46 protein-coding genes, 1 tRNA gene and 1 pseudogene (1 of these 48 running past the window's edge) are annotated in these 57,671 nt (G+C 62.4%); 9 read left to right on the top strand and 39 right to left on the bottom strand.

Annotated features, from left to right (window positions below):
* From ACTJK9_RS18865 to dibA, 6 genes are all read right to left on the bottom strand, one after another.
* A protein-coding gene (locus tag ACTJK9_RS18865) for a sulfate/molybdate ABC transporter ATP-binding protein (protein ID WP_064592629.1) crosses the window boundary here: on the bottom strand, positions 1 to 301 show its start. The gene continues 689 nt to the left of window position 1, outside the view; the window shows 301 of its 990 coding nt (coding positions 1-301); its start codon is at positions 299 to 301; the stop codon falls past the left edge of the window.
* 3 nt (positions 302 to 304) lie between these two features.
* Entirely contained in the window at positions 305 to 1,177 is an 873-nt protein-coding gene (gene cysW, locus ACTJK9_RS18860) for a sulfate ABC transporter permease subunit CysW (RefSeq protein ID WP_064361637.1), read from the bottom strand.
* Positions 1,178 to 1,190: 13 nt separating this feature from the next.
* Positions 1,191 to 2,009 carry a sulfate ABC transporter permease subunit CysT gene (gene cysT / locus ACTJK9_RS18855; RefSeq protein ID WP_007952818.1) on the bottom strand — a complete coding sequence of 273 codons (819 nt, stop codon included), beginning with the start codon at positions 2,007 to 2,009 and terminating at the stop codon, positions 1,191 to 1,193.
* A gap of 121 nt (positions 2,010 to 2,130) precedes the next feature.
* Positions 2,131 to 3,144, bottom strand: coding sequence for a sulfate ABC transporter substrate-binding protein (locus ACTJK9_RS18850; protein ID WP_221398461.1), 1,014 nt, complete (start codon positions 3,142 to 3,144; stop codon positions 2,131 to 2,133).
* 140 nt (positions 3,145 to 3,284) lie between these two features.
* Positions 3,285 to 3,467 carry a sulfur starvation response protein OscA gene (gene oscA, locus ACTJK9_RS18845; RefSeq protein WP_039772974.1) on the bottom strand — a complete coding sequence of 61 codons (183 nt, stop codon included), beginning with the start codon at positions 3,465 to 3,467 and terminating at the stop codon, positions 3,285 to 3,287.
* A gap of 190 nt (positions 3,468 to 3,657) precedes the next feature.
* Positions 3,658 to 5,577 (bottom strand): phosphodiesterase DibA, encoded by a 1,920-nt coding sequence (gene dibA / locus ACTJK9_RS18840; protein WP_440815390.1) that lies wholly within the window; start codon positions 5,575 to 5,577, stop codon positions 3,658 to 3,660.
* A gap of 146 nt (positions 5,578 to 5,723) precedes the next feature.
* Here dibA and desA point away from each other — a divergent pair, with 146 nt between their 5' ends.
* Both desA and ACTJK9_RS18830 read left to right on the top strand, forming a co-directional pair.
* A complete protein-coding gene (gene desA / locus ACTJK9_RS18835; RefSeq protein WP_115076129.1) occupies positions 5,724 to 6,908 on the top strand; it encodes a delta-9 fatty acid desaturase DesA in 1,185 nt (394 codons plus the stop codon).
* 145 nt (positions 6,909 to 7,053) lie between these two features.
* Positions 7,054 to 8,043, top strand: coding sequence for a GGDEF domain-containing protein (locus ACTJK9_RS18830; RefSeq protein WP_085613312.1), 990 nt, complete (start codon positions 7,054 to 7,056; stop codon positions 8,041 to 8,043).
* A 27-nt stretch (positions 8,044 to 8,070) separates the two neighbouring features.
* Here ACTJK9_RS18830 and ACTJK9_RS18825 read toward each other — a convergent pair whose 3' ends face one another.
* The 3 genes from ACTJK9_RS18825 to gabD all read right to left on the bottom strand — a co-directional run bounded on the left by ACTJK9_RS18825 (position 8,071) and on the right by gabD (position 12,329).
* A complete protein-coding gene (locus ACTJK9_RS18825) occupies positions 8,071 to 9,282 on the bottom strand; it encodes a response regulator (RefSeq protein ID WP_134334004.1) in 1,212 nt (403 codons plus the stop codon).
* Between the two features lie 140 nt (positions 9,283 to 9,422).
* Complete coding sequence (gene gabT / locus ACTJK9_RS18820) at positions 9,423 to 10,700, bottom strand: 4-aminobutyrate--2-oxoglutarate transaminase (protein WP_007957613.1); 1,278 nt, start codon at positions 10,698 to 10,700, stop codon at positions 9,423 to 9,425.
* A 186-nt stretch (positions 10,701 to 10,886) separates the two neighbouring features.
* Complete coding sequence (gene gabD / locus ACTJK9_RS18815; RefSeq protein ID WP_064592619.1) at positions 10,887 to 12,329, bottom strand: NADP-dependent succinate-semialdehyde dehydrogenase; 1,443 nt, start codon at positions 12,327 to 12,329, stop codon at positions 10,887 to 10,889.
* Between the two features lie 442 nt (positions 12,330 to 12,771).
* Here gabD and ACTJK9_RS18810 point away from each other — a divergent pair.
* Positions 12,772 to 12,848 (top strand) — tRNA-Arg (locus ACTJK9_RS18810).
* Between the two features lie 67 nt (positions 12,849 to 12,915).
* On the opposite strand, the gene ACTJK9_RS18805 is transcribed toward ACTJK9_RS18810, so the two are convergent.
* The 5 genes and pseudogenes from ACTJK9_RS18805 to ACTJK9_RS18785 form a co-directional block, all read right to left on the bottom strand.
* Positions 12,916 to 13,185 carry a hypothetical protein gene (locus ACTJK9_RS18805; RefSeq protein WP_232253888.1) on the bottom strand — a complete coding sequence of 90 codons (270 nt, stop codon included), beginning with the start codon at positions 13,183 to 13,185 and terminating at the stop codon, positions 12,916 to 12,918.
* A 20-nt stretch (positions 13,186 to 13,205) separates the two neighbouring features.
* On the bottom strand, positions 13,206 to 13,811 hold the full coding sequence (locus tag ACTJK9_RS18800) for a hypothetical protein (RefSeq protein WP_440815383.1): 606 nt from the start codon (positions 13,809 to 13,811) through the stop codon (positions 13,206 to 13,208).
* On the bottom strand, positions 13,808 to 14,389 hold the full coding sequence (locus tag ACTJK9_RS18795) for an RNA polymerase sigma factor (RefSeq protein ID WP_039773061.1): 582 nt from the start codon (positions 14,387 to 14,389) through the stop codon (positions 13,808 to 13,810). Before ACTJK9_RS18795 ends, ACTJK9_RS18800 begins: the two co-directional genes overlap by 4 nt.
* A gap of 29 nt (positions 14,390 to 14,418) precedes the next feature.
* Positions 14,419 to 16,111, bottom strand: a pseudogene (locus tag ACTJK9_RS18790) (vWA domain-containing protein).
* An 89-nt stretch (positions 16,112 to 16,200) separates the two neighbouring features.
* Positions 16,201 to 16,761 carry a YbhB/YbcL family Raf kinase inhibitor-like protein gene (locus tag ACTJK9_RS18785; protein WP_440815380.1) on the bottom strand — a complete coding sequence of 187 codons (561 nt, stop codon included), beginning with the start codon at positions 16,759 to 16,761 and terminating at the stop codon, positions 16,201 to 16,203.
* A gap of 139 nt (positions 16,762 to 16,900) precedes the next feature.
* Here ACTJK9_RS18785 and ACTJK9_RS18780 point away from each other — a divergent pair, with 139 nt between their 5' ends.
* Positions 16,901 to 18,430: an FAD-dependent oxidoreductase gene (locus tag ACTJK9_RS18780; protein WP_440815377.1), complete on the top strand. Its 1,530-nt coding sequence runs from the start codon at positions 16,901 to 16,903 to the stop codon at positions 18,428 to 18,430.
* Here the strand turns inward: ACTJK9_RS18780 and pgaD are convergent.
* The 11 genes from pgaD to ACTJK9_RS18725 all read right to left on the bottom strand — a co-directional run bounded on the left by pgaD (position 18,423) and on the right by ACTJK9_RS18725 (position 32,509).
* Positions 18,423 to 18,956 carry a poly-beta-1,6-N-acetyl-D-glucosamine biosynthesis protein PgaD gene (gene pgaD / locus ACTJK9_RS18775; protein WP_085613318.1) on the bottom strand — a complete coding sequence of 178 codons (534 nt, stop codon included), beginning with the start codon at positions 18,954 to 18,956 and terminating at the stop codon, positions 18,423 to 18,425. The genes ACTJK9_RS18780 and pgaD overlap by 8 nt on opposite strands.
* Positions 18,953 to 20,308: a poly-beta-1,6-N-acetyl-D-glucosamine synthase gene (gene pgaC, locus ACTJK9_RS18770; RefSeq protein ID WP_236188851.1), complete on the bottom strand. Its 1,356-nt coding sequence runs from the start codon at positions 20,306 to 20,308 to the stop codon at positions 18,953 to 18,955. Before pgaC ends, pgaD begins: the two co-directional genes overlap by 4 nt.
* Position 20,309: 1 nt before the next feature.
* Positions 20,310 to 22,307: a poly-beta-1,6-N-acetyl-D-glucosamine N-deacetylase PgaB gene (gene pgaB / locus ACTJK9_RS18765; protein ID WP_440815373.1), complete on the bottom strand. Its 1,998-nt coding sequence runs from the start codon at positions 22,305 to 22,307 to the stop codon at positions 20,310 to 20,312.
* Positions 22,308 to 22,319: 12 nt separating this feature from the next.
* On the bottom strand, positions 22,320 to 24,800 hold the full coding sequence (gene pgaA, locus ACTJK9_RS18760; RefSeq protein WP_440815370.1) for a poly-beta-1,6 N-acetyl-D-glucosamine export porin PgaA: 2,481 nt from the start codon (positions 24,798 to 24,800) through the stop codon (positions 22,320 to 22,322).
* Positions 24,801 to 25,057: 257 nt separating this feature from the next.
* Complete coding sequence (locus ACTJK9_RS18755) at positions 25,058 to 26,563, bottom strand: YdgA family protein (RefSeq protein ID WP_440815367.1); 1,506 nt, start codon at positions 26,561 to 26,563, stop codon at positions 25,058 to 25,060.
* A gap of 199 nt (positions 26,564 to 26,762) precedes the next feature.
* The gene (locus tag ACTJK9_RS18750; RefSeq protein WP_011331886.1) at positions 26,763 to 27,398 is read right to left on the bottom strand and encodes a hypothetical protein; all 636 of its coding nucleotides are present in this window, start codon (positions 27,396 to 27,398) and stop codon (positions 26,763 to 26,765) included.
* Between the two features lie 93 nt (positions 27,399 to 27,491).
* Positions 27,492 to 28,934 (bottom strand): efflux transporter outer membrane subunit, encoded by a 1,443-nt coding sequence (locus ACTJK9_RS18745; RefSeq protein ID WP_440815364.1) that lies wholly within the window; start codon positions 28,932 to 28,934, stop codon positions 27,492 to 27,494.
* Entirely contained in the window at positions 28,931 to 29,818 is an 888-nt protein-coding gene (locus ACTJK9_RS18740; RefSeq protein ID WP_064592600.1) for an efflux RND transporter periplasmic adaptor subunit, read from the bottom strand. The genes ACTJK9_RS18745 and ACTJK9_RS18740 overlap by 4 nt, the downstream gene beginning before the upstream one ends.
* Positions 29,815 to 30,024 carry a DUF1656 domain-containing protein gene (locus tag ACTJK9_RS18735; RefSeq protein ID WP_007957657.1) on the bottom strand — a complete coding sequence of 70 codons (210 nt, stop codon included), beginning with the start codon at positions 30,022 to 30,024 and terminating at the stop codon, positions 29,815 to 29,817. Before ACTJK9_RS18735 ends, ACTJK9_RS18740 begins: the two co-directional genes overlap by 4 nt.
* The gene (locus ACTJK9_RS18730) at positions 30,021 to 32,084 is read right to left on the bottom strand and encodes an FUSC family protein (protein WP_440815361.1); all 2,064 of its coding nucleotides are present in this window, start codon (positions 32,082 to 32,084) and stop codon (positions 30,021 to 30,023) included. The genes ACTJK9_RS18735 and ACTJK9_RS18730 overlap by 4 nt, the downstream gene beginning before the upstream one ends.
* Positions 32,081 to 32,509, bottom strand: a complete 429-nt coding sequence (locus ACTJK9_RS18725; protein WP_440815358.1) for a MarR family winged helix-turn-helix transcriptional regulator — start codon at positions 32,507 to 32,509, stop codon at positions 32,081 to 32,083. The genes ACTJK9_RS18730 and ACTJK9_RS18725 overlap by 4 nt, the downstream gene beginning before the upstream one ends.
* Positions 32,510 to 32,712: 203 nt before the next feature.
* Here ACTJK9_RS18725 and ACTJK9_RS18720 point away from each other — a divergent pair, with 203 nt between their 5' ends.
* The gene (locus ACTJK9_RS18720; protein ID WP_007957667.1) at positions 32,713 to 32,991 is read left to right on the top strand and encodes a hypothetical protein; all 279 of its coding nucleotides are present in this window, start codon (positions 32,713 to 32,715) and stop codon (positions 32,989 to 32,991) included.
* On the top strand, positions 32,988 to 33,269 hold the full coding sequence (locus tag ACTJK9_RS18715) for a type II toxin-antitoxin system RelE/ParE family toxin (RefSeq protein WP_440815355.1): 282 nt from the start codon (positions 32,988 to 32,990) through the stop codon (positions 33,267 to 33,269). The genes ACTJK9_RS18720 and ACTJK9_RS18715 overlap by 4 nt, the downstream gene beginning before the upstream one ends.
* Before the next feature lie 3 nt (positions 33,270 to 33,272).
* On the opposite strand, the gene ACTJK9_RS18710 is transcribed toward ACTJK9_RS18715, so the two are convergent.
* The gene (locus ACTJK9_RS18710; RefSeq protein WP_236188859.1) at positions 33,273 to 33,518 is read right to left on the bottom strand and encodes a DUF2789 domain-containing protein; all 246 of its coding nucleotides are present in this window, start codon (positions 33,516 to 33,518) and stop codon (positions 33,273 to 33,275) included.
* A 128-nt stretch (positions 33,519 to 33,646) separates the two neighbouring features.
* Complete coding sequence (locus tag ACTJK9_RS18705) at positions 33,647 to 34,108, bottom strand: aminoacyl-tRNA deacylase (RefSeq protein WP_007957669.1); 462 nt, start codon at positions 34,106 to 34,108, stop codon at positions 33,647 to 33,649.
* Between the two features lie 196 nt (positions 34,109 to 34,304).
* Here ACTJK9_RS18705 and ACTJK9_RS18700 point away from each other — a divergent pair, with 196 nt between their 5' ends.
* Together ACTJK9_RS18700 and ACTJK9_RS18695 are read left to right on the top strand one after the other, a co-directional pair.
* Positions 34,305 to 34,832, top strand: a complete 528-nt coding sequence (locus ACTJK9_RS18700) for an NfeD family protein (RefSeq protein WP_440815351.1) — start codon at positions 34,305 to 34,307, stop codon at positions 34,830 to 34,832.
* A gap of 2 nt (positions 34,833 to 34,834) precedes the next feature.
* Entirely contained in the window at positions 34,835 to 35,593 is a 759-nt protein-coding gene (locus ACTJK9_RS18695) for a slipin family protein (protein WP_039773021.1), read from the top strand.
* Between the two features lie 44 nt (positions 35,594 to 35,637).
* On the opposite strand, the gene ACTJK9_RS18690 is transcribed toward ACTJK9_RS18695, so the two are convergent.
* From ACTJK9_RS18690 to ACTJK9_RS18635, 12 genes are all read right to left on the bottom strand, one after another.
* Positions 35,638 to 37,218 carry a glycosyltransferase family 39 protein gene (locus tag ACTJK9_RS18690; protein ID WP_085613327.1) on the bottom strand — a complete coding sequence of 527 codons (1,581 nt, stop codon included), beginning with the start codon at positions 37,216 to 37,218 and terminating at the stop codon, positions 35,638 to 35,640.
* Between the two features lie 55 nt (positions 37,219 to 37,273).
* Positions 37,274 to 38,785, bottom strand: a complete 1,512-nt coding sequence (locus ACTJK9_RS18685) for an efflux transporter outer membrane subunit (protein WP_260329025.1) — start codon at positions 38,783 to 38,785, stop codon at positions 37,274 to 37,276.
* Positions 38,782 to 39,852, bottom strand: a complete 1,071-nt coding sequence (locus tag ACTJK9_RS18680; protein ID WP_440815347.1) for an HlyD family secretion protein — start codon at positions 39,850 to 39,852, stop codon at positions 38,782 to 38,784. The genes ACTJK9_RS18685 and ACTJK9_RS18680 overlap by 4 nt, the downstream gene beginning before the upstream one ends.
* Before the next feature lie 18 nt (positions 39,853 to 39,870).
* Positions 39,871 to 41,406: an MFS transporter gene (locus ACTJK9_RS18675; RefSeq protein WP_440815345.1), complete on the bottom strand. Its 1,536-nt coding sequence runs from the start codon at positions 41,404 to 41,406 to the stop codon at positions 39,871 to 39,873.
* 102 nt (positions 41,407 to 41,508) lie between these two features.
* Complete coding sequence (locus ACTJK9_RS18670) at positions 41,509 to 42,426, bottom strand: LysR family transcriptional regulator (protein WP_039773030.1); 918 nt, start codon at positions 42,424 to 42,426, stop codon at positions 41,509 to 41,511.
* Between the two features lie 168 nt (positions 42,427 to 42,594).
* On the bottom strand, positions 42,595 to 43,461 hold the full coding sequence (locus ACTJK9_RS18665; protein WP_011331855.1) for an ABC transporter permease: 867 nt from the start codon (positions 43,459 to 43,461) through the stop codon (positions 42,595 to 42,597).
* 20 nt (positions 43,462 to 43,481) lie between these two features.
* Positions 43,482 to 44,342 (bottom strand): ABC transporter ATP-binding protein, encoded by an 861-nt coding sequence (locus ACTJK9_RS18660; RefSeq protein ID WP_007957720.1) that lies wholly within the window; start codon positions 44,340 to 44,342, stop codon positions 43,482 to 43,484.
* A gap of 5 nt (positions 44,343 to 44,347) precedes the next feature.
* Complete coding sequence (locus ACTJK9_RS18655) at positions 44,348 to 45,373, bottom strand: ABC transporter substrate-binding protein (RefSeq protein WP_007957722.1); 1,026 nt, start codon at positions 45,371 to 45,373, stop codon at positions 44,348 to 44,350.
* Between the two features lie 18 nt (positions 45,374 to 45,391).
* Positions 45,392 to 46,288: a TauD/TfdA dioxygenase family protein gene (locus ACTJK9_RS18650; RefSeq protein ID WP_039773033.1), complete on the bottom strand. Its 897-nt coding sequence runs from the start codon at positions 46,286 to 46,288 to the stop codon at positions 45,392 to 45,394.
* A 375-nt stretch (positions 46,289 to 46,663) separates the two neighbouring features.
* A complete protein-coding gene (locus ACTJK9_RS18645; RefSeq protein ID WP_011331851.1) occupies positions 46,664 to 48,031 on the bottom strand; it encodes an HlyD family type I secretion periplasmic adaptor subunit in 1,368 nt (455 codons plus the stop codon).
* The gene (locus tag ACTJK9_RS18640; protein ID WP_440815339.1) at positions 48,021 to 50,177 is read right to left on the bottom strand and encodes a type I secretion system permease/ATPase; all 2,157 of its coding nucleotides are present in this window, start codon (positions 50,175 to 50,177) and stop codon (positions 48,021 to 48,023) included. The genes ACTJK9_RS18645 and ACTJK9_RS18640 overlap by 11 nt, the downstream gene beginning before the upstream one ends.
* A 34-nt stretch (positions 50,178 to 50,211) precedes the next feature.
* Entirely contained in the window at positions 50,212 to 51,564 is a 1,353-nt protein-coding gene (locus tag ACTJK9_RS18635; RefSeq protein WP_011331849.1) for a TolC family outer membrane protein, read from the bottom strand.
* 359 nt (positions 51,565 to 51,923) lie between these two features.
* On the opposite strand from ACTJK9_RS18635, the gene ACTJK9_RS18630 reads away from it, so the two are divergent.
* A partial coding sequence (locus ACTJK9_RS18630; protein ID WP_440815336.1) for a retention module-containing protein occupies positions 51,924 to 57,671 on the top strand: 5,748 nt, incomplete at its 3' end.

Here is a 57,671-nt window from a genome sequence, read left to right as displayed (position 1 = left end):
TGCGCAGGCCGAACGCGACGTTGTCGAACACCGTCATGTGGCGGAACAGGGCGTAGTGCTGGAACACGAAACCGACGTTGCGATCCCGTACGTCGTGACCGGACACATCTTCGCCGTGGAACACGATGTTGCCGTTATCCGGGGTTTCCAGACCGGCAATGATGCGCAGCAGGGTGGTCTTGCCGCAGCCGGACGGGCCGAGCAGCGCCACCAGTTCACCGCTGTGGATGTCCAGGCTGATGTTGTCCAGCGCCTTGAACGCATTGAAATTCTTGCTGACGTTACGCACTTCGATCGACATGAATTATTCCTCCGCGGCGCTGGCGCGCAGGCGGTTGATACGGTTTTCGCTCCACTGCTTGAGCAGCAGGATGAAGAGCGCCAGGATCAGCAACAGGCTCGCCACAGCGAACGCGGCCACGTGGTTGTATTCGTTGTAGAGGATCTCGACGTGCAGCGGCAAGGTGTTGGTCACCCCGCGAATGTGCCCGGAGACCACCGACACCGCACCGAACTCACCCATGGCCCGCGCGGTACACAGCACCACGCCATAGATCAGGCCCCATTTGATGTTGGGGACGGTCACGTGCCAGAACATCTGCCAGCCATTGGCGCCGAGCAGGCGCGCGGCTTCCTCTTCCTGAGTGCCTTGTTCCTGCATCAGCGGGATCAGCTCACGGGCCACGAACGGCACGGTGACGAAGATCGTCGCCAGCACGATGCCCGGCAGGGCGAAGACGATCTGGATGTCGTGATCCTGCAGCCACGGCCCGAACAGGCCCTGGGCACCGAACATCAACACGTAGACCAGACCCGCGATCACCGGCGACACCGAGAACGGCAGGTCGATCAGCGTCACCAGCATGCTCTTGCCACGGAACGAGTATTTGCTCACGCACCACGCAGCGCTGACACCGAACACCAGGTTCAGCGGCACCGAAATCAGCACCGCGATCACGGTGAGTTTCAGCGCCGACAAGGCATCCGGTTCAAAGATCGCCGTGAAGAACGCGCCGAGACCGTTCTTCAATCCCTGCGACACCACGATGAACAGCGGCAGCAGCAGAAACAGGAAGAAAATCAGCCAGCCGAGGCCGATCAGGATTCTGCGCGAAGTGGCGCTGCCACGGCGGGCGGCGTTGGCCGAGGAAGCGGCCGCAATAGACGATTGGGACATGGTTCGCGCCTCCTTATGGGGTTTCGATGCGCCGCTGCAGCAAGTTGATCAGCAGCAACAGGACGAAGGAAACCACCAGCATCAACACGCCGATGGAGGTAGCGCCGGTGTAATCGTACTGGTCGAGCTTGACCATGATCAGCAGCGGCAGGATCTCGGTTTTCATCGGCATGTTGCCGGCGATGAATATCACCGAACCGTACTCGCCGACGCCCCGGGCGAACGCCAGGGCGAAACCGGTCAGCCAGGCCGGCAACAGCGCCGGCAGCAGAATGTGGCGGAACACCTGCAACGGTTTGGCACCGAGGCACGCGGCCGCTTCTTCGACTTCACGGGGGATGTCGGCCAGCACCGGCTGCACCGTGCGCACCACGAACGGCAGGGTCACGAAGGTCAGCGCCAGGGTGATCCCGAGCGGGGTGTAGGCGATCTTGAAACCGAGGTCGGCGGCGAACTGCCCGACCAGCCCGGTCGGCGTGTACAGCGCCGTCAGCGCAATACCGGCCACCGCGGTCGGCAGGGCGAACGGCAGATCGATCATCGCGTCGATCACCTTGCGTCCCGGGAACGTGTAGCGCACCAGCACCCACGCCAGCAACGTGCCGATGATGCCGTTGATGATCGCGGCGCACAGTGCGGTGCCGAAGCTCAGCTTCAATGCGGCGAGAACGCGGGGCGCGGAGATGATCGTCCAGAACTGATCCCAGGTGAGTTGGGCGGCGTGGACGAACATCGCCGCCAGCGGGATAAGCACAATCAGGCTGAGGTACACCAAGGTGTAGCCCAGCGTCAGCCCGAAGCCGGGTATGACGGGGGAGATACGACGCGACATAAAAGTCCTTGGTTAAAAACGCATCAATGTGGGAGCGGGCTTGCTCGCGAATGGGCCCTATCATTCANAGCCCGCTCCCACATGGTTTCGTGCCTGAGCATCAGGCTCGTTTCATTTGAGATTACTGCGCCTGATAGATCTGGTCGAACACGCCTCCGTCGTTGAAGAATTTCGGCTGCGCGGTTTTCCAGCCGCCGAAGTCCTTGTCGATGGTCACCAGCTCCAGTTTCGGGAACTGCTGGGCGTACTTGGCAGCCACGTCCTTGTCACGCGGGCGATAGAAGTTCTTCGCCGCGATTTCCTGACCGGCCGGGCTGTACAGGTGCTTGAGGTAGGCTTCGGCGATCTGCTCGTTGCCCTTCTTCTCGGCGTTCTTGTCGACCACAGCCACTGGTGGTTCGGCGAGGATCGACAGCGAAGGCACGACGATGTCGAACTTGTCCTTGCCGCCGTCTTCTTTCAGCGCCAGGAAGGCTTCGTTTTCCCAGGCCAGCAACACGTCACCCTGACCGTTGTTGACGAAGGTGATGGTCGAGCCACGGGCGCCGGTGTCCAGAACCGGTACGTGTTTGAACAGGGTTTGTACGTATTCCTTGGCTTTCGCTTCGTTGCCGCCGTTGGCTTTCAGGCCGTAGGCCCACGCCGCGAGGAAGTTCCAGCGTGCACCGCCGGAGGTTTTCGGGTTCGGGGTGATCACCGAGACGTCATTCTTGATCAGATCGCCCCAGTCCTTGATGCCTTTCGGGTTGCCCTTGCGCACCAGGAACACGATGGTCGAGGTGTAAGGAGTGCTGGCGTCCGGCAGACGCTTCTGCCAGTCGGCCGGCAGGGTCTTGCCGAGCTTGGCGATTTCATCGATGTCGCCGGCCAGGGCCAGGGTCACGACGTCGGCGCGCAGACCGTCGATCACCGCACGGCCCTGCTTGCCCGAACCGCCGTGGGATTGCTGGATTTTCACGGTGTCGCCGGCGTGCTCCGACTGCCAATACTTCACGAACTCGGCGTTGTAATCCTGATACAGCTCGCGCGTCGGGTCATACGACACGTTGAGCAGTTCGTAATCCTTGGCAACCGCGGAACCGGCAAACACAGTACTGGCCAGGGCGGCCAAAGCGTAACGGCGAATCGACGACATGGTGAAAGCTCCTGGAATTCTTGGTGGTGGCTTTTTCTTATGGATTGCGAAAATCGGGTTGCCTGTAAAGATCACCGCCTGCGCCCACTCTTGCATTGATCCCCGGCAAGAGCGGGCGCAGGCTGGAATCTTTTCTGGATTCAGCTCGGTTTGTTGCCCGGTTGCTGCAAGCGGAATTTCTCTTTGCGTTCGATCTGGACCACCTGGGCGTTATGCACAGTGATTTCCACCGCGCCGAAACGCAGGTCGCGCAAGGCGCTCTGGATTTCACGCAGGATGGTGCTTTCGTCCTGACCGTCAACGCTACGCAGGGATGCGCTCATGGTGCTGCTCCTTTGTATGGGATATGCCTGGCAGTGGGCGGCACTGCGTTCGGCGTGGGAGCAATATAAGAGAGGCGCGGATATTCTTAAAAAGACTATTTAAGAATGTTTATATAACTGGAAAACATTATGTGATGCAGCAAGGGTTTGCGGCGGATTTGCCCGCAGGCAAACCCGCCGTACGCCGTCATCAACCGATCAAGGGCGCCCGGTTCCAGTCGATTTGCGCTTCCGGAACCGGTCGCCCAAACCAGTAGCCCTGCCCCAGATCACAGGCCTGCTCCAGCAGGAACGCGGCCTGTTCCACCTGCTCGATGCCCTCGGCATGCACCTGCATGCCCATGCTGCGGGCCAGGGCGATGATCACCCGGACGATCGCCGCATCGTCCTCGTCCCACGGCAGGCCGGCGACGAAACCCTGATCGATCTTGAGCTTCTGCACCGGCAGGCGCTTGAGCCGCAGCAACGACGAATAACCGGTGCCAAAATCATCGATGGCCAGACGAATGCCCAGCTCGCGCAAACGATGCATCTGTTCCAGCGCGACTTCCGGATCGTCCATCACCGCGCTTTCGGTGACTTCCAGCTCAAGATAGGCCGGATCCAGGCCGGTCTCGTGCAGCACCTGCGCCACCTGCTGATACAACTCGCGGCGAGCGAATAACCGCGAGGACACGTTCACCGCAACGAACGACAGCACCACCCCGGCCTGCTGCCATTGGCACATCTGCCGGCAGGCCTGCTGCATGACCCAGGCGTCGATCTCCGAGATCAGCCCGGTGCGCTCGGCAATCGGGATGAACTCCGCCGGCGACACCAGGCCCCGCTGCGGATGCTCCCAGCGCACCAGCGCCTCGACGCCGATCAGGCGACTGGTTTGCAGGTCGTGCACCGGTTGGTAGTAGACCCGCAGTTCCTGCTGCTCCAGCGCGCGGCGCAACTCGAAGGCGATTTCGACCCGCTGCTGGGCGTGAGCCGTGAGCTCTTCGGTGTACAGCGCGTAGCCATTGCGGCCGCTGCTCTTGGCCTTGAACAGCGCCGCATCGGCGTTGCGCAACAGCTGTTCGGCGCTCAGTGCATCGCTGGGAAACAGGCTGATGCCGAGGCTGGCGTTGATGAACAGTTCATGGCCGTCGAGGCAGAACGGCTCCTTGAGCGCATCGAGAATACGCTGAGCCAGCGCTGCCGCCTGTGCCGGCTGTGGACAACTTTCCAGCAGAACCGCGAATTCATCGCCGCCCAGCCGCGCCAGGGTGATGCCCGGCCCGAACAACCCCTGCAAACGCGCGGCGACGGCCTTGAGCAAACGGTCACCGATGGTGTGGCCGAGGCTGTCGTTGATCAGTTTGAAATGGTCCAGATCGATCATCAGCAGCGCGCAGCCGCGCTTGTGGGTCTGCGCCGACGCCAGCGCCTGTTCGGCGCGGTCGCTGAACAGCAGGCGGTTGGGCAGGTCGGTCAGCGGATCGTGGTGGGCCAGGTGCTTGAGTTCGTGCTCGGAATCCTTGATCGCGCTGATGTCGGAAAACACCGCGACGTAATGGCTGAGCCGGTTGTCATCGTCACGAATGACCCGGATCGTCTGCCATTGCGGGTAGATTTCACCGCTCTTGCGCCGGTTCCAGACCTCGCCGCTCCATTCGTCCCGCGCCTGTAAAGAAGCGAACATCGCCTGGTAGAACCCCGGCGGATGGTGCCCGGACTTGAACAGGCTGGGCTGCTGGCCGATGACTTCATCGCGCTGATAACCGGTGATTTCCATGAACGCGCGGTTGACGTGCACGATCAGCCCCTGCCGGTCCGTGACCAGCACGCCTTCGCGGGTGCAATCGAAAACCGCAGCGGCCTGACGCAGGCGTTCGCGATCTGCCTGGCGTTCACGCAATCGGGCGCCGATGCCCAGGCATTCGAACAGCCGCGCCCGGGCCAGGAAGATCAACCCGGCGCTGAGCGCCACGAACAGGTAGCCGTTGATCAGTTGCCAGCGCAGCAACTCGTCAGAGCTATCGAAGAAACTGTTCAATAAATAACCAGTACCTTGCAGCCAGACCACGGCAAGGACCAGGTAAAGCAGCGCTGCACGCAAGGCATCGCGGTAAGTGGCAGACATTCGGCCGTCCATGTCCCTACAAAAATGTCGGGATTATAGGTCAAGAAACATCCAGCCATCTCTTATCTGAAAGGGCGACTGGTTTTATCTGTGTGCTTGGTGATAATGCAACGGCTGTTTTTTCTTTATCGAGGGCCCTATAGCCTATGTGGTACGAAGGTTTTCTTGGCTTGTCGGCCTGGTCGCTGGTCGCCGTCACCCTGGTGATGACCCACGTGACGATCGTTGCCGTCACGGTCTACTTGCACCGCTACTCGGCCCATCGCTCCCTGGAGCTGAATGCCGGCCTGAAGCATTTCTTCCGTTTCTGGCTGTGGCTGACCACGGCGCAGAACACCCGCGAGTGGACCGCCATCCACCGCAAACACCACGCCAAATGCGAAACCGAAGACGACCCGCACAGCCCGGTCGTCAAGGGTCTGTCCACCGTCCTGCGCAAAGGTGCCGAGCTGTACCGCGAAGAAGCGCAGAACCCGGAAACCCTGCGCATCTACGGCAAGAACTGCCCCGAAGACTGGATCGAGCGCAACCTCTACAGCCGCTACCGGCTGCTGGGCGTGGCGATCATGGCCGTCGTCGACCTGCTGCTGTTCGGCACCATCGGCATCACCATCTGGGCGATCCAGATGATGTGGATCCCGGTCTGGGCGGCCGGTGTGGTCAACGGTCTGGGCCATGCCGTCGGCTACCGCAACTTCGAATGCCGCGACGCGGCGACCAATCTGGTGCCGTGGGGCATCCTGATCGGCGGCGAAGAACTGCACAACAACCATCACACCTACCCCAATTCGGCCAAGCTGTCGGTCAAGAAGTGGGAGTTCGACCTCGGCTGGGCGTGGATCCAGGTCTTCAGCTTCCTGCGTCTGGCCAAAGTGCAGCGGGTCGCGCCGATCGCCCACCGCGTCGAAGGCAAGGGCAGCCTGGACATGGACACCGCCATGGCGATCCTCAACAACCGCTTCCAGATCATGGCCCAGTACCGCAAGCTGGTGATCGGGCCGCTGGTCAAGCAGGAACTGGCCAAGGTCGATCATTCGGTACGCCACCAGTTCCACCGGGCCAAACGCCTGCTCTCGCGGGAAACCAGCCTGCTGGAAGATCGCCATCACGCGCGCATCCAGAACATGCTCGAGCACAGCCAGGCGCTGAAGGTAATCTACGAGAAACGTCTGGCCCTGCAGCAGATCTGGGTCAAGACCAGCGCAAATGGCCACGACATGCTCGCCGCCATCAAGGAATGGGTACACGAGGCCGAGGCCAGTGGCATCCAGTCCCTGCGTGAATTCGCCGACCAGTTGAAAACCTACTCGCTGCGCCCTGCCGCCGTCTGATGCCGTTGATCGGTGCGCCCGGTTCCCGGGCGCACCCTTCGGAACTTCACCGTCGATCCCCTATCTCAAAGACACTTCGCCACCCCCGGCGGGTTTTCCCGTGGCCGTTGTCGATTGATCGGCACGCCCTTTGAGATTCGTGTCGATGGTCAACAACAATCAAAAAGACTCATCCCCTCCCCAGTGGCCCGAGGCCGCGCAAACCCTGATGGCATTGATGCACGCCCAGGGCGAAGTCGCTCGGCTCAGCGAACGCGAGCAGCTGTTCAGTTCGCTGCTGGTCAGCGTCAACGCCGTGCTTTGGGCCTTCAACTGGGAAACCCGTCAGGTGTTGTACGTCAGCCCCGCTTACGAGCGGATCTTCGGTCGTTCCGCCGGCCTGTTGCTGGCCGACTACAACCAGTGGCGCGACAGCATCTACCCGGATGATCTGGAATACGCCGAACGCAGCCTCGCCGAAGTGCTGCACAAAGGCGCCGTGGAAGACCGCGAATACCGGATCATCGCCGCCGACGGCCAGGTTCGCTGGGTCAGCGACAAGTGCTTCATCAATCGTCAGGACGAACCGGGGCAACCGGTGATCATCGTCGGCTTCGCCGAAGACATCACCGACAAGAAGCAAATGGAAACCGAGCTGCAACGCTTGGCCACCACCGACGTACTGACCCAGAGCAGCAATCGCCGGCACTTCTTCGAATGTGCCCACCGTGAATTTGAACAAGCCCGCCTGCAAGGCGCGCAAATGGCGTTCCTGCTGCTGGACATCGATGACTTCAAAGTGATCAACGACACCTACGGCCACCCGGAGGGCGACAACGTGCTGCAACGGATTGCCGAATGCGGTCGTGCCTCGTTACGCCGGGGCGACCTGTTCGGGCGGATTGGCGGTGAAGAGTTTGCTGCGGTTTTTCCAGGCTGTGCGCCGGACATGGCGATGCAGGTGGCCGAACGGCTGCAACGGGAAATCCAGCGGCTGAGTTTCAACCATGGTGAACAGACGTTCGGTATCACCGTCAGCCAGGGCCTGACCAGCCTCACCCCGGAAGATGAAAGCCTCGACACCCTGTTCGCCCGCGCAGACGCGGCGATGTACGAGGCCAAGCGCCAGGGCAAGAACCGGATCATTTCCGCCTGATTCAAGAGCGGATGCGCAATCAACCCGCTATTTGCGCATCCGCATCAGCTCCGGCAAGCCGATCTTGAGCAACCGCGCCGTGCGGCTCTTCGCCAGTTCCTCGACGCCTTCATGCTCGGTCAGCCGGGCCATCTGCGCCGCCATGTTCATCACCAGTGCCTCGCGGGAATATACCCCGCCACCGAGCTGGTAGACCGAGGCAATCAGCTCGCGCAACTCCAGCGGCAGGCGCCAGCGAGTACGCAACGCCGAACCATAGGCCGCACCGAATTCCGCCAGCGCATCGCCGACTTCCTCCAGCTCATCCAGTTCGCCGCCAGCCTGCTTCCACTCCTGCAGACAACGCAGCAACGCCAGATCACCGAGGCGATGGAGCATCCCGGCGCAATAGCAGCGCTCCTGATCCAGATCGAGCAACCGCGCCAGCGTGCGGGCGTACTCGGCGGTGTGCAGCGACAGGCCCCAATAGCGCTCGGCGTAGTCGGCCAGACACGGGTCGCTGAGCCGGGCGCTGCGCTTGAGTGCCAAACCAAGGATCAGGTTCATGCTTTGCCCGGTGCCCAGACGATGCAGCGCCTGGGCCAGGGTCTGCACTGGCGCACCGTGGTGCTGGGCGGCGCTGTTGGCGGCGGCGATCAACACGGCGGTGATCTGCGGGTCGGTGCGAATTTCCTCTTCCAGCAGCTTCAGATCCAGGCCGTTGGGATTGAGGCTGCGCTTGACCGCCACCTGCACGTCGGTCATCAGTGGCGCGCCGTCGGCCTGCTCGCGGCGGCGTTCGAGGAACACCGACAATGTCATGCCCGGCGCCAGCGCCGGTACTTGGCAGAACACTTCTTCGCCGGCGTTCAGCAGCAGTCCCTGCAAACGCTCGGTCAGGCTTTCCATGTTCAGGGGTTTGGCAAGATAAGCGGTCGGCGCCAGCGGCAAGGCTTCGCGCACGCTGGCGCTGTCGTTGCGGCTGCTCATCAGAATGAACGGCAGCGGCGGATTGCGTCTGCGCTGGCGCACGCTGCGCAATACGTTCAAGCCATCGACGCCGGGCAACTCCCAGTCGACGATCGCCAGGTCATAGGGCACTTCGCTGAGCAGCGTCATTGCCTCCTGGCCATCGGCGCACAGATCCAGCCGCGCATCGCAGCGCACATTCAGCAACACTTGTTTGAGCAGGTCACGAGACCACGGGTCGGCCTCGGCAATCAGGACTCTCGGTACAGCGGGTAAATCAACGGCCGTCATGCTCGCCCTCCCTTGCAATGCTTGAACCTTAGCCAATGCTGGCGTTTCGGTACAACCTGAAAACCGCACAGGTGTTTCTCCCGGCATGAAAAAACCCGCCGAAGCGGGTTTTTTGTCGATCCGATCACACGGTGCTGCGATTACAGCTCCGAGAAGCACTCTTCGATGATCGCCAGGCCTTTGTCCAGTTGCTCGTCCGGCGAGGTCAGCGGTACCAGGACGCGCAGCACGTTGCCGTAGGTGCCGCAGGACAGCAGGATCAGGCCCTTGTCACGCGCCTTGGCCACGACAGCCGCGACGGCGGTCGGGTTTGGCTTGTGGCTGTCGCCGTTTTCGAACAGCTCGACCGCGATCATGGCCCCCAGGGCACGGACTTCGCCGATCACCGGGTACTTGGCCTGGATGGCTTTCAGGCCGGTAACCAGACGCTCGCCGACAGCCTTGCAGCGGTCCAGCAGTTTTTCTTCTTCGAACACTTCCATCACGGCCAGGGCCGCGGCGCAAGCGATCGGGCTACCGGCGTAGGTGCCGCCCAGGCCACCTGGCGCGATGGCGTCCATGTATTCGGCCTTGCCGCAGACACCGGCCAGCGGGAAGCCGCCAGCGATGGACTTGGCGAAGGTGGTCAGATCGGCAGCAACGCCCATCTGTTCCATGGCGAAGAAGGTGCCGGTACGGCCAGCGCCGGTCTGCACTTCGTCAGCGATCAGCAGGATGCCGTGCTGGTCGCACAGGGCACGCAGACGCTTCATGAACTCTTTCGGTGCGACGTAGAAACCACCTTCACCCTGCACAGGCTCGATGATGATCGCGGCGATGTCTTTCGGCTCGGCGTCGTTCTTGAAGATGCGCTCGATGGAAGCGATCGAGTCGTCGATGCTCACGCCGTGCAGTTCGTTCGGGTACAGCGCGCGGAAGATGCCGCCTGGCATCAGGCCCATGCCGGCCGAGTAAGGCACGACTTTACCGGTCAGGCCCAGGGTCATCATGGTGCGACCGTGGTAAGCGCCGGTGAAGGCGATCACGCCAGCGCGGCCAGTGGCGGCACGGGCGATCTTGACGGCGTTTTCAACGGCTTCGGAACCGGTGGTCACCAGCAGGGTTTTCTTGGCGAAGTCGCCCGGTACGCGAGCGTTGATTTTCTCGCACAGCTCGACGTACGGCTCGTAGGCCAGCACCTGGAAGCAGGTGTGGGTCAGCTTGTTCAGCTGCTCGGTCACGGCGGCGATGATTTTCGGGTGCACGTGGCCGGTGTTCAGTACGGCGATACCGCCGGCGAAGTCGATGAATTCACGACCTTCAACGTCGGTCACTGTCGCGTTCTTCGCGGACTCGGCGAAGATCGGGTGAATCTGGCCAACACCACGTGGAACAGCTGCGGTACGACGGGCCATCAGTTCAGCGTTAGTCTTGCTCATTACAGTCCTCATTCGCCGCTCATCGGGCGGCGTGGTTCAAGGATAAAGCGGGAGAAATCGGCGGTGGCAGCATGCGATGATCGACTGCCACGGCGTTCCCGGCCGCAGAGAAAATTCCGGTTTGAAACGACGCAAAGGGACAGCGCTCTCGTGCCCTTTGCGTTTACAGCGATCTTCTACCGAGGCTTAGATGCCCAGGCAGAGGTATTTGATTTCCAGGTAATCTTCGATGCCGTACTTGGAGCCTTCACGACCCAGGCCCGAGGCCTTGATGCCGCCGAACGGCGCGACTTCGTTGGAGATCAGCCCGGTGTTGACGCCGACCATGCCGTATTCCAGGGCTTCAGCCACACGGAACACACGGCCCAGGTCGCGAGCGTAGAAGTACGAGGCCAGACCGAACTCGGTGTCGTTCGACATCGCGATCACTTCGGCTTCGTCTTTGAAGCGGAACAGCGGCGCCAGCGGACCGAAGGTTTCTTCCTTGGCCACCGCCGCGTCTTTCGGCACGTTGGTCAGGATGGTCGGCTCGAAGAAGTTGCCTTCCATCGGCTTGCCACCGGCCAGAACGGTCGCGCCTTTGCTCACCGCGTCAGCAATGTGCTCTTGCACCTTGGCCACGGCTTTCTCGTCGATCAGCGGGCCGGTGGTGGTGCCTTCTTCCAGACCGTTGCCGATCTTCAGCTTGGCGACTGCCACTTTCAGCTTCTCGGCGAACGCGTCGTAGACCGAATCCTGAATGTACAGACGGTTGGCGCAGACGCAGGTCTGGCCGTTGTTGCGGTACTTGGAAATGATCGCGCCTTCGACGGCCTTATCCAGGTCCGCGTCGTCGAACACGATGAACGGCGCGTTGCCGCCCAGTTCCAGGGAGACTTTCTTGATGTCCTTGGCGCATTCCGACATCAGCTGACGACCGATTTCGGTCGAACCGGTGAAGGACAGTTTGCGCACGATCGGGTTGCTGGTCAGCTCGCTGCCGATATCGCCGGCGCTGCCGGAGACCACGCTGAACACACCTTTAGGGATGCCGGCGCGCTGGGCCAGTTCGGCCAGAGCGAATGCGGAGAACGGCGTTTGCGAAGCCGGCTTGAGCACCATGGTGCAACCGGCGGCCAGCGCAGGACCTGCCTTACGAGTGATCATCGCCGCCGGGAAGTTCCACGGGGTGATGGCAGCGGTCACGCCGATCGGTTGTTTGATCACGATCAGGCGCTTGTCCGGCTGGTGGCCCGGAATCACGTCGCCGTAAATGCGCTTGGCTTCTTCGGCGAACCACTCGATGAACGAAGCGGCGTAAACGATTTCGCCCTTGGCTTCGGCCAGCGGTTTGCCTTGCTCGAGGGTCATCAGGCGAGCGAGGTCGTCCTGGTGCTCGATCATCAGTTCGAACCAGCGACGCAGTTTGCCTGCACGCTCCTTGGCGGTCAGTGCACGCCAGGCCGGAAGCGCCTTGTCGGCGGCTTCGATGGCGCGGCGGGTTTCGGCAGCGCCCATTTTCGGCACGGTGCCCAGAATCTCGCCAGTGGCCGGGTTGTTGACCTTGATCGTCTGACCGTTGTCCGCGTCGACCCATGCGCCATCGATGAAGGCTTGCTGGCGGAACAACTGGGTGTCTTTAAGCTGCATGTCGGCTTTCCTTAACAGCACCGCGCAAGGCGCGGAGCAAAATTATGATTGTAGAAAGGCGCCTCGCAAGGCTGCCGTCAGGGAAATCATTCACCGGGCTGGCACATGAATAGCGCACGACTCGAAACGCGTGCGGCTCAGCACCTGGATCAGGAGCGTTTGAAATCTCAAACGAATCCTAGGTTCAAAGGGGTTGAAGGACAATAGGGCGTTCGAAAAAAAGAACAAAAACGCCGCAATTGCTGAACATTTCAGATCAACGTACCAACAGCCCCGATCGCAGGGAAACCATAGAACAGCCTCCCCAAAGCGCCAAGCGAGCCTTTTGCAGGACGTTACAGCTTTATGGAATGCAGGGGTTTCGACCGACACGCGCACTGACAATAAGCGCCAAAACCCGGCATGGACGCCCCGAGCCGACCTAGGTATGATGTCGCCCGCTGCACCAGTAGCTCAGCTGGATAGAGTACTGCCCTCCGAAGGCAGGGGTCGTGGGTTCGAATCCCGCCTGGTGCGCCATTGATTTAAACGAGAAAGCCCCGGACTGTGATGGTCCGGGGCTTTTTTGTACCTGCTGGCTGGCGACTCACTCCGTCGTCCAGTCAAACTCGTCATATTCATCATCGTCTTCTTCGTCCTCGATCAAGTCATCATCGAGAACGTCGTCCTCCAGATCCTCTTCGGCCTGTTTGGCCAGAAGAAACTCCTTGCGACTCTCTGTCACTGCCCGCCGCAGTTCCTCACCCTTGACCGGGCAGTTGAGCATTTGGGCGATGCGGTCGATTTTTTGGGCCACGGCATCCTCCAGCGCATCGGCAATGACCCGATAGTGCGCGTTTTTGCGGGTCAATGCCAAATGGCGGATGGCTGATACGGTCAGTTCTTGCGGATTTTTTCCAGTCGCAGGTCGAGATTCACGTTCGGGTAGCGCTTGTGCAGGTTGTTGAACAGGGTGTCGGCCGCTTGCGACTGGCCGGACTCGCGCAGGCGCAGAACTTCGCGCAACTGCGCGTCGAGACCGTTGACCGGGGCGGCGGCGCGCTTGCTGACCTTGGCTTCCTCCGCTGTGTCGGCGCTGATCGATTCGCTCTGCATCGGCGCGGCCATTTCCGCCATCGGCGCGGGAGCTGGCGCGGAAAGTGCGCCGGCGGGAGCCGACAGCGATCGGGCCTCTTGATGACGGACCACTGGCGCAGCCGGTTTCGCGGCGGGGGCGAAATCGTATTGAGCCACGGGTTCCGGCGCACGCTGCACCAGCGACAGCATCAGCGCGATGCCGACCAGACTGGCAAAAGCCACTTGGTAGCGCGGCTTCTGGCAGGCCTTGAGCCAGCGCTGCCACAGGCTTTGCCGCGGTACCGGGGTTTCACGGCGGGCGGCGTTGAGGATCAGCGCATCGAGATGTGCCGGCGGCTCGGCGTTGTGCTGTTCGCGCACATGCTTGAGCACTTGCTCTTCGGGTGTCGGGCGGGCGTCCGTCATGTCAGTACCTCCTCGGCCAGCAGCCGACGCAGTTTTTGCTGGGCGTAGCGCAAGCGGCTCTTGACGGTTTCCAGCGGTGTTTCGGTGAGGCTGGCGATTTGCGCCAGGTCGAGGTCGCCATGGGCGCGTAGCAGGAACACTTCGCGCTGGTCGGCGGGCAAGGATTGCAGGGCGCTCTCCAGGCGCTGGCTGTCGCGGCTGAGGTTGAGCAATTGTTCGGGATCGGAGGCGTCGTCGCTGACGGCGTGGAATTGCTCGTCGTAGCTGTCATGCAGCGGTTGCCGGGCGCCGTGTTTGCGCCAGTGGTCGATCAGGCGATTGCGGGCAATCTGGAACAACCATGTACGAAAGGTCGCCCTGCCCTGTGGCTGACTGGCACTGCGGATCAGGCTCAGCCAGGTCTCCTGGAAAACCTCGTCGGCCAGTTCCGGTTTGCCGCTCAAACCGAGCAGAAACCGGTAAAGACTCTGCCGATGACGGGCGTACAGGATCTCGAACGCCTTGCCGTCACCCTCGCGATAACGGGCCAGCAGCGATTCGTCGCTGCTGGCCTCAAGGCTGTCTGCAGAAGCAAACAGCTGGGTGATGAAGCCTTTGAGGCGGCTCACTATTCAATCCGTCGCTCGGTGGACATTGCGTTGGAGGCCGTGGACGTACGCAGGCTCTGCGCCAGTTCCACCAGTTGCACGAACTCGTTGCGCAGGCCGAAGCGGTCATCGCCGCGTGCACCTCGGGCCAGGGCTTCGGTGTCCTTGAGGCTGAATTCGCCGGTGTAGCGGCCGTCCTTGAGTTGCTGGGAAAACGCAGCGACCGCGGCAGCGAAACGCAGGTCCTCACTGGCCGATACAACCTGACTGGCAATCGGCCGCTCGATCAGCAGACTTTTCCCACCCTCAGGCTTTTGATATCGCACGCGCAGCATGGCCAATTCTCCTTTCTTCTCGGAAACCACTGCATCGGTTTTTCCGTAACGCAGCGGCTCCAGCCAGCCCTTCTCGCCTGTCGGGACGATTTCATACAACGCCGTCACCGTATGGCCTGCACCGATTTCACCGGCATCGACCTTGTCATTGCTGAAATCCTCACGCTTCAACGCGCGGTTCTCGTAACCGAGCAGGCGGTATTCGCTGACCTGCGCCGGGTTGAACTCGACCTGCAACTTGACGTTTTTCGCCACCACGGCGAGGGTCGAACCGAGTTCGATCCACCAGCACCTTGCGCGCTTCGCGCAGGTTGTCGATGTAGGCGTAGTTGCCATCACCGGCATCAGCCAGTTGCTCCATCAGGTGTTCATTGTAGTTATCCACACCGAAACCCAGGGTGGTCAGGGATATGCCGGTCTTGCGTTTATCCACAGCCATTTGTTTCAGGCTGTCGAAGTCGCTGATGCCGACATTGAAGTCACCGTCGGTGGCCAACAGGATGCGGTTGATGCCGTTGGGGATGAACGCCTGCTGCGCCATCTGGTAAGCCAGCTCGATGCCTGAAGCGCCCGCAGTCGAGCCGCCGGCGGTCAATTGCTCGATGGCTGTGCGAATTTTCGCTTTTTCCCGTCCGGAAGTCGGCTCCAGCACCACTCTGGATTCACCGGCGTACACCACCAGCGACACCCGATCCTGCTCGCGCAATTGATCGACCAGCAACTTCAGGGTGCTTTTGACCCGCGGCAAGCCTTCGGGGCGGTCCATTGAGCCGGAGACATCCACCAGAAACACCAGGTTCGCCGGGGCCAGTTCCGCCACCGCGCGGTCGGAGGCCTTGATGCCGATGCGCAGCAAGCGGGTGTGCGGGTTCCACGGTGAGGCGGCGAGTTCGGTGGTCACGCCGAAGGGCGAGCCATCGCTCGGCAGCGCGTAGTCGTAGGGAAAGTAATTGACCATCTCTTCCAGGCGCACCGCGCCTTCCGGCGGCAGTCGACCCTGATTGAGCAGTCGCCGCACGTTGGCATAGGCGCCGGTGTCGACGTCGGCACTGAAGGTCGAGACCGGGGTTTCGGCGACGCTGTGGATCGGGTTGTCGGCCAGCTTGGCGTACTGCTCGCGCTGTTCGTCACGATAGCCCTGTGGATAACTTTCAGCGGCCGGCAGCGGTGCAAAACTGGCGATCGGCGCCGCCCGTACACTGCGCTTGGCCATCGCGCTGTCGGCCATGACCGCTTCAGGCTGCACGGAAGATTTCAGTTCGGTCTGCGCCGGAGGCGGCGCGACGATGGTTTCCGGGCTGGAGGAAACGCCGCAACCGGCAACCACCAGCAACACACTGGCAGCAAGGGGGCGTAGAAGCGTGGAAGGAAGGGACATGGGGGCTGACCTCGGGGAAGAATTGATCCATTCATCCCCTGAGACGGGCAGCCCTTTGCGTTCGGGTTAAACCTCGCCAAAAATTTTTTTCAGCGGTGATAACGCCGCACCGCACTGCTGTTGCGCAGCACGTGGCCTTTGATTTTTTCCATCAGCTGGGCGCGGGTCAGGCCGGCGGGCAAGGCGTCCGGGGCCAGATCCAGGGCGTAGATCTGGATGATGTAGTGGTGCGCGCTGTCGCCCACCGGTGGGCACGGGCCGACGTAGCTGGTGGTGCCTTTGCTGTTGGTGCCACCGACGCCTTCAAGGGCCGATTTGGCGCCAACGCCGGCCGCAACCTGCCGGGTCGTGGCCTTGATGCCGTAGTGAATCCAGTGATCGACACCCGCGCCTTTCTGGCCGTCCGGATCGTGCATGACGATGGCGTAGCTCAGGGTTCCGGCCGGGCCGGCATTCCAGCTCAGGGCCGGCGACTGGTTCTTGCCGCCGCAACCGGCCGCATCGCTGGCCGCCGCCGAGGTGAACAGGCGGTTATCCGACACGCCGGGAATGCTGAGGGTGAAACGCTCCTGGGCCTGCGCCGGAAACTGCACGCAAAGGGCGACGGCAACGGCCGCCAGCCAAGGGTTGAGAGAGGTCAATCGGGTCATTCCGGGAGCACCTTGTGCAGTTGGGCCTTCGTCGGCCTGCAAACTATAGCCGTACCGTTCGTGCCGTGGCAGTGGGAAATGGCTGAACCTCGCAATGCGCCCCAAACTCGTAAGAGAAATGCCTGTGAGGAGCACGACCATGACCCTGCACCGTGTCGCCCGTTTCGCCGATGTGCCTGAAGACCGTGGGCTGGAGGTGCAGATCGGCGACTGCAAGATCGTCCTGCTGCGCGCCGCCGGCCAGTTGCGCGCCTTTCAGGGGGAATGCCCGCACGCCGGCGCGCCGTTGGCGGAAGGTGCGTTGTGCCACGGCCGGCTGATCTGCCCGTGGCACAAGGCAGCTTTTCGTGCCGAAGATGGCGCGTTGTGCGAGCCACCGGCGCTGGACAGCCTCAAGCGTTATCCGCTGGAACTGCGCGGCGACGAGGTGTGGGTCGATGACCAGCCGCTGCCGGATCCGCACACCCCGCCGCAGGACGACCCGCGCACCTTTGTCATCGTCGGCGCCGGTGCCGGGGGAACGGCCTGCGCCGCCGCCCTGCGGGAAAAAGGCTTCGGCGGGCGAATCGTGCTGATCGACCGCGAGCCGGACGCCGGCTACGACCGCACGGTGCTGAGCAAATTCGTGCTGTCCGGGGAAATGCCGGCGCCGGAAACCCCGCCCCTGCGCGATGAAGACTTTTACCGCGAACAGCACATCAACCGGGTTTCAGGCGAGGTCACCGGGCTTGATGCCGAAGCCAAAACCCTTCACCTGAGCGATGACCGCACACTGCATTACAGCGCGGCGGTGCTGGCCACCGGCGCGACGCCCAACGCATTGGAGTTACCCGGCGCCGACCTGCCCCAGGTGTTTGTCCTGCGCTGCAAAGCCCAGGCGCAATCCATCATGGACGCCGCCCAGCCGGGCCAGCGCGCGGTGATCATCGGTGACAGTTTCATTGCGCTCGAATGCGCCTCGGCCCTGCGCCAGCACGGGCTCGAGGTGACGGTGCTGGCGCGTCACGAGATTCCCTTCGCGGCGCAATTCGGTGAAGCCGTCGGCAAGGCGATCCGGGCGCTGCACGAAGAAAACGGCGTGAAATTCATCACCGATCACGAAGCCAGGGAGATCACCGGCGACGGCAAGGTCGAGGCGGTGTTGCTCGATAACGGCCTGCGCCTGTCGGCGGATCTGGTGTTGGCGGGAATCGGCGTACATCCGGCCACCGAAGCCTTCGGCGATCTGCCGCGCGAGGACGATCAATCACTGTTGGTCGATGCCAGCCTGCGCGTGGCTGACGGCCTGTGGGCGATTGGCGATATCGCCACCTTCCCGTTGAACGGCAAACCTCAACGTATCGAACACTGGCGCCTGGCCCAGCAGCACGCGCGGATCGCCGCCGCCAACCTGCTCGGTGGCGATGAGCATTACCTCGACGTGCCGTATTTCTGGACCTGGCATTTCGGCCGCAACTACGACTATCTCGGTCACGCCGAGACGTGGGATGCGATCGAATTTATAGGCGAACCCAAACAGCCGCCATTTATCGGGCTGTTCGGTTGCAAGGGCGTGGTAGTGGCGGCGGTCGCCTGCGAAGAGGAACGAGCGATGGCACTGTTGGCCGAACGCATGAAGCAACCGCTGCCGATGGAGGAAGCCTGGCGACTGATTCGCGCCGTCAGGTGATCCGGTTCAGCGGCTCGCGGTTGTCGTCGTCCTCGGCGTGCAGAAAAATCACCCGAGGATGCTCGAGTGGCGCCAGCGGTGGCGGCAGTTCTTCCGGCTGGACCGGCCACAGATGCGGCACCACATGACTGACATCGCCGTCCTGATCGTTGTGGATGGTCATCACGCCCGGCCCGCGCAGTTTCTGAAAGCGCTCGTCGCACAGTTTGAAGCTGCGGCTCAGCCCCTCATCGTCGACCACCGGCGACGGCAGGCGGCGCTGGGCGAAGCTTCGGCTCTTGCGTTGCTGATAGCGCGCCCAGCCGATCAGGATCACCGCGTTGACCAGCGCCACCCACAGGTAAATCTGCAAGGTGCCGAGGGCTTCGAATGCCGAGTTGTCGATGCGCGGGCCGCCTTCGTGGGTCTCGATCAGCGGCCATAAACCGCGCGCCAGCAGATACAGCAGACCGATCCAGGCCAGCACGGTGAAGAACGCATCGACCACCACCAGAAACGGCCGTTGGCGGGTCCGGATGATTTTCATTTGATTACCTCCTCTTCATCGTCCCCGAGCGGCTTGATACCCCGGTCGGGACTGACCCAGCGCGCACGCTTCTGGTGTTGGCCGAACAGTACTTTGGGGAAACTGACCAGCGTGGTCAGCAGGCTGACGAACCAGAACGCGATCGGATACCAGACCACCCAGAACATGGTCTTGCCCAGGCCCGGCTCGTAACGCCGGTCAATGATGATGCTGACCGCGAACTGCACCAGGCAGACAAACGCCAGCAGCAGACCGGTAAACGCCGGCGGCATGAGGTGATCGACGGCAATGGCTTCCGGCATGACCACGAACTTGCCGACGGCCCAGAAGATCACCGACAACAGGAAGGTGAACGCCCAACCGGTCGACAGGCAGTATTCGAACAGCAGCGGCCACAGGTAACGGTGACGGTACTGCCAGATCCCGCGAATGTTCTTGAACAGCACTTCGGCGCCGCCCTGGGCCCAGCGCAGACGCTGTTTCCACAGACCGCGCAGGGTTTCCGGCATCAGGATCCAGCACAGGGCACGGGGCTCGTAGAAGATGCTCCAGTGATCCAGTTGCAGCTTCCAGCTGATGTCGATGTCTTCGGTGATCATGTCCGGGCTCCAGTAGCCAACCCGGTTCAGCGCCGTACGGCGGAACGCGACGATCACCCCCGACACGGTGAAGATCCGCCCGAACACCCGCTGAGTGCGCTTGATCAGCCCGATGATCGACGAGAACTCGCCGACCTGAACCCGCCCGACCAGAGTCGAACGCGTGCGGATTCGTGGGTTGCCGGTCACCGCACCCAGTCGTGCGTTGTCGAGCATCGGCGCGACGAGGTAAGCGGCGGTGTTCGGCGCCAGCAGCGCATCACCGTCGATGCACACCAGATATTCGCTGCGCGCCGCGATGGCGCCCATGCGCAGGGCCACGGCCTTGCCCTGGTTTTCCGCCAGGTGCAGCACCCGCAGCCGTGGGTCTTCCTTGGCCAGCGCATCCAGCACTTCGGCGGTGTTGTCCTTGGAGCCGTCATTGATCGCGATGACTTCGATGTTCGGGTAATGCTGCGCCAGCGCCGCGTGGATGGTGTCGGCGGCGTTGTCGCCCTCGTTGTAGCAAGGGATCAGGATCGAAATCAGCGGTTCGCCTTCCAGCGGTGGCGGCAGAGTGTCGTCCTTCCACGGCCAGTGCCGTTCCCAGTGCAGCCAGAAATACAGGCCACCGGAAATCCACAACCCGGACATGAACAGCGGGTAGAAGAACACGAAGTCCATCAGGAATTGCCCGGTGACCAGGAAGATCAGCCCCAGCGGGACGCCGAGGACGATCGCCAGAACAAGCAGGGCCAGCAGTCTATCCAGCATGTCATGGGTTCCATTTGTTGGAGAGCGCAGGCCGCACGGTTTTCAGGTCCGGCAGGTTCTCGAGAAAGTTGTCCGGGTAGTAGCCGAAACTGGTGGCGCCCTGACGCTTGAGGCGGCTCATCCAGTCGGCCAGTTGTGCGCCGTCGATGTCGGCCTGGTCCTTTTTCGTCCAGTCCCGGGCCTGCAGTTCGAACACCGTGCGGTCCAGCGCACCAGGGCGCTGTTTGATCTTCGCCACCAGCTCTTCGAGCCACGGGCCGGATTGCGCATGGGTCTGTTTTTCCATGAGCGGCATGGCCATCGGCGCCGTCCAGTCGTAGGTCCCGAGGAAGTCGTCGAGGTTCTGCGCGAACCACGCTTCGCTGTGCGGATTGAGCACCGGCTCGGCGAAGATGTTGCGCGCGGTGAGCACTTGCGGGCCACGAATCGCGCGCACCTTGGCGGTGAGTTCGTTGGTGAAGTCGATCAGGTAACGGCTCTTGAACCGCGTCCAGCGCTGCATCGCTGCCGGATCGTCACGCAGAGCGGCGATCGAGCCCGGCAAGCCTTGGGCGGTGTAAGCCTTCAGCGCCTGAGGGCCGGCGTCTTCGAAGTCCGAAAGCACCGCGTCGTCGTGATAGAGAATGCCGTCGACCGAAGTCAGGCGCGCCACGTCTTCGTAGATCTCGCCAATGATCCGCCGTACCTCGGGATCGAACGGCGACAGGCGCTTGTATTGATCCGGATCGACAGCGGTCGTGCCGGTCTTCGGATCCCAGCGCGTCACCCGTGGCAGCTTCGAATCCAGTTCGAAACTCAGCACCGGCATCCACGCAAAGACCTTCACGTGAGCCCGGGTGCGCAATTGCCAGGCGACGCGGTCGAACAGGTCGGCGCGCATCGGCAGATGACGGTTGGGGAAGTACAACGAATGCACCAGCCCATCGCCCTTCGGATCGGCGAAGGCTTGCAGGAACACCGTGTTGGCGCCCATGTCAGCCATGCGCTGGATCAGTTTGCCGAGGTTGATTTCCTGCTGCGCCGGGTCCGGGTCGTAGACGTTATCCAGATCCACGTGTACGACGCGCATGGTGAAATCCGATTGCACGCCGACCACGCTGTTGGCGAAGTGCTCGCCGTCAGGGTCGGAAGCCACCAGGAAACGCGGCCCGCTCATCAGGTTGTCGAGGGCATCGAGGCCGTCATCGAGGGTCAGGGCCATTTCATAGCCTTCCTCGCTCACCACGGTCAGCGACGTGCCGTCCGCCGTGCCGTAAGGCCAGACCCAGACGCGCGGTTTCTTACCGGTGTTCTTGCGGATTTTCTCCGAGATCGCCTGCACGTCGGCGCGGATCCGCGCCTGGAAATCGGCCTCGGACTCATAGCGTTTGCTCACCGGATCGTAGCGTCGGGTCGCGGCCGCCGGCTGCAGGTTGCCTTGCGGGTTGGCGAGAATGCCTTTGTGATTGGCATCGGTGTGAGCGGCGATTTCCACCAGACCCGACTGCGAGATTTCCCGCACCTGAGCCCAGGTCAGGAAGTCCGAGCGCGGACGCGGCGTGCCGGCGAAATCCACCGGCTGGTTCAGCGGCGTATCGATCCAGGTGCCGACCGGCGCCAGCAGCGCATGCCAGTTGTAGGCGCGCAAAACCGGCAACACGCGGGTGTAGAAGCTTGAATAACCGTCGTCGAAGCTGAGCAGGATTGCCTTGGGCGGCAGTTCCGGCCCGCCTTGGCGCGCGGCCATGATCTGATCGACCGTCACCGGTTTGTAGTTGTTCTCCCGCAACCAGGCGAGCTGTTCGAGCAGACGCTCGGTGCGCACCGCCACTACCGCCTGATCGGGGTCTCGGTCTTCGACGTCGTGGTAGGCAATGCCCAGCACGTGGTTTTTCGGCCAGGGCTTTTCATTGGCTGCCAGCGGTCGCTCGGACGGCGGCGCAAAGGCCGGGGCTTGCTGGGCGCAGGCGCTGACCAGCAGCACTCCCAGCAGAAGGAAGAAACGCGAAATCAAAGGCATCTTCAAACTCTTCTAGAAGCGGAAAGTGAGGTCGACGAGCAGACGCAGATCGGTTTCCCGGTCACCGTCGTAGGGCCGGTTGATCACGCTGAACAAACCGCCCACCTCGAACACGTCGTTCCAGGCGTAGCGCTGGCCGTAACCGAGCAATGCCATGCCGCCGGTGCCGTGATCACGCTGGCTGTAAGTGCCCGCTCCGGCCTGGAACTGCTGGCTCCAGGCGGTTTCGTAGCGGTGGTACAGCACGTGATTGACGTTGAGCAGCGGCATGACACTGAAGTCCGACTTCGGGTTGAAGTACGGCACGTCATCGGACTTGGAGTTGTGGCTGGTGCCCACTTCCAGGCCCGCATCGACTTGCAGGTTCGGCGCGCTGTAGACGCCCTCTTTGCCGGTCAGCAAGGCTTCGACGCGGTTATTGCCGTCGCTGAAGTGCGACGGGCTGACCGCCAGCCGCCACTCGCGGCTCTCGTTGGCGCGCCAACGGATGAAACCGCTGCCGCCGTTGGCCTTGATGTCGCTGTTCAATGCCCGCAGCGGGGTTTCGGCCGAGAGGTATTCAAGGCTGCCGCCGTATTGCCAGTGGTCGTTGATATCCCGGGCAATCGCCAGACGCGCGCCCTGCTTGTCGCCGAAACCGTAGGAATGATTCGATACTTCGGCTTCGAGGGTCATGTCGCGGGTGCGACGCTCCAGGCCGACACGCTGGAAGCGGTGGTGGCCGGTGCCTTCAGCAAAATCGCCGGTGGCGTATCCGGCCCCGGCGAACACTCGCCAGTCTTCATCGATCGGCGGGCTGTAAAGGGTGGTCTGGATACCGAAATCCCGGCTGCCGGAGACCGCGCCGGCATCGCCACCGCTGCCACCGTTGGCCTTGCCGCCATAGGCCTCGACGCGCAGCTCGGACATGTCGTGCACTACACGTTCACGGGCCAGACGCTGGACCTGACGGTTGTCAGGAAAGCGCGCCACCACGTCATCGGTCAGCGCATCCATCTGCCGCCATTCCTGCAAGTCCATGGCGGTGCGGGCCTGCGCGACTTCCAGGCCCATGTCGCGCGGCGCGATGCTCTCGGTTTCCTTGAGCTGGTTTTCCGCGCGGCGCGGCCAGTTGCGGGCCAGGTACAGGTCGGCCTGGGCCAGGCGCAGGCCGATGTTGCCCGGCGCCTGATCCACCAGAGTCTGCAAACGCTCTTCACCGTGAGGCAGGTCGGAGCCATAGGTGCCGGCCTGCGCCGCCAGTTGCTGGGCGTCCATCCATTCGTCGTTGGGGTTGCCGATCGGCAAGCCCTTGAGTTCGACACGCGGCTTCTGCGCCTTGGCCTGATCCTCAGCAACCTTGCGCGCCTCTTCGGCGCGGTCGCTTTCCAGCAGCGAGTAATACAGTGCCGTGGTGTCTTCGAGTCGGTCGCCGACATCGGCGTCCGGCGCCGCCAGCACCTGACGGTAAAGATCGGTGGCGATTTCCGGCTGGCGCTGATCCAGATAGGACGCCGCTACCCAGCGCAGGGCGTAGGTCGGGATCTTCACGCCTTCGGCTTGCAGCTTCTGGTATTCGCTGATGACTTCGGCGGTGCGCGCCCGGGCCTTGAGTGCGCCCATGCGGTCGATGCGCCAGCGGGTCACGTCATCGTGGGCGCTGGCGTCCGGGGTCCAGGTGGCGAGCAACTGGTCGTAGTCGGCCAGGGCGCGGTCGGCGATCACGTAGCGTTCTTTTTCGCTGCGGGTGGCCAGTTCGGCCAGGCGCACGCGTTCGGCGGCCAGATCGCCTTCCAGACGCCGCAAGGTGACCGGATCGATCAACCCCGGACGCTGCCTGGCAAGACGCAGCGCCGGCTCCGGCAGACGCGCCTTTTGCAGGGCGACCACGTATTCGCGGGCGACCTCGGGTTTGTTGCCGGCGCGCATGAAGGCCTGGTCGTATTCGAACAGCGCGTCGTACGGCTTGCCGGCGCGACTCAAGGCGTAGCCCAGCGCCAGTCGGCGAGCAGGATCATCGGGTTTGGCAGCGACCAGCGAACGGGCGCGGATCACCCCTTCGTCAGGCTTGCTGGAATCGGCCTGGGTCAGCGCGAGACCGAGTTGCAGGTCGGCATTATCCGGCTCGAGCGTCAGAGCCTTGTTGTAGACCTGGATCGCCTGATCCCAGCGTTTGAGGTTACGGTAGGCCCGGGCGGTGGCGGTCAGCGCCTGAACCGGCAGTGCGCGGCCACGACCCTGGGTCTCGTAGACCTGCACCACTTCAGCGTCGAGCCCGGCCCAACCGGCGATCTGCAGGTGATCGCTGACCTGGCCGGTGGTGGCCTGGGCCGGCGGCACCTGACGCAAAACGGTCAGCGCGGGCGTGTAATGCCCGGCCCGGGCGTCGAGCACCATTTGATCGTAGGCCGTGTCGGCGAACGCGAACGCCGGCCAGAGCAACTGGCTGCACAGCGCGACTCGAAACAAAGGGCGTAAACCACGATGTAATACAGGACCATCAATACGCGGCATTCGTCAGCATCCTTACATGGCCAGCCGGGTAGCAGTGCCCCCCCTTGCCCAATTCGTAACGGAGGCCAGGTCGATTCACCTGGCCAAGCTATCCAAGCAGTCTTGCACGCAAGCGTAGATCAATATTCAGAACACAATAATTGTTCAGATTCGTGACGATGACTGGCCCCGGCTAACCGTTAACACGGATGCCAGACAGCAAAACGCCCGGCGTCTGCGGGTGCAGAGGCCGGGCGTTTCGGTGACGCGCGAGGCGTTTACTGAGGCTGTTCGATACTGCCGAACTTGCTCATCAGAAAGCCCACGAACTGCTCGACGGTCATCTTCTGGCCGTTGAACTCCACCTGATTGGCGGCGTAATGCAGCTTGGTGACAACGTTGGTGCCATCCAGTGTCGCCAACTGCGAACCAACGGCCATGCCGGCGAACATGTCGGTGCCAGCGCTGGCCTGGTCGACGATGGCCTTGGCATCGGTCTGGCCATCGATTTGCGCCTGCACGCTGAGCAGGTCGACCAGCATCGGCTTGGACACCAACACATTGATGTCCAGCAGCGCGATCAACTGTTTGCCCAGTTGATCCGGTGGCAGGTCCATCGACGCAGGCTTGGTCAGATCAAGCACCAGATTCGCCCGGCTTTCGCCGTTGGCGGTTTTCAGCGACAGGTCTTCCAGCGCCAGTTGCGGCCCGGCCGCCAGCAGTTTCTGCAGGTCGGCCTTGACCTGGGTCGACTCGGCCTCGGTCAGGTTCAGCTCCGGTGCCGGCAGGCCGGCGGCGGTGGCTTCGGCAGCGGCTTTTTCGTAAGGCTGCAGCTTGGTCTGGTAGATCTGCATCAGCGACATCGCCGACGGAATGTCGAGGTTTTTCAGGCTCATGGCCAGGTTGGCCGAACCGATCTTCTTGTCGTTGAGGGTCACTTCAGCGACCTTGTAGTCGGCACGGCCGGAGGCGTTGCTGCCGTTCTCTTCAGTACGGTTCTTCATCTCGAAGTTCTTCACACCCAGCACCGACTGCTTGGCGCCGAAGGTGGTCTTGCTGGCGGTCAGCTCCAGGGTGTTCTCGCCGGTGTAGTAGCCGTAGGTGCTCTTGGCGAGGTTGCTGGCCAGGGTCAGGCCATTGAGTTCGATCTGCACCGGGGTCTGGTCTTCGGCGACCGTGGTCAGGCGCAGGCTGTCCATGTAGCCGTCGGCCTTGACCTTCTGGGCCTGGGCGCTGGCAGAAATATCCATGTTCAAGCCGGAAAACTTAAGGTTCGACTTGTCATCCAGCGCGGTTTCCAGTGGCAGCAGTTCGAGGTTGCCGGTGGTGGACTGGTCGTAGCCGATGTTGACCACACCTTTGAGCGGCGCCGCGCCCTTGGTGGCGGCAAACCATTTTTCGGTGATCGGGGTCTTTTCCAGCTCAAAGTGACTGGTGGCCATGACCGGCAGCCATTTCAGCGACACCAGACGCGAGAACGGCAGCGGGCCATGTTCGATGTGGTCGACGAACAGCAGCTCGACCGGCGCTTCGCCGAACATTTCACCCTCGCCCTTGAGGCGATAGTGCGCGGTGCTGCTGAAGGTGTTGCGCTCCAGCGACACCAGTTCCAGCGACGCATTGCCGTTGGAGCCGGCCATGGCGGTCTGCAACTCGCTGTTGGCATTGGCGACGGCGTTGTTCAGCACGCCTTCGATTTTGGTGCCGGTGTACCAGGCCCCGCCTACGCTGATGGCGCCAATGGCCACAACAATTCCGAGAAGCACGCCTGCTGATTTATTCATGAATGACCTGATCGATTTCCGTGGCTGAAAGTGTGGTCGTCTTCCCTGAACCCGTGACCGGGCCGTGGCGCGACTCCGCTGAATTTAGCGGTGGAGATTAGCACCGGGCGCGCCTGGCAGCCCAATGTTTAAAGGTTAAAGAGTGTCGACAAGACATGGACAAACAAAAAGATCGCCGGGTTCGGCGATCTTTTCGGGCTCAGGAGTATTGAACCTCGATCTCGTCCAGCTGATGGTCGAAGCTTTTCAGTCGCGCGGTCCAGGTGTACACCAGCACTTCGAAATCCCGGTCGATCACCGCTCCGCCCGGCCCGTCGCTGCGCGGGTCGCAGAAATCCAGTTGATAACGCTCGCGGGCCATGGCCGTGGCGACGTCCGACAGTTCGCGGGCGTTGTTGAGCCAGTGCCAGCCGTCGCCGGCGACTTGTCGGTCGAGGGCCAGACATTGTTTTTTCAGGGCTTCGAGGCTTTTTTCCAGCGGCGTGCCGGTGAGCTCGCCCATGACTTCGGCGAAGGTACGCCCCGGCTGCCAGTAGCCGCCCCAGAAGTAGCGGTCGAATACGGTTTCGACTTTGCGCAGCGCGACCTTGGTGTCCCAGATCAGCAGCAGCGTCTTGCTTTGCTCAAGCTGGCGTTTTTTGAGTCGCTGGGTCTGCACCAGCGCCGACGCCACGACCACGATCGCCATGACCGCGATCAGCGCCACGGTACTGTCGAGGAAGACCATTGCCTTGTCGATCTGGTGGGCCAGCATGATGCCGTAGAAGTAGGTGGCCGACAGCAGCACCAAGGCTACCAGGGCGCACCAGAAGCCAAGAGCGTAAGGGTTTTTCATTATTGGTTTCCCCTAGACCTGCGCTAGCGATGTGCACTGAAAAGGCGCCTGGTTCGGGGCGCCCTTTCAATACTTCAAAGCATAGCAACGGCCTCAGGGTTTGCTGGCGCTCGAGGCTTGCGTTCGTCCGCTTTCCCAACCGCCGCCCAGGGCGAGGAACAAATCGATCTGGCTCATGGCAACCTGGGTGTTGGCCGCGGCCAGTTGCGCGGTGACGTCGGTGTAGGTGCGGGTGGCCTGCAGGTCGGCAAGGAACGACTCGCGGCCGGCCTGGAAGAAGCGGTGCGTCTGGTCCGCCGCCAGTTTTGCCGACTGCTCGGCATCGGCCAGCGCATCGCGGCGTTGCAGCAGCGCGGAGTACTGGGACAGGCCGGTCTGGGTTTCGCGGATGGCGTTGAGCACCACGCCGTCGAAATGCGCCAGCGCGCCCTGGGTGGTGGCTTCGGCTTCACGGATGCGGGCCCGGGCGCCGTTGGTCGGCACACTCCAGCTCAGCGACGGGCCGAAGCCCCAGCGGTTGGTGGAGGGTTTGCCAAGGTTATCCAGAATGCCGACGGTGCCGATCGTCGCGCCGAAACTGATGTCCGGGTACAGCTCGCCGGTGGCGATGCCGATCCCGGCGGTCGCGGCCGCCAGACGCCGCTCGGCCTGGCGGATGTCCGGCCGACGCTTGAGCAGCGCGGCGCCGTCACCGACTGGCACCAGTTGGGCGATTTTCGGCAGCTCGGCACAGGTCGCGGTGCCGGCCGGCAGTTGATCGACAGGCTTGGCCAGCAGCATCGACAGCCGGAACAACCCGGCCTGCCGCGCCGCCTCATAACGCGGCATGTCGGCGCGCAGGGATTTGAATTGGGTCTGCGAACGGGTGACCTGGGTTTCGTCGACACGCCCGGCATCGCGCAGGCGCTGGATCAGGGTGGTGCTCTGGGATTGCAGGTCGAGGGAATGCTGGGCGATTTCCCGTTCCTCGTTCGCCGCGCAGACCTGGGTGTAGGCCCGCACCACGTCGGCGACCAGAGTGATGCGTGCGGTATCGGCCGCGGCCTGGGTTGCATCGGCGTTGGCTTTGGCCGCTTCGATCCCGCGTTGCAACGTGCCCCACAGATCGAACTGATAGGACGCACTGATGCCGATATCGCCGATGTTGGCCACCGGCACTTTCTCCGGCAGCAGGAATGCCTCGCCGGATTCCTGCAAGCGTTGCGCGCCCATCTTCACGCCGCCGCTCCAGCCACCGGCTGCCTCGGCTTCATCGACCTGCGCACGGGCCCGCGACAGGTTCGCCGCCGCCACTCGCAGATCGGTGTTGGACGCCATGGCCTGCTGCACCAGTTGATCCAGACGCGGATCCTGGTACAGCCGCCACCAGTCCGCCGGCACCGGGGCCGACACCACCGGTTTGCCGGCCACCGCCAGGTCGCCCTGGAAATCCTTGCGCTGGATCGCCGCGTCTTCGGGCACGTGGTAGTCCGGCCCGACCATCGAGCAGGCCGACAGCATCATGCCCAAACCGGCGATCATCAGAGCCCTGCTCATTTGGCGGGCTCCTGCGGTTGATCGTCGATGATCGACACGGTCGCGGTACGCCCGGCGATCATGCGGAAGTCATCCGGCACGTCGTCGAAGGCAATGCGCACCGGGATCCGTTGCGCCAGACGCACCCAACTGAACGCCGGATTGACGTTGGGCAGCAGGTTGCTGCCGCTCGAACGGTCACGGTCTTCGATACCGGCGACGATGCTTTCGACATGCCCGCGCAAGCGGGCGCGGTCGCCGATCACGCGGATATCCACCGATTGCCCAATGTGGATGCCGTCGAGTTTGGTTTCTTCGAAATAGCCGTCGATGTGGAACGAATTGCTGTCGACCACCGACAACACCGGACGCCCGGCGGTGACGAATTCCTGCGAGCGTGGCGCACGGTCGTTGACGTAGCCGTCCACCGGACTGCGGATCACCGAGCGATCGAGGTTGAGCTGAGCACTGTCCACCGCCACCAGCGCTTCGGCCAGGGCCGATTGCGCGCGGGCCACTTTCGACAGGCTTTCTTCCAGCTGTTCGGCTGGCACCAGATTGCCCAGACCACGGTTACGCTTGGCTTCACGCTGCGCCTGAGCGAGGGTTTCTTCGCGATCGGCGACCGCCGCCCTGGCCTGGCGCAACGCCAGTTTGAAACGGTCCTGGTCGATGCTGAACAGCACCTGGCCGCGTTTCACCAACTGGTTGTCCTTCACTTCGACCTGCTGGATCAGCCCGGACACGTCCGGAGCGATCTGCACGATGTCGGCGCGAATGTGGCCGTCGCGGGTCCAGGGCGCGAACATGTAATACATCACCATGCGCCAGACCACGACGACGGCGAAAGTCACGATCAGCAGCGTCAGGACGACGCGACCGAGGGTCAGAAACGGTTTTTTCATGTCATCAGGTATCGACTGAGTGAATCCACGCCGTACAGCATCACGGCGTAGAGAGCCACGTTGAACAATGCCCGGTGCCAGACCAGACGGTAGAAATGCAGGCGTGTGAGCACGCCGTGTACCAACACAAACAGCACATAAGTGATGCCCATCAACACCAGCAGGGTCGGCAGGAAAATGCCGCTGATATCCAGATCACCGATCATAGGGGCGCTCCTTCGGGCAGCGGTTCTTCGGGCTCTGCGTTGGAAACGAATTCCACGCCGGGCAACAGCGCCAGGCGCAAACCGCTCAAGGCGTGCAACAGGTTGAGCCGGGTTTCTTCATCGCCGTGGCCGTTGAGCGCGCGGCGGGTGCGATCCATGGTCATCAGCAAGGCGCTTGGCGCCGGCAGGCGTTCGCCGGCCTTGAGACAGGCCCGGAAATACTCGCCGACCTCTGCCACCACTTGCTTGAGCAACGCGTTCGGCGCGCCCGTCACTCGCGGTGTGTAGGCGAGCAGGTCGAGCAGGTTCAGCCCCACGCGCACTTCGCGCATGGCGATGCCGGTGTCCTGGCCGGTCAGCGCCAGACGCGGCAGGTGCTGCATCAGACGGTCGAGCAGTTGCACACCCAGTTGCCGGTGTTCGGCGAGGTTCGCCGGTTCGGTCATGCTGACGATGTCTTTCCAGCTGAAACGGGTCAGGCGCTTGGCCGCCAGCTCGGCGCCGAACGGCCGGGCGATCAGGGTCCAGATAAACGCGAACAACAACCCAATCGGGCCCGCCAGGTTGGAATTGACGAAGGCAAAGAAGTCGGCGTCGTAAGCACCGGAAATGCTGATGAACGACGAGGTGTTGACCAGCGTCAGCAGCATGCCGAGGTAGAAGCGTGGCTGCACCGTCAGGGTGCCGACACAGATGAACGGCACCGCGAACGCCAGCACCAGCATCGGAAAGTCATGCAGGTTCGGCAGCACCAGAAACAGGTACAGACTGGCAAACAGCACCGACATTCCGGTCCAGAAAAAGAACCGGTAGATCTGCGGCGCCGGGTCGTCCATCGAGGCGAAGAAGCTGCACGACACCGCCGCCAGAATCACCGCGCTGCCGCCGTCGGTCCAGCCCAGCAGGATCCACAGTACCGAGGCGACGATGATCGCCAGGATGGTCGAGACCACCGAATACAGCATCAGCCCACGGTCGATGAATGGCGTCAGGCGACCGAGGCGCCAGTGACGATACACCGCGCGCCAGCTGTCCTGGCGCTCGCACAGGATTGCGTCCTGCAGGCTGCGGCAGTCCTGCCAAAGATCGATGAACTCGCCGAGGCGATACAGCGCGTTGGAAAACAGCAACTGTCTGCGATCTTCCAGGGCTTCGGCGCTCGGTTGCAGCGCTTCGAGTTGATCCCGCAGGGCTTGCCAGCGTTCCAGATCGGCGTCTTTGTGGCCGAGCCATTCGCGAGTCGCGGTGAGCAGTGGTGCGAACTTTTCCACCAGCTCGGGCGTGCGCCTTTCGAGGGCGTAAAGCGAATCTTCGAGGGCATCGATCACCGGCAGCAGGTGGATCATCCGCCCGCGCAGTTCCTTGGTGTTGCGCACCGTCTGCGGCCGCGCACCTTCGTGCGGCAACTGGCCGATCATCAATTCCAGGCTGTTGAAACTGCCAACCATCGCCATGCGCAGGGCTGCGACCTCTTCGGGCTGCACGTCGCGGCTGAGGAATTTCAGGCTGTAAGTCGTGGCGTCGGCGAACCATTTGCCCACGGCGTCGTTGAACACCGGCGCCAGGCGCCGTGGCCAGAACATCGCGCCGACCACCGCCGCTACGGCGATGCCGAGAAAGATCTCTTCAGTCCGCGACTCGGCCACGTCCCACACCGCCAGCGGGTTATCCACCACCGGCAGGGCGATCAACGGCAAGGTGTAGCCGGCCAGCATCAGCGCGTAGTTGTTGGCGGTGCGCAAATGCAAGGACAGGAACAGCAGAATCCCCGTCCACAAGGCGATGACCACCACCAGCACATACGGGCTCTGGACGAACATCGGCACGAACAACACCGCCGCCGCCGCACCGAGAAACGTACCGATCGCCCGATACAACGCCTTGGAACTGGTCGGGCCGAGGAACGGGCTGGAAACGATGTACACCGTGGCCATCGCCCAGTACGGACGGGGCATCTGCATGAGCAAGGCGATGTACAGCGCGGTCATCGAAGCCGCAAACGTGCGGACCCCGTAGAACCAGTCCCGCGCCGGGGGCATGCCGGAAAAGAACCCGTTCACGGATTGATCACCGTTGGCGGAGTGGCCGCCTCAAAAGCTCTCAGTACTCGAAGCGTAGCCTCCAGATCGCGCTGGTCGATGCCTTCGAGCACTTCATGACGCAGACGCACCAGTTGCCCCTCCACCGCTTGCACCAGCTCACGGCCGGCGTCGGTCAGGCTCAGGCATTTGGCGCGACGGTCCTGGGCATCTTCGGTGCGGCGGACAAACCCGGCGTGACACAACTGATCGAGCAGGCGCACCAGCGACGGCGACTCCATCCCCGCCGCCTGCGCCACCTGCACCTGGCGCACACCCTCGCCCAACCGCCCGATCATCAACAACGGGACGGCGCAGGCTTCGGAAATTCCATAATTGACCAGCGTGGTCTGGCAGATCTTCCGCCAATGCCTGGCGGCCACCACCATGGCACTGCTGATGTTCATCTGGAGAGCGTCGAGGTTATTCGGCACGAGGGAATGCACACACTGTTAGTTTGCTAACTATCAATATCGCATTGGAGGGGAAATTCAGTCAAGTTTTGAAACAACTTTGCCCACTTGTCGCTGGATCGTTCACTTGGTTCCATTTTTGGAACTTACGATGTATATACCTTTTCAGTACCAAGCCTCATTTGAAGGAGTTTCACATGTCAAAACAAGCGGTTTTTACGATGAAGCTGGAGCCTGAGTTGCGTGAGCAATTCATGGCTGAAGCTGAAGCAACGCATCGCCCTGCCTCGCAAATCGTTCGGGAAATGATGCGCCACTTTGTCCAGACTCAACGCGAGGCTCGCGAGTACGAGGCGTTTCTACAGCGGAAAGTAGATATCGCACGAGCCGCTATACGCGACGGTGATGGCTTGTCGAATGAAGAAGTAGAAGCAGAATTCGCCGCAAGGCGCAGGCGGGCAGACAATCAAGAATGAAGATTATCTGGACGAAAACCGCCACAAAGGAACGTGAAAAGATTTGGGATTATCTTCACTCCGTAAACCCAAAAGCCGCTGTAGATATGGATAACCGCTTCAGCGAAGCGGTTATCCGAATTTCCCAGAATCCGGAAATCGGCCCAGCCGGTATCATTGCCGGCACGCGAGAAATCATTCCACATCAAAGCTATCGGCTCGTATACCAATTGGAAGACGACGCAGCCTGGATCCTGGCGCTGGTTCATACAGCTCGGTTATGGCCGCTACCGCGATGACTACTACCCCGCCCGCCCCTTCCTCAACATCACATCCAACTGATCCACCACCTCCGCCCAATCCGCATCATCGAGAATTTCGTCCCGCAGGAAATCCGCCTGGCTCTCGCTCCAGAAAAACGCGTCGCACAGGTGCAGTTCGGGTTTGAGCGGGGAATGGGTGGCGATGAACTGGTCGATGCTGACCGGGTCGTTGTCCAGGCCGAGTTGCTTGAACAGGGATGGGAGACTGTGCGTCGGGTTTTCCATGTCGGAACTCCTGCGAGATTTGTAGGGTGTGAAAGATTTTTCGCGAGCAAGCCCGCTCCACAGGTTTAGCGCAGGGCCTGTGGGAGCGGGCTTGCTCGCGATTGGCGTCGGCACAGACGCTAAAAAAGCTACTGACTCAACTCCCGCACCTGCGCATGCGGCACCATTTTCAGGAACTCGGGCATGCTCATGTGCAGCAGGTTGTTGTGGTTGCCGGCTTCCAGGTAGATGTCTTTCTGCCGGGTCAGCAGCGGGTCGATGACCATGTCCAGGCCATAGGAATCGCCCAGTGGCGGTACGGCGCCGCGTTCGCAGTCGTCGAAAATGTGCGCCAGATTGCTTTCGCGGGTGATTTGCCATTCGCCGCTGCTGCGCACCTTGCTCAAGTCCAGGTGTCGGCTGGCGGGCAGCACCGCCATCAGGTAGTGCCCGTGACGGTCGTCCAGGATCACCGATTTGGCCACCCGTTCTGCGGCAATTCCGGAGACCCGCGCGGTTTCCAGGCTGCTGGACGAGTGCGGGTGGGTGACGATGTCATATTCGCATTGCGCCCGGTTGAGGCTGCTCTGCACTTTCTTGGCCATACGCATGATGCACCTCGGTGCCCGCCGACGCTGCGCGGCGGACGGTAATGAAACGCTGTGGCTGTCCTTGAAAGTCTAGTCCGGCGAGCCGTGAGCACCGGGAAATCCGCCCACTGGCGGGGCGGGAGAATTGATCAAAATTCATCCAGCCACAGCCTCAACTAGACTGTAAGAACACCCCCTGACTCTCGCGGAGGGTCACGTGAACATCCGTTGCTGTGCGTTTACCCTGTTGCTGCTGAGTGGATCGGTGGTTGCGGCAGACACCCCGTTTACCGCTGTCAGCCCGGTCGGTCTGTGGCTGATCACCCTGGGCATCGCGTTTCTGATCGCCGAAGCCGCGCTGCCCAACTACGGGGTGATCGGCCTCGGCGGCATCGTCATGTTTGTGATCGGCGCACTGATCCTGAGCAACGCCGAACTGCCGGTACCGATGATGATCGGCCTCGGCCTGGTCAGCGCCTTGTTGCTGATCGCGCTGCTGGTCCGCGCCCTGAAAACCCGACCGCGCCAACCGGTCAGCGGCGATGCCGGCCTGCTCGGCAGTGTCACGGCGGTGACGGTGGTGCAACCGGAAGACAGCCGCAACGGCTGGGTGCAATTACAAGGAGAACGCTGGCAGGTACTGAGCGCCACGCCGCTGCACACCGGGCAACCGGTGCGGGTGGTCGGACGCAAGGGCCTGTTGCTGCAAGTGGCCGCGACTGACGCGGCACCGCTCGGAGAGTGATCATGGGTCTGCAAATCGGTTTTGTCGCGCTGCTGCTGTTGCTGATCGCCCTGGCCGGCTCGACGTTCCGCATCCTGCGCGAATACGAACGCGGCGTGGTGTTCCAGCTCGGACGCTTCTGGCAGGTCAAAGGGCCGGGGCTGATCCTGCTGATTCCGGTGGTGCAGCAAATGGTCCGGGTCGATCTGCGCACCATCGTCCTCGACGTGCCGCCGCAGGACGTGATCACCCGCGACAACGTGTCGGTGAAGGTCAACGCGGTGCTGTACTTCCGCGTGCTCGATCCACAGAAAGCGATCATCCAGGTCGAAGACTTCCTCATGGCCACCAGCCAACTGGCCCAGACCACCCTGCGCGCGGTGCTCGGCAAACATGAGCTGGACGAACTGCTGGCCGAACGCGAACGCCTGAACATCGACATCCAGCAAGTGCTCGACGCCCAGACCGACGCCTGGGGCATCAAGGTCGCCAACGTCGAAATCAAGCACGTCGACCTCAACGAGTCGATGGTGCGCGCCATCGCCAAACAGGCCGAAGCCGAGCGGGAACGGCGCGCCAAGGTGATCCACGCCGAAGGCGAATTGCAGGCCTCGGAAAAACTCATGCAGGCCGCCGAAATGCTCGGTCGCCAGCCCGGCGCCATGCAACTGCGCTACATGCAGACCTTGAGTTCGATTGCCGGGGACAAGAGCTCGACCATCGTCTTTCCGTTGCCGATCGAACTGCTCAAGGGCATGGCAGATTTGTCAGGTAAATCCTGAGGCAAAAGCTCGCAGTCGGCAGCGGCGTCTATAGAGGTGCGGCTTTAGTCGAGTGGTGGCTGGGGGATGAACAGGCGTGCGTTGGCGCCGCCGGCATGGATTTCGGCGCCGGGCTGCCAGGTGGCGGGTAAGGGTGAGAATTCTTCCGCAGCGCCGAACGTCCCGACCAGCCAGACCCGTCCATGCCCCGGCAATTGTGCGAGGCTGTCCAGATAGACCTCGCGGCTCACCAGTGTGCCGAAGCCGTACTCATTCGGTTGTGTCGAACGGCCGTCTGCTGTCGGCGGAGTAAAGAGGCGCACCTGCGCACCGCTGCGGTCGTAATAGACGTAGCTCAAGTACCAGAGCATGTCGCTGGTGACGATACGATCGCCCGGCAGGAAATGCTGATTGACGTAATTCACCACGCGATCGAACTGATCATCGCTGTCGACGGTGGCGTTGTTGTTCACGCCGAGCAGTTCCACGCCGATCAGAGAGACCAACACCGCCAAAGCGAGCAACCGTGCGTGGCTGTACAAACGGTCAACGGCCAACGCCGCCAGCATCGGCAACCCCAGGGCGTACGCCGTCAAATAGCGCTCGACAAAGACCGGCGTGATGAACGACACCGCAAATACCAGCAGCAGCGGCAGTCCGGTGTACAGCGCCAACAGCATACTGCCGCGCGACACGCTGCGGTCGCGCATCACCGCGACAGCCGCCAGTGCCAGCAATGCCAGGGGCAACGCTGCGAACGTCAGCAGCGGTAACGTATCGCCATCGTCCTGAATCAACCACGACCAGATCATCGACGGCAGCGAACTCAAGGTGACGGCCGGCTCCCAGCCGACATCGCCGCCGGCCCTGAGCTGTTCCATGTGCTGCATCAAGTCGAGCAGATTGGGCAGCCAGGGCAGGTACAGCACGACGATGGCCAGGTTCGCCAGCCACCAGTTCCAGCGCTGGATATGGCGGAATCGATAACCGCGCTGTACGCGGATCGCGATCAGGTAGAGCCAGTGACACAAAACCGCGAGAACGGCGAAGTAGTGGGTGTAGAAGGCCGCGCTCATCAACAACGCGTAAATCACGAGATAGCGGTTTCGCTGGGGGCGCCTGATCCAGTAAACCAGCGCCAGGCTCGCGGCGAGCAACAGTCCTCCGAGCAACGCGTACATGCGCACTTCCTGGCTGTAGCGCACCGCTGTCGGCAGCAGCGCCAGCAACAGACCGGCGATGAAGGCGGCCCGGCGTGTGGCCAGGCGATCCACCAGCCAGACGCCCAACCCGACCGCCGCGATGCCGGCCAGCGCACTCAGGCAGCGGATCGCGAAGATGCCGTCACCGAACAGCTCGATCCAGCCATGCAGCAGTATGAAGTACAGCGGCGGATGCACATCGAAGGCCGCGTGCTTCCAGATTTCGCTCAACGGATAGCGCGCCAACAGCAGACTGGACCCTTCATCGCCCCAGATCGCCGCCGCCGTCAGGTCATAAAAACGCACGAACGCCGCCAGCGCGAGGATCGGCCACAGCCAATGATGTTTTACCCAGCGCACCCAGCGCAGACTGCCGAACCAGGAGCCGGGTGCGGCAAAGGGATCTTGCGTGTCGCCCATTGGCGTGACTCTGTTAACCGCCATTGTTTCCTCTTGCCGCGCCGTTGCGCCACGAGAGTATGACGCGCCAACCTGCTCATCACTTTAGGTCAGCCACAGCAGAATCGTCGACGCCGGCTGGCGCTTTCGCGACATCCGGCAACACGGCGGTCCGGTTCTCGTCTGGGTACACCGACTCCCATCCCCCACCCAGCGCCCGGTACAGCCCGACCATCGCCAGTGAAACGCCGGTGGAGCTTTCCACCCATTGTTCCTGGGTGGCGAGCAGTGCGCCTTGCACGGTGAGGACGTTGACGAAGTCGACCACGCCTTCGACGTATTGCTGTTGCGCAGTGCGCAGGGCGATCTGGTTCTGGCGCACGGCTTCGGCGAGGCTGTCGCGGCGGCGCTGGCTGGCGTTGTAGGCGGTCAGTTGGTCGTCGATTTCGTGCCAGGCGCGCAGGACGGTCTGTTGATAACCGATCGCCGCTTCCTGCTGCTGGGCTTCGCGCAGTTGCAGCATGCCGCGCAAGCGGCCGCCGTCGAACAGCGGCAGGCTGAACTGCGGGCCGATGCCGAAGGCGCGAGAGCCCCAGGAACCGAAATCGCTGAGTTGCATGGCTTGCGAGCCGAGGTTGCCGGACAGGGTGATGCGCGGATAGAAATCGCCCTTGGCCACGCCGATGTTGGCGGTGGCGGCATGCAACCGGGCTTCGGCCTGGCGAATGTCCGGGCGGCGTTCGGCCAGTTGCGACGGCAGGCCGATGGCGACGGTCAATGGCGACTGCGGCACCGGCGCGTCTGTGGATAACTCTTGAGCCAAGGCCTGTGGCGGTTCGCCCATCAACAGGCTGATGGCGTTGATCAGTTGCGCCTGACGTTGCTCCAGCGCCGGCAGGCGCGATTCGATGGCCGCCACTTGCGCGGCGGCTTCGGCGACGTCGAGATCGGTGGCCACGCCATCGTTAAGGCGCAGTTGCGAGAGCTTCAGGCTGTGCCGCGCCACGTCGAGGTTCTGCTCGGTGACCGCGCGGGTGTTCTGCACACCACGCAGCTGGATGTAGTTTTGCGCGGTGTCCGCGAGCACCGCCAGCAGCACACCGCGACGGTCGTTTTCCGCGACTTCGAGATTGGCATCGGCCGCTTCGGTTTCCCGGCGCACACGGCCCCAGAAGTCCAGCTCCCAGGAGGCGGAGAAACCGGCATCCCACAGGTTGAAGGCAGAATCGCCGTTGTGCCCGGACGGGTCGTTCAGGCCTTCGCCGCTGTTGCGTTTGCGGGCGTAGCTGCCGGTGGCGGCGGTCGTCGGATAGCGGTCGGCGCTGATCACCTGACGGGCAGCGCGGCTTTGTTGCAGGCGGCTGCTGGCCAGTTGCAGATCGAGGTTGCTGCGCAAGGCGCGCTGAGTCAGGGCCGAGAGCTGCGCGTCGTGAAAGACTTCCCACCAGCGCTCGTTCAACGGTTCGCTGACGGCCTGGCTGGGGGCACTTTTTGACGGTTTGGCCCACTCGGCAATCCGGGTGGTTTCGGGTTTCTGGAAGTCCGGGCCGACGGTGCACGCCGCCAACGCCGACAGACTCAGGACAACCGTCATGGACTGAAAGCGCTTCATCGCTGCGTCACCTCACGCACCGAGGTGGCCGAGCTTTCGGTGTCGATGCTCGCCTCCACCGACATCCCCACCCGCAGCCGTTCGGCCAGCGGCTGGCCCGGATCCAGCAGGACCTTCACCGGAATCCGCTGCACAACTTTGGTGAAGTTGCCGGTGGCGTTGTCCGGTTTGACCGCCGCGAAGGTCACGCCGGTAGCCGGGGCGATGCTCTCGACACGGCCGGTGAGGGCTTCGCCGCCGAGGCTGTCGACCCGCACGACCACGTCCTGCCCCGGCTGCACGTCGGTGAGCTGGGTTTCCTGGAAGTTGGCGACCACATAGGCCTGTTTCAGCGGCACCACCGCCAGCAGTTTGCTGCCCGGCGTCACATAGGCGCCGACCCGTACGGCGCGCTCGCCGATCATGCCGTCCTGGGGCGCGGTGATGCGCGTGTAGGACAGCTCGAAACTGGCGATTTCCAGCGCGGCCTGAGCGTGCTTCAAACTGCCTTCGGCGGCATCGCGCTGCGCCGTCAGAATCTCGACCTGCTTACGTTCCGCCGCCAGTTTCGCGGTGGCCGTGTCCAGCCGCGCAGAAGCCTGATCAATCCGGGTGCGCGCCTGCTGCGCGTTCTGCACGGTGCCGGCACCGACGCCGGCCAAGTGGTTGTAACGGTTCAATTCCTGCTGGGCGAAAGCCATTTCAGCCTTGGCCGAGACCACCGACGCCTGCGCCTGAGCGATCACCGAAGTTTGGCGCTCCAGCGTGGCCTTGGCGTTCTGCAATTGAGCGCGGGCCACCAGGGTTTGCGCATCGGCGGCTTCGGCGGCGGCGCGCAGGTCGCGGTCATCGATCAGCGCCAGCAATTGCCCGGCCTTGACCTGCTGGTTGTCTTCCACCAGCACCTCTTTGATGAATCCGGCCACACGCGGCACCACCAGGGTGAAGTCGGCAGAGACGAACGCATCGTTGGTGTTCTGCTGGGTGCGTTTGCCGAACAGGCCGGGCATCGCCAGATACACCAGCACACCAACCGCCAGCGCAGCGGCTACGGTCACCGCGAGTTTTTGCTTTGCTTGAGTCGTCATAAAAACCTTCTGTTCCAGTCAGGTCGGCGCGCGCGGCGGAAAGATCCGCGTCGGCAGCCAGAAAATCAGCAGGATCAGCGCCACCGCGACGCCGGCCATGCACAGATAAAGATCCGAGGAAGTCAGCACCACCGCCTGTTCGTGCAGACGATGGGCGAGGCCGGGGTCATTGCTGGCGGCCAGCGGTGAGTTGCCGAGGCGATCGACCAGCATCGTCGAATGAAAATGCAGGCGCGAAGTGGTCAGTGCTTCGATCACGCCGGTGGCGACCACCGCCGCCAAGCCTTTCACGGTGTTGAACCAGGCCGAGGCGAACGGCCCGTCCTGGGGCTGGATGCTGCCGGTCGACAACATCAACAACGGCAGCACCGCCATCGGCTGGCCGAAAATCTGCAGCCATTGCAGGACGTAGAAATCGTCGCGAATCCATTCCGAGGTCAGTTGCGAGCCGCCCAGGCACGACAGGGTCAACATGCTCAAACCGACGCCGAGCACCCAGCGGCAATCGACCCAGCGCAGGTTGCACAGCGCCGCCACCAGCGGCAGCGCGATCAACTGCGGCAACGCCGCGATCAGCATGATCGGCGCGGTCTGTACCGGCCGGTAACCCTGCACCTGAGCCAGATAACTCGATGGAATCAGCACCACCGCCAGCAGCACCACCAGCACGCCGGCCAATGTCATCAGCGCGAACGACAGGTTGCGGATGCCGAGCATCTGCAACTTGAAAAACGGGATTGGCTGCGACCATTCATTGATCAGAAACGCCACCAGCAACAGCGAACCGGCGCCGAGCAAAGCGCAGATCAGGTTGGATTCGAACCAGTCCAGGCGATTGCCCTGCAACAGGCCGATCACCAGCATGCAGATCGCCGGAAAGCCCAGCAGCAGGCCTTTCCAGTTGAACGACTTGAGGCGCTCCAGACGCAGCGGATCCTGTGGAATGCCCCACGCAACCATCGCCATGGCAATCAGGCACGGCACGATGATTTGCCAGAACGTCCATTGCCAGCCGACGTATTCGGTCCACAACCCCGCCAGCGGCGTACCGAGACCGGGGCCGAAGGTGGCGGTCAGGGCGTAACCGGCGAGGCCGTAAAGCTTGATGTTGGCCGGCAAGAATCGCAGCGCAACGGTCATCAGCATCGGCGGCAACGCGCCGCCAGCCAGGCCTTGCAGGATGCGCATCAGCAACAGGCTTTCGTAGTTCGGGGCGAGCGGACAGAGCACCCCGAGCAGGGTGAACACGCCGATGGCGCACAGGGTGAAGCGACGCAGGGAAAAGATCACCGAGCACCACGGCGCGAATGCCATGGCCGCCACCGAGGTCGCGGTGTAACCGGCGACCAGCCAGGTGCCTTCGTCGTAGCCGATGCTCAGGGCGCCGCGAATGTCGGCCAGGGCGACCTTGGTCACCATCTCGTTGAGACCCGACACCAGCACCGCCAGCAGCACGCCGACCAGACCGATGATGATCCGCGCCCCGAACACCGGTGGCGCGGCTGCCATCGGAGCGGTTGCGGCGATCGGCGCCGTGACCGTCAGGGATGTCATGCAAGCAAACTCCGGAGGGAAAAATACCGGAGCATGTTAGTGGGGCTTAGTGCTGACGAAAATTGACTTATTGGCAGCTTATAAGTGCGCCAGACGCAATCGTCAGGGCTGTGCCGCCAGCCAGGTTTCGTCGCAGCAGGTCTTGAGGGTTTCACGCAGCCAGCGGTGGGCCGGATCCTTGTCGAAACGCGGGTGCCAGGCCTGGGTCAGCATCAGGGTCGGCAACGGGACCGGCAGATTGAACGAGCGCAGCTTCAAGCCCAGCCGCCGCACGCTGAGCAGCGCTTCCTTGGGCACCGGCAAAATCAGGTCGGAGTCCGGCAGGGCGAACATCGCCGCGTGGAAACTCGGCGCAATCACTGCCACCCGCCGCTCCAGCCCCAGGGCATTCAAAGCGGTGTCGATAGGCCCACGGGCGATGCCCCGGCGGGACATGCTGATGTGGGAAAAACCGGCGTAACGTTCGGCCGTGATCTCGCCATCCAGCAGCGGATGATCCTCGCGCACCAGACCGACAAAGTGCGTGGAAAACAGGTTCTGCACTTTGACTTCCGGCGTCACCGGGCGGGTGTTGCTCACGCTCAGATCGATCCGCCCTTCGCGCAGGGCTTCATCGTCACCGTCACCTTCGGGCACGAAGCGCAGCTCACAGTGCGGCGCCAGTTGATCGAGGGTGTCGAACAGCTTGCCGCCGTACACGCCGACGAAAAAATCGTTGGCGCGAATGCTGAAGCGCCGGCGCAACGTCCCCAGTTCCACCGCATCGGCCGAGCGAAACAGCAACGCCGCCTGCTCGACCACATCGCGCACCTGCTCGCGCAGTTCCAGGGCCTTGGGCGTCGGCACCAGACCGCGACCGGCGCGCACCAGAATCGGATCGCCAATGGCTTCGCGGATCCGCGTCAGCGTGCGGCTCATGGCCGCCGGGCTGAGGTTCATCCGCCGCGCGGCGCCGACCACGCTGCCCTCGTCGAGCAAAGCGTCGAGAGCAACCAACAGGTTCATGTCCGGGAGTTGCATGCTGAGCACTCGTGACCGATCAGGATTGATCTGGATGCAATGCTAGCAAACATACTTGAAATCGGTGGCGCATGAACCGACGTCTTCGCGAGCAAGCCCGCTCCCACAGGGGAAATGCATTTCNGAGCGGGCTTGCTCGCGAAAGGGCCAGCCGCTTCCGCACACCTCTCAGCGCTGCATCCCCCAGCGCTTCACCGTCACCCGCTCCAGCGTGTCGAACACCAGGTTCTCCACCAGCAAACCGATGAGGATCACCACCGCCAGACCGGCGAATACTTTGTCGGTGTACAACTCATTGCGGTTCTGGAAGATGTACCAGCCCAAACCACCCTTACCGCTGGTGGCACCGAACACCAGCTCGGCGGCGATCAGGGTACGCCAGGCGAAGGCCCAGCCGATTTTCAGTCCGGCGAGGATTGATGGCAGCGCCGCCGGAATCAGGATGAACAGCACGAAGCGCATGCCCTTCAAGCCGTAGTTGCGCCCGGCCATGCGCAGGGTTTCCGAGACGCCGAGAAACCCGGCGTAAGTGTTCAGCGCCAGCGCCCACAGCACCGAATGCACCAGCACGAAAATCAGGCTGTTCTGGCCCAGCCCGAACCACAGCAACGCCAGCGGCAACAGGGCAATCGCCGGCAGCGGGTTGAACATCGAGGTCAGGGTGCTGAGCAAGTCCCGACCAACCTGGGTCGAAACCGCCAGCGTGGTCAGGGCGAAGGCCAGGACAATGCCGATCAGGTAACCCTTGATCAGCACCACCAGCGAGATCCACACCTTGCCCAGCAGTTCGCCGCTGAGCAGACCGTCATACAGCGCGTGACTGGTCTGCAAAAAGCTCGGCAGCAGCAGGTCGTTGTTCTGCACCCGGGCCACAACCTCCCAGAGCACGGCGAGCAAAATCAGGATCACGCTTTTGCGCAGCCAGCCCTGTTGCCACAGGCGCTGGCCCAGCGGCAGCTCGCGCTCCACCGGGACGCTGGTCAGCGGTTGCAGATCGTTTTCGAATTCTTGACGTACGGATGATGAATGGCTCATCGGGCAATCCTCCAGGCGGCTCAATAAGCGATGCGGATATCGGTGAAATCCAGTTCGCGCTCGGTTTCCGGCGACTGGCCTTCATCGAACAGCAACCGGTGAATGCGCCGCGCCGATTCCTGAAACGCTACACCGCCGAGGCTGTGCAAATCGTATTGATGACTGTGCACTTCCGCCCTCACCCGGCCCGGATGCGGCGACAACAGCAGGATCCGATTGCCCACCACCAGCGCTTCTTCAATCGAGTGGGTGACGAACAGCAAGGTGAACCGCACCTCCTCCCAGAGCAGCAGCAATTCCTCCTGCATCTTGCGCCGTGTCAGGGCATCCAGCGCGGCGAACGGCTCGTCCATCAGCAGGATTTTCGGCTGCATCGCCAGCGCCCGGGCAATCGCAACCCGCGCTTTCATGCCGCCGGACAAGGTGTGCGGGTAGGCATCGGCGAACGCCGCCAGACCGACTTTCTCCAGGTAATGCAGCGCACGCTCTTCAGCTTCCTTTTTCTTCAGCGTGCGCGAAGCCAGCAGCGGAAACATCACGTTCTGTTTGACGGTTTTCCACGGTGGCAGTTGATCGAACTCCTGAAACACCACGATCCGGTCCGGTCCCGGCGCGTCGACCCGCTGGCCCTGCAGACGGATCTCGCCCTCGCACGGTGCAATGAACCCGGCGACGGCTTTGAGCAAGGTGGATTTACCGCAGCCGGAAGGACCGAGCAGCACGAAGCGATCCTGTTGATCGACTTCGAAACTGACCTGATGGGTGGCCCGCACGACGCGTTGCGGCGTGCGGTATTCGAGGCTGACCTGATCGACCGCCAAAAGCGCTTGCGCAGTGGCGATCGGGTTGCTGGCCGCGTGGCCTTGCAAAGGGGCGTTCATGTCGATCAGCTCCCCTGCAACGGTTTGGCGTCTTGGAAGAAGTAGTCCTTCCACGATTCGGGTTTGTTCTTGATCGCGCCGACGCGGTAGAGGAATTCGGCGAGCGGGTAGGTGTTTTTCGGCGTGACGCTGAATTCAAACTGCGGGTTGTCGATGATTTTCAGCAACGCTGCGCGGTCGATCTTGGCCTTGGTCACGCGGATGTAAGTGTCCGCCGCCGCGCCTTTATCGTTCTGCGCAAACTGTGCGGCTTCGGTCAGCGCTTCGACGAATGCCTTGTAGGTTTTTGGGTTCTCGTTGCGGAATTTCTCGGTGGCGAACAGCACGGTCGGCGAGTTCGGGCCGAGCACGTCATAGGAATTAAGCACGACGTGGACGTTCGGATTCTCCAGCGCCTGATCCTGGAACGGCGGGTTGGAGAAATGCCCGGTCAGTTCGGTGCCGCCGGCGATCAATGCAGCAGTGGCGTCCGGGTGCGGAACGGCGATGGTGTATTTGTCGAGGCGATTGAATTCCTTGTCGCCCCACTGTTTGGCCGCCGCGTATTGCAGGAAACGCGACTGCACGGAAACGCCCACCGCCGGCACCGCGATGCGGTCCTTCTCGGTGAAGTCGGCGATGGTTTTGACCTTGGGATTGTTGCTCACCAGGTAGTACGGGAAGTTGCCCAGCGAGGCCACGGCTTTGACGTTCTGCTTGCCGTGGGTGCGATCCCAGATCGTCAGCAACGGCCCGACACCGGCGCCGGCAATGTCGATGGAGCCGGAGAGCAAGGCATCGTTGACCGCCGCGCCGCCGGACAGCTGGGTCCAGTCGACCTTGATGTCGAGGCCTTCCTGCTTGCCGTACTTCTCGATCAGTCCCTGATCGCGCACCACGTTGAGCAACAGATAAACAATGCCGAACTGCTCGGCGATGCGGATTTCACCTTCGGCGTGGGCCACAGTCGGCGCCACCAGGCTACCGGCGATCAGGCTGAAACCGAGGCCGATGGCCGCTGCCAGCGGCGCGAATGGAAGACGTTTGGACATGATCGGATCTCCGGCAAATCAGAAAGGCGCGTCGCCCTGAATGGTGGTGCGATACAACTTGCGGCGCAGGTGCGCAGGGCAACCGGCGGCAAGGTGGATCAGCGAGCGGTTGTCCCAGAACACCAGATCGTGGGGTTGCCATTGATGGCGGTAGATGTTCTGCGGCAGCACGCTGTGGGCGTAGAGCTCGTCGAGCAGTTGTTTGCTCTCGTCCTCCGGCAGACCGACGATGCGGGTAGTGAAGCCTTCGCTGACGAACAACGCCTTGCGGCCGTTTTCCGGATGGGTGCGGACCACCGGGTGCACGACCTCGGCGACCTGGGCCAGTTGCTCCGGGGTCAGGGTCGGGCGCCAGTTGCCTTCGAATTTGGTTTCGCTGTAACGCGCGGTGTAGGAATGCGCAGCCGAGCGGCCTTCAACGGCTTTGCGCAGCGCGTCTGGCAGGCTGTCCCAGGCTTTGTGCATGTCGGCGAACAGGGTGTCGCCGCCTTCGGACGGCAGTTCCTGGGCATGCAGCATCGAGCCGAGGCTCGGCAGCTCTTTATAGGAAAGGTCCGAGTGCCAGAATTTGCCGGCGTCGCCGAGGCCGATGTTCTGGCCGTTTTCGACGATGTTGGAAACGATGAGGATTTCCGGGTGATTGGCCAGCAGGAACTGCTTGAGCACGTGGATCTGCAACACGCCAAAGCGGCGGCTGAAGTCGATCTGTTGTTGCGGGGTGATGCGCTGGTCGCGGAACACCACAACGTGGTGATCGAGGTGCGCGCGGTGGATGCGGGCGAAGTCTTCATCGTTGACCGGACGGGTCAGATCGAGGCCGATGATCTCGGCGCCGACGGCACCGCTGAACGGGCGGACTTCGAAGGTTTGCGGCGCGGCAGTCGCGGCGCTTGGGGTAGCAGTAGCTGCGGACATCAATCAATCTCCCACGCACGGCGCGCTCGATGGCGCGCGCGTCGATCAGAAACTCACGCTGGATTGCGTGTTGGTTCGTGTCGTGCGGCGCGCCGATTGGTCGGCAGGTACGCAGGAGGCTGACTTTATAGCTATAAGAAGCGGAATTTAAATACTGTTAACGAATAACGATATGGCGAATGCTTAGGAATGGACTGGATGGTGAGTGACCATTTGTGTCACTTCTGGACGGAATGTGTTGTTCCGACAGACGCCTTCGTCGGATCGCCGCCCGGAGCAAGCCCGCTCCCACACTCGATCGCGTGTCTCTGGAAAAACGCAGTCGAGTGTGGGAGCGGGCTTGCTCGCGAAGAGGCCTGAAAGGCCAATAAAGATCTAGCGTTCGTGCAACGCCTCGGCCCGCGCCCGGATGATCGGCTTGAGCAGATAGCTCAGCACGGTCTTCTTGCCGGTGATGATGTCCACCGACGCCACCATCCCCGGGATGATCAGCAACGGCTTCTCGTCAGTGCCGAGATGGCTGCGCTCGGTGCGCAGCTTGATGACGTAGTAGGTGGTTTTCTTGTCTTCGTCGGTGATGGTGTCGGCGCCGATCTGCTCAAGCTTCGCCTTCAGACCGCCGTAGATGGTGTAGTCATACGCGGTGAATTTCACCGTGGCCTCCTGGCCCGGATGCAGGAACGCGATGTCCTGCGGGCGGATCTTCGCTTCGACCAGCAGGGTGTCGTCCAGCGGCACGATTTCCAGCAGGTCGCTGCCCGGCTGGATCACGCCACCGATGGTGTTGACCAGCATCTTGTTGACGATACCCCGCACCGGCGAGGTGACGAGCGTCCGGCTGACCCGGTCTTCCAGCGCCTTGCCGGTGGCCTGGGCCTTGTTCAGGTCGGTACGCGCTTCGTTGAGCTGAGTCAGGGCTTCGCTGCGGAATTTGCCGCGGGTCTCATCGATCTTGCGCTGCACTTCCTTGATCGCCGATTCGGCGCGCGGGATCGCCAGGGTGGTGGCGTCGAGCTGACCACGGGTTTCCACTTCGGCACGCTTGAGTCGCAGCACTTCCACCGGCGATACCGCGCCCTGGGCCACCAGCGGCTCGGACATGTTGATTTCCTGGCGTTGCAGGCCCAGTTGCTGGCGATATTGCGCCTGCTTCGAGGTGAACTCGCGCAGCTCTTGCTGGCGCTGGATCAACTGCTCCTGCAGGCCACCGACCTCGTCGTGCAGTTGCTGGCGACGGCTGATGTACAACGACTCTTCGCTCTTGGCCTGACCCGGCACGGCTTTGAGCACGTCCTCGGGGAAATTCAGCGGCCGGTCATCGACCTCGGCGCTCAGGCGCTCGACCCGCAGCAGCATCGACAGGCGATCCGCTTCGGTTTCACCGACGTTGGAGGCGAATCGCGTGTCATCCAGGCGTACCAGCGGTGCGCCGGCCTCGACGATCTGGCCTTCCTTGACGAACAGCTCGGAGACGATACCGCCCTCGAGGTTCTGGATTTTCTGGATCTTCGACGAGGGAATCGCCTTGCCGTCGCCCTTGGTCACTTCGTCGATGACGGCGAAGTTGGCCCACAGCATCAGGAACACGAAGAAACCGATGATCGCCCAGATCGTCAGCCGCACCACGCGCGGCGCGTCCTCGATCAAGGCCTTGTTGACCTCTGGCAGCGGCTGGCCCTGCAGCGATGCCGAGCCCTTGAAGTAGCGGCGGATCGAATCCTTGAAACCCGACTTAAGCAACACTGATCTGCCCCTTCTTCAACGCTTCCATGACGGCCGCTTTCGGGCCGTCGGCGAGGATCTGCCCACGGTCGACCACCAGCAGGCGATCGACCAGCGACAGCAGCGATGCCCGGTGCGTTACCAGCACCACGGTCTTGTTTTCCACCACCGCCGCGAGGCGTTGCTTGAGGCGTTCTTCGCCGGTGTTGTCCATCGCGCTGGTCGGTTCGTCGAGCAACAGGATCGGCGGATTGAGCAACAGCGCCCGGGCCAGCGCGACATTCTGGCGCTGACCGCCGGACAGGTTCTGCCCGCGCTCGCCGACTTGCAGTTCATAACCCTGCGGGTGCAGTCGGGCGAATTCGTGGACGCCGGCCAGTTCAGCGGCCTGCAAGACAAGTTCGTCTTCGACGTAACGAGCGCCGGAAATCAAGTTGTCGCGCAAGGTGCCGGCCAGCAGCTGGATGTCCTGCGGCACGTAGCCGATGTTGTAGCGCAGCTCGCTGACGTCGATCTGGCGGATGTCGACGCCGTCCACCAGCAACGCACCGTCGTCCGGCTGATAGAGGCCGACCAGCAGTTTCGCCAGTGAGCTCTTGCCGGAACCGCTGCGGCCGATGATGCCGATCTTCTCGCCGGGACGGATCACCAGGTTGATGTTCTTCAGCGCCGGGTTCTGTTGTTCCGGGTAGGTGAAGCTGAGCTGGCGGCATTCGATCGCGCCTTGCAGCACCTTGCGGCTCAGCGGGCGCTCTTCGAAATTGCGCTCTTGCGGCAGCTCCATCATCTGGTCGACCGAAGTCATGGTCACCCGCGCCTGCTGGTAGCGGGTCAGCAGACCGGACAGCGACGCCAGCGGGCTGAGGGCGCGGCCACTGAGCATGTAGCAGGCGATCAGGCCGCCCATGCTCAGGTTGCCGGAGATGATCTGGTACACGCCGAAGACGATCATGATCACCCCGGCCAGTTGCTGGATCAGCAGGGTGATGTTCATCGCCAGACCGGAGAGCATTTTCACCCGCAGCTCAAGACGGCTGAGGGTGCCGATGGTTTGCTCCCACTGATATTGGCGTTCGCTTTCGGCGTTGTTGACCTTCACCGCGTCGAGGCCGGCGAGGGTTTCGATCAGGCTCGACTGACGCTCGGCGCCGAGGGCCATGGTGCGCTCCATGGTTGCCACCAGCGGCTTCTGCAAGGCGTAGCCGATCAGCAGCGCAATCGGGAAGGCTAGCACCGGAATCCACACCAGATGCCCGCCGAGAATCGCGATGACGATGAAGATCAGGATGGTGAACGGCAGGTCGATCAGGCTGGTCAGGGTCAGCGAGGCGAGGAAATCGCGCAGGCTCTGGAATTCGTGGATGTTCTGGGCAAAGCTGCCGACCCGCGCCGGGCGGTATTTCATGGCCATGCCGACGATGCGTTCGAACAGCGTGGCGGAGATGATCAGGTCGGTTTTCTTGCCGGCCAGATCCAGGCACAGGCTGCGCAGGCTCTTGAGGATCAGGTCGAACAGATAGGCGCCGGTGATGCCCAGCGCGAGGACCCACAGGGTCGCTTCGGCCTGGTTCGGCACCACGCGGTCGTAGACGTTCATCACGAACAGCGGCGCGGCCATGGCGATGATGTTGATCAGGAAACTGGCGGCGATGGCGTCGGCGTACAGCCAGCGCGAACGCTTGAGGGTGTCGCGAAACCACGAGCGTGCACGCGGGATCAGCGTGCCGTGGTTGACGTCGAATTTGTGCTGGGGCTGGGCGAAGAACACTTTGCCGGTGTAGTCGTCGGCCAGCAGCTCGCGGCTGACCAGGGACTCGCCGCCGTCGCTTTCGCTGAGCAGCACCCGTGCGTCGTTCTCACCCTGCCAGCCGAGCAGGACGGCACTGCGGCCATCTTTGAGCAGCAACAGCGCCGGCATGGCAATCGCCGGAATCTCTTCCAGCTTGCGTTGCAGCACCCGCCCTTGCAGCCCGGCGCGCGCCGCTGCACGGGGCAGCAGCTCGACACTCAGGCGTTGTTTGGGCAGCGGCAGGCCGGTGGTCAGCATCGCCGCGCTGGCGGGTTTCTGGTGGAGCATGCAAAGAGCGAGCAGACCATCCAGTAACGGATCGTCGTGCAACGCGCGTGGATCATGACTGAGATGAACTCGACTGACTTCTGATTCCACGCTCGACACTCTTTAGCAGTTGAAAAGGGACAACTCAATTCATCCCAGGCAGCTGGACCTTGGGCTTCACGTCGTTCTGCACAACGGATGCCAAGGGTGCGACCACTCCCTGGCTCTTGAGCAATTCGCCCATGGTCGCCTTGATTCGATACTGAGTAAATAACTGAATGTTTTTGATTTCAGCCAGACGGCGCGAAGCGGTGAACAGCTCGTTTTCACTGTCGAGCAAATCCAGCAGGGTCCGTTCGCCGAGGCTGAACTGGCGCTGATAAGCAGTGCGCACCGAGGTGCTGTGATCAACGTACTGCTGAGCGATCGGCACCTGGGCGTTGGCGTTGTTCAGGGCGTTCCAGGCCAGCCCCAGCTCTTCATTCAATTGGCGCAAGGCGTTGTTGCGGATGTCCAGCGCCTGGTTCGACAGGTAGGACTTGGACTCCAGATCCGCCTTGTTGCTGCCGCCCGAATACAGGTTGAAGCGCATGCGCAACATGGCCTGCCATTCGTTATTGTGACCGTTCTGGCCGTCGAGGTCGTTGTCGGCAGTGCGGCCCAGCTCGGCGTCGAAGCGCGGGTAGAAGGTCGACTTGGCAGTCTCGTATTGCTTCTCGGCCGCGGCGATATCGGACTCGGCCGAACGCAGGATCGGGCTGTTTTCCAGCATCTGCTGGCGCGCTTCATTCAGGTTGGCCGGCATCATCGCCATGAACGGCGCCGGACGCTCCAGCTGATCGGGCATCTGGCCGACGGCGCTGAGGAAGTTGGTTTCCGAGTCGGCGAGGTTGGTCTGCTCGGTGATCAGGTTGTTGCGGGCCTGGGCCATCCGCGCTTCGGCCTGATCGAGGTCGGCACCGCTGCCGACGCCGCGCTGGGTGCGCAGCTGGATCTGGTCGTAGATACGTTGGTGGCTTTTTAGGTTTTCTTCGGCCAGACGCACGAATTCGCGACGGGTCAGCACATCCAGATAAACCTGGGCCACGGTCAGCGCGGTGCGTTCGGAAGTGCCGAGCAGGGAATACGCGCGGGAGTTGACGGTGGCTTGTTGACGCCCGACTTCGCTGGACGTCGCAAAACCGTCAAAAACCATTTGCGAGAGACGTAAACTTGACTCGCTGCGGTTCAGGGTTTCCCAGTGATTGCCGCCACCATTGGCGCGGGTGGTCACGCTGTCGGTGCCTTCACGACCATAACCGCCCAGCAGATCGACCTTGGGCAGGTATCCACCTTTTGCAGCCTTTAATTGATAATCCGCGGCCAGCCGACTGTTGACCCCTGCCTGGATTTCCGGATGGACATCCAGCGCCTGCTGCATGGCTTCTGGTAAGGATTGTGCTTGTACGAAAGAGGCGGCGAGAGCGAAGGGTAGAGCCTTGAACAGGTGCGAACGCATGGTAAAGATTTCCCAGAACTTCTTGTCTTGAATCACAGCAAATTGGTGAGCTGCGTCGGAAGATGGCAACCGGAATGACCGTATGTCGGAAAGTTTAAAACCGGAACTGGATCACACGCTGAAGGGCAGGTCGCCGCATAAATATCAATGTGACATTACTGGGACGATTGTTTAGGATGGCACCCAGAAGGTCAATAGTTTGGCATAAAGTTAATAGCGAAAGAATCTAGCCAAAATATTGACGAACAGCAGCGTCAACTTTGCTTCATCTTTTTTTAAAAGTACGTCCAGACTGAATCGGCGCAGACAGCCATCAGGTCTATGGAAGTCAACTGAACGTGACACCCGGAGAGTCTTCAATGAGCAGTGTTGTTGCCATCGTCAAAAGCATTGTCGGTCAGGTTTTCGTGGTGTCCCCAGAGGGCGTCCGTCGCGTACTCGTTGAAGGCGACCGGCTGTTTGCCGGCGATCAGGTCGACACCGGCGTTTCCGGCGCCGTGTCCCTGGAACTGGCCGATGGCCGCACGATCGATCTGGGCCGTGACACTCAGTGGAGCGCCGATACCCCGGACTCCAGCACCGACCTGGCCGAAGCCACCGCGCAAGCCGCGCCGTCGGTAGAAGAGCTGCAACAAGCCATCGCCGCCGGTGTCGACCCGACTACCGCCCTTGACGCCACCGCTGCCGGCCCGAGCGCCGCAGGGACTGGCGGTGCCGCCGGCGGCGGTCACAGCTTCGTGATGCTCGATGCGACCGCCGGCCGCGTCGACCCCACCATCGGTTTCCCGACTGCGGGCATCAACGCTGCCGGCCAGGCCGCGCAGAACATCACCGGCGGCCAGACCACCGACACCAACGCCAATGCCCTGCGCGAATCGACCCTGAGCCTCAGCGCCACGCCGAGCATCACCGAAGCCGGCGGCGTGCTGGTGTACACCGCAACGCTGACCCAGGCGCCGCTGACCGACCTGACCATAACCCTGTCCAACGGTGCGGTGATCGTGATTCCGGCCGGTTCCACCACCGGCACCGTCAACGTGCCCCTGGCGCCGAACGACACTGTTTATAACGACCCGACCCAGATCGACGTGACCGTCACCGGCACCACCGGCGGCAACGGCATCACGGTGACCCCGCCGACCACCCCGGCCACGACCCAGGTCACCGACACCATCGACACCACCGCCGTGACCCTGACGGCGGGCCCGAGCGTGACCGAAGGCGGTCAGATCACCTACACCGCGACCCTGACCAACCCGGCGCAGACGCCGGTGACCGTGACCCTGTCGAACGGCTCGACCATCACTATCGGCGCCGGCCAGACCACCGGCACCGTCAACGTGCCGACCGCACCGAATGACGTCTATAACAACGGCAGCACCGTCACCACCACCATCACCGGTGCCACGGGCGGCAACTTCGAAAACCTGGTGCCGAACCCGACACCGGCCGTTACCACGATCGTCGATTCGGTCGACACCACCAATCTGACTCTGACCGCCACCGGCACCGTGGTCGAAGGTGGCCAGATCACCTACACCGCGACCCTGACCAACCCGGCGCAAACGCCGGTGACCGTCACCCTGTCGAACGGTTCGACCATCACCATCGGCGCCGGCCAGACCACCGGCAGCGTCAACGTGCCGACCGCACCGAATGACGTCTACAACAACGGCGGCACCGTCAGCACCACGATTACCGGCGCTACCGGCGGCAATTTCGAGAATCTGGTGCCGAACACGACGCCAGCGACCACTACCGTCACCGACTCCATCGACACCACCAACCTGTCGCTGAGCGCCACCGGTTCCGTGGCGGAAGGCGGTTCGATCGTCTACACCGCAACCCTGACCAATCCGGCCGGCACCCCGGTGACCGTGACGTTGAGCAACGGCTCCGTCATCACCATCGAAGCGGGTAAAACCACTGGCACCGTGACCGTTCCGGCGCCTGCCGATGACGTCTACAAAGACGCGGGCAAGGTCGAAGTGACCATCAAGGACGCCACCGGCGGCAACTTCGAGAACCTGGTGCCAAGCACTGTTCCCGCTGTCACCGAAGTGACTGACACCATCGACACGTCGACGGTCAAACTGACGGCTGATACTTCGGTTGCAGAAGGCGGCACCGTTACCTATACCGCCACGGTTGGCGCACCAGTCACCGGTTCGCCGGTGACTGTCACTTTGGCCAACGGTCAGACCATCACCATCGAAGTGGGCAAAACCACCGGCACCGTGACCACCACCGCGCCGAACGACGCATTGGCTGGCAACGCACCGCTGACCAACTCGATCACCGGCGTTTCCGGCGGCAATTACGAAAATCTGGTAGCCGACAAGACCCCGGTTTCGACCACGGTTACCGACGTTGCCGACACCACCAACCTGACCCTGAGCGCCACCGGTACTGTCGCCGAGGGCGGTTCGATTGTTTACACCGCGACCCTGACCAATCCTGCGGGCACCCCGGTGACCGTGACGTTGAGCAACGGCTCCGTCATCACCATCGAAGCGGGTAAAACCACCGGCACCGTGACCGTTCCGGCGCCTGCCGATGACGTCTATAAAGACGCCGGCAAAGTCGAAGTCACCATCAAGGACGCCAGCGGCGGCAACTTCGAGAACCTGGTGCCAAGCACCGTTCCGGCCGTCACCGACGTGACCGATACCGTCGACACCACCACCGTCAAACTGACCGCGACCGAATCGGCGGCCGAGGGCGGTACCGTTACTTACACCGCGACAGTTGGAGCGCCCGTAACTGGCTCGCCGGTCACCGTGACCCTGGCCAACGGCCAAAGCATCACGATTGAAGTGGGCAAGACCACCGGCACCGTGACCACCACAGCACCGAACGACGCATTGGCCGGCAACGCACCGCTGACCAACGCGATCACCGGCGTGAGCGGCGGCAACTACGAGAATCTGGTCGCCGACAAGACTCCGGTTTCGACCACCGTCACTGACACCGTCGACACCACCAACCTGACCCTGAGCGCCACCGATTCCGTGGCCGAGGGCGGCTCGATCATCTACACCGCGACGCTGACCAATCCGGCCGGCACGCCGGTGACCGTGACCTTGAGCAACGGCGCGGTCATCACCATCGAAGCCGGCAAGACCACCGGCACCGTGACCGTTCCAGCGCCTGCCGATGACGTCTACAAGGATGCCGGCAAAGTCGAAGCGACCATTACCGGCGCAACCGGCGGCAACTTCGAAAACCTGGTGCCAAGCACTGTGCCGGCCGTGACCCAGGTCACCGACACCATCGACACTTCGACCGTCAAACTGACCGCGACCGAGTCGGCGGCGGAAGGCGGAACCGTTACTTACACCGCGACGGTGGGCGCCCCGGTAACCGGCTCGCCTGTGGTTGTGACCCTGGCCAACGGTCAGGCGATCACCATCGAAGTCGGCAAAACCACCGGCACCGTGACTACCACGGCGCCGAACGACGTACTGGCCGGCCATGCACCGCTGACCAACTCGATCACCGGTGTGAGCGGCGGCAACTACGAAAACCTCGTGGCCGACAAAACACCGGTCAGCACCACCATCACCGACACCGTCGACACCACCACCGTATCGCTGACCGCCACCGGCAACGTCAACGAGGGCGGGCAGATCGTCTACACCGCGACCCTGACCAATCCGGCCGGCACCCCGGTGACCGTGACGTTGAGCAACGGCTCCGTCATCACCATCGAAGCCGGCAAAACCACCGGCACCGTGACCGTTCCAGCCCCGGCCGATGACGTCTATAAAGACGCCGGCAAAGTCGAAGTGACCATCAAGGACACTTCCGGCGGCAATTTCGAAAACCTGGTGGCCAACCCGACGCCAGCGGTGACCAACGTCGCCGACACCATCAACACCACGCACCTGACCCTCAGCGCCGAAAGCTATGTGCTCGAAGGCACGTCGATCACTTACACCGCAACGCTGACCAACGCCGCGCAGACGCCGGTGACCGTCAACCTGAGCAACGGCCAGACCATCGTTATCGAAGCCGGCAAGACCAGCGGTTCGGTGACCATCCCGGCGCCGAGCGATGACGTCTACAAGGATGTCAGCAAGCTCACCGTGACCATGACCGATGCCAGCGGTGGCAACTTCGAGAAGCTCGACGTCAGCAAGACGCCAGTCAGCACCACGGTCAACGACACCATCGACAAGACCACGCTGACCCTGAGCGCCAGCGACACCGTCAGCGAAGGTGGCCAGATCACCTACACCGCGACCCTGAGCAACCCGGCCGGCACCGCCATGACCGTGACCTTGGCCAACGGCGCGGTCATCAACATCGCCGCCGGTGCCACCAGCGGTTCGGTGAATTTCCCTGCGCCGGCCAACACGCCTTACATCGATGGCGGCAAGGTGCAGACCGCGATTGCCAGCCACAGCGGCGGCAACTTCGAACAGGTCGATGCCAACCGTACGGCTGTGGTGACCAAGGTTACCGACACCGTCGACACCACCAATATCAGCCTGAGCGCCACCGGTTCGGTCGCCGAGGGCGGTTCGATCATCTACACCGCGACCCTGACCAACCCGGCCGGCACGGCCATGACCGTGACCCTGAGCAACGGCGCGGTGATCAACATCGCCAAAGGCGCGAGCACCGGTACCATCACCGTCGCCGCACCGGGCGACGACGTGTACAAGGACGCCGGCAAAGTCGACGCCAGCATTACCAAGACCAGCGGCGGCAACTTTGAAAACCTGGTGGTCGACAAGACCCCGGCGGTGACCGACATCACCGACACCATCGATACCAGCACCGTTTCCCTGAGCGCCACGGCCAGCACCGTTGAAGGCGGCGTGGTGGTTTACACCGCCTCCGTCACCGCACCGGTGACCGGCTCGCCGGTGGTCGTGACCCTGTCCAACGGCCAGACCATCACCATCCCGGTCGGCGCCAGCAGCGCCAGCGTCAACTACACCGCACCGAACGATGCACTGGCCGGCGGCAACACGCTGAGCGTGAAGATCGACGGCACCAGCGGCGGCAATTACGAAAACCTGGTCGCCGACAAGACGCCGGCCGTGACGTCAGTCACCGACACCGTCGACACCACCAATCTGACCTTGAGCGCTACAGGTTCCGTGGCTGAAGGTGGTTCGATCGTTTACACCGCCACGCTGACCAATCCGGCTGGCACGCCAGTGACCGTGACCCTGAGCAACGGTTCGGTGATCACCATCGAAGCGGGTAAAACCACCGGCACCGTGACCGTTCCGGCGCCTGCCGATGACGTTTACAAAGACGCCGGCAAAGTCGAAGTGACCATCAAGGATGCGTCCGGCGGCAACTTCGAGAATCTGGTTCCGAGCACCGTTCCGGCCGTCACTGAAGTGACTGACACCATCGATACGTCGACCGTGAAGCTGAGCGCCGATACGTCGGTGGCCGAGGGCGGCACCGTCACCTACACCGCCACTGTTGGCGCTCCGGTGACTGGTTCGCCGGTCACCGTGACCCTGGCCAACGGTCAGTCGATCACCATCGAAGTCGGCAAGACCACCGGCACCATCACCACCACCGCGCCGAACGATGCGTTGAACGGTCACACCCCGCTGAGCAATTCGATTACTGGCGTGTCTGGAGGTAACTACGAAAATCTGGTGGCCGACAAGACCCCGGTTTCGACCACCGTCACCGACACCGTCGACACGACCAACCTGACCCTCAGCGCGACAGGTTCCGTGGCCGAAGGCGGCTCAATCGTTTACACCGCAACGCTGACCAACCCGGCCGGCACCCCAGTCACCGTGACACTGAGCAACGGCGCTGTTATCACCATCGAGGCCGGTAAATCCACCGGCACCGTGACCGTCGATGCGCCGAAAGACGACGTCTACAAAGACGCCGGCAAAGTCGAAGTGACCATCAAGGATGCAACCGGTGGCAACTTCGAAAACCTGGTGCCGAGCACTGTTCCGGCCGTTACCGAAGTCACTGACACCATCGACACCACCACGGTCAAACTGACTGCGACCGAGTCGGCGGCTGAAGGTGGCACTGTCACTTACACCGCCACCGTTGGCGCGCCTGTGACCGGTTCGCCTGTGACCGTGACTCTGGCCAATGGTCAGTCGATC

It is taken from the genome of Pseudomonas sp. 22082 (genome assembly GCF_052046055.1).
GTDB classification, from domain to species: domain Bacteria; phylum Pseudomonadota; class Gammaproteobacteria; order Pseudomonadales; family Pseudomonadaceae; genus Aquipseudomonas; species Aquipseudomonas pharyngis.
Note: the sequence above shows the minus strand (reverse complement) of the source record. Positions and strands in the feature narration are given on the sequence as shown.

Coding starts and splice junctions, on each gene's coding strand:
- ACTJK9_RS18755 (WP_440815367.1), bottom strand. CDS start 26,563: ATGAATAAATCAGCAGGCGTGCTTCTCGGAATTGTTGTGGCCATTGGC.
- ACTJK9_RS18825 (WP_134334004.1), bottom strand. CDS start 9,282: ATGACGGCCGTTGATTTACCCGCTGTACCGAGAGTCCTGATTGCCGAG.
- ACTJK9_RS18745 (WP_440815364.1), bottom strand. CDS start 28,934: ATGAGCAGGGCTCTGATGATCGCCGGTTTGGGCATGATGCTGTCGGCC.
- ACTJK9_RS18660 (WP_007957720.1), bottom strand. CDS start 44,342: ATGAACGCCCCTTTGCAAGGCCACGCGGCCAGCAACCCGATCGCCACT.
- ACTJK9_RS18780 (WP_440815377.1), top strand. CDS start 16,901: ATGACCCTGCACCGTGTCGCCCGTTTCGCCGATGTGCCTGAAGACCGT.
- oscA (WP_039772974.1), bottom strand. CDS start 3,467: ATGAGCGCATCCCTGCGTAGCGTTGACGGTCAGGACGAAAGCACCATC.
- ACTJK9_RS18650 (WP_039773033.1), bottom strand. CDS start 46,288: ATGTCCGCAGCTACTGCTACCCCAAGCGCCGCGACTGCCGCGCCGCAA.
- ACTJK9_RS18715 (WP_440815355.1), top strand. CDS start 32,988: ATGAAGATTATCTGGACGAAAACCGCCACAAAGGAACGTGAAAAGATT.
- ACTJK9_RS18850 (WP_221398461.1), bottom strand. CDS start 3,144: ATGTCGTCGATTCGCCGTTACGCTTTGGCCGCCCTGGCCAGTACTGTG.
- ACTJK9_RS18740 (WP_064592600.1), bottom strand. CDS start 29,818: ATGAAAAAACCGTTTCTGACCCTCGGTCGCGTCGTCCTGACGCTGCTG.
- ACTJK9_RS18710 (WP_236188859.1), bottom strand. CDS start 33,518: ATGGAAAACCCGACGCACAGTCTCCCATCCCTGTTCAAGCAACTCGGC.
- desA (WP_115076129.1), top strand. CDS start 5,724: ATGTGGTACGAAGGTTTTCTTGGCTTGTCGGCCTGGTCGCTGGTCGCC.
- cysT (WP_007952818.1), bottom strand. CDS start 2,009: ATGTCGCGTCGTATCTCCCCCGTCATACCCGGCTTCGGGCTGACGCTG.
- ACTJK9_RS18665 (WP_011331855.1), bottom strand. CDS start 43,461: ATGAGCCATTCATCATCCGTACGTCAAGAATTCGAAAACGATCTGCAA.
- dibA (WP_440815390.1), bottom strand. CDS start 5,577: ATGTCTGCCACTTACCGCGATGCCTTGCGTGCAGCGCTGCTTTACCTG.
- ACTJK9_RS18705 (WP_007957669.1), bottom strand. CDS start 34,108: ATGCGTATGGCCAAGAAAGTGCAGAGCAGCCTCAACCGGGCGCAATGC.
- ACTJK9_RS18670 (WP_039773030.1), bottom strand. CDS start 42,426: ATGCAACTCCCGGACATGAACCTGTTGGTTGCTCTCGACGCTTTGCTC.
- ACTJK9_RS18675 (WP_440815345.1), bottom strand. CDS start 41,406: ATGACATCCCTGACGGTCACGGCGCCGATCGCCGCAACCGCTCCGATG.
- gabD (WP_064592619.1), bottom strand. CDS start 12,329: ATGCAGCTTAAAGACACCCAGTTGTTCCGCCAGCAAGCCTTCATCGAT.
- ACTJK9_RS18750 (WP_011331886.1), bottom strand. CDS start 27,398: ATGAAAAACCCTTACGCTCTTGGCTTCTGGTGCGCCCTGGTAGCCTTG.
- ACTJK9_RS18725 (WP_440815358.1), bottom strand. CDS start 32,509: ATGAACATCAGCAGTGCCATGGTGGTGGCCGCCAGGCATTGGCGGAAG.
- pgaA (WP_440815370.1), bottom strand. CDS start 24,800: ATGCCGCGTATTGATGGTCCTGTATTACATCGTGGTTTACGCCCTTTG.
- ACTJK9_RS18800 (WP_440815383.1), bottom strand. CDS start 13,811: ATGACGGACGCCCGCCCGACACCCGAAGAGCAAGTGCTCAAGCATGTG.
- ACTJK9_RS18680 (WP_440815347.1), bottom strand. CDS start 39,852: ATGACGACTCAAGCAAAGCAAAAACTCGCGGTGACCGTAGCCGCTGCG.
- ACTJK9_RS18690 (WP_085613327.1), bottom strand. CDS start 37,218: ATGGCGGTTAACAGAGTCACGCCAATGGGCGACACGCAAGATCCCTTT.
- ACTJK9_RS18685 (WP_260329025.1), bottom strand. CDS start 38,785: ATGAAGCGCTTTCAGTCCATGACGGTTGTCCTGAGTCTGTCGGCGTTG.
- ACTJK9_RS18655 (WP_007957722.1), bottom strand. CDS start 45,373: ATGTCCAAACGTCTTCCATTCGCGCCGCTGGCAGCGGCCATCGGCCTC.
- pgaB (WP_440815373.1), bottom strand. CDS start 22,307: ATGCCTTTGATTTCGCGTTTCTTCCTTCTGCTGGGAGTGCTGCTGGTC.
- cysW (WP_064361637.1), bottom strand. CDS start 1,177: ATGTCCCAATCGTCTATTGCGGCCGCTTCCTCGGCCAACGCCGCCCGC.
- ACTJK9_RS18830 (WP_085613312.1), top strand. CDS start 7,054: ATGGTCAACAACAATCAAAAAGACTCATCCCCTCCCCAGTGGCCCGAG.
- pgaD (WP_085613318.1), bottom strand. CDS start 18,956: ATGAAAATCATCCGGACCCGCCAACGGCCGTTTCTGGTGGTGGTCGAT.
- ACTJK9_RS18635 (WP_011331849.1), bottom strand. CDS start 51,564: ATGCGTTCGCACCTGTTCAAGGCTCTACCCTTCGCTCTCGCCGCCTCT.
- gabT (WP_007957613.1), bottom strand. CDS start 10,700: ATGAGCAAGACTAACGCTGAACTGATGGCCCGTCGTACCGCAGCTGTT.
- ACTJK9_RS18785 (WP_440815380.1), bottom strand. CDS start 16,761: ATGACCCGATTGACCTCTCTCAACCCTTGGCTGGCGGCCGTTGCCGTC.
- ACTJK9_RS18695 (WP_039773021.1), top strand. CDS start 34,835: ATGGGTCTGCAAATCGGTTTTGTCGCGCTGCTGCTGTTGCTGATCGCC.
- pgaC (WP_236188851.1), bottom strand. CDS start 20,308: ATGCTGGATAGACTGCTGGCCCTGCTTGTTCTGGCGATCGTCCTCGGC.
- ACTJK9_RS18735 (WP_007957657.1), bottom strand. CDS start 30,024: ATGATCGGTGATCTGGATATCAGCGGCATTTTCCTGCCGACCCTGCTG.
- ACTJK9_RS18720 (WP_007957667.1), top strand. CDS start 32,713: ATGTCAAAACAAGCGGTTTTTACGATGAAGCTGGAGCCTGAGTTGCGT.